Below are 56,509 nucleotides of genomic sequence, written 5' to 3'. Positions count from 1 at the left end.
GGTCGGCACCGGCGTCGCCGCGATGCTGCTGGGCGGCGAGTTCCTGCAGAGCGCGACGCTCGACTTCCACCTGCCGCTGCTGGGCCACGTCCACTTCGTCACCTCCGTCTTCTTCGACGTGGGCGTCTACCTCATCGTGGTCGGCCTGGTGCTGGACATCCTGCGCAGCCTGGGCGCCGAGATGGACCGCCAGGAGGAGGACGACGAGCAGGAGACCGAGCCGGCCGGCGTACGGGAAGAGGAGCTGGTATGAGCCCGAACATTCCCAACCTGGTCTACATCCTGGTGATCGGCGTCCTGTTCGCCACCGGGGTCACACTGCTGCTGGAACGCAGCCTCACCCGCGTCCTGATGGGGGTCATCCTGCTCGGCAACGGCGCGAACCTGCTGCTGCTCACCGGCGGCCGGGCCGGCGGCCCGCCGATCGTCGGCACCTCCGCCCAGGAGGACATGGCCGACCCGCTGCCGCAGGCCATGGTGCTGACCGCGATCGTGATCACGCTCGGCATGACCGCGTTCCTGCTCGCCCTGGCCTACCGCAGCTGGCACCTCAACGGCCACGACGAGGTGCAGGACGACGTCGAGGACCGCCGCATCATGGAACTGGCCGACCGGGACGAGGGCCCCGGCACCGCCGACGCCGACACCGCGGACGGCGGCCCCGCGGACGGCAGCCCCGAGGCTCGGGTCCTGGCCGAGGCGGAGGGCGGCCGATGACCTGGCTCGTCCCGCTGCCGGTGGTGATGCCGCTGCTCGGCGCGGCCCTCACGCTGCTGCTCGCCCGGCGGGCCCGCGCCCAGCGCTGGGTCAGCATCGTCGTGCTCGCCGCCACCGTCGCCGTGGCGGCACTGCTCCTGGTCCAGTCGTCGCTGGACGGCCCGCTCGTGGTCGAGGTGGGCGGCTGGGTCGCGCCGATGGGCATCGTGCTCGTCGCCGACCAGCTCGCCGCGTTGATGCTCGTGGTGTCCGCCTCGGTCACCCTGTGCGTGCTCGTCTACTCCATCGGGCAGGGCATGGCCGACGGCAACGAGGAGACGCCGCTGTCGGTCTACCACCCGACCTATCTCGTGCTGACCGCCGGCGTGTGCAACGCCTTCCTCTCCGGCGACCTGTTCAACCTCTACGTCGGCTTCGAGATCCTGCTGGTCGCCAGCTACGTGCTGCTGACGCTCGGCAGCACCGAGACGCGGATCCGGGCCGGCACCACGTACGTCGTGGTCAGCCTGCTCTCGTCGCTGATCTTCCTGGTGGCGATCGGCCTGGTCTACTCCGCCACCGGCACGCTGAACCTGGCCCAGCTCGCCGACCGCCTGGACGCGCTGCCCGACGACATGCGCCTGGTCCTGCAGGGCATGCTGCTGCTCGCGTTCGGGATCAAGGCGGCGGTGTTCCCGCTGTCGGCGTGGTTGCCGGACAGCTACCCGACCGCGCCCGCGCCGGTGACTGCGGTCTTCGCCGGCCTGCTCACCAAGGTCGGCGTGTACGCGATCATCCGGACCGAGACGCTGCTGTTCCCCGGCGGCCGCACCGCCGACCTGCTCATGGTGATAGCGGCACTGACCATGGTGGTCGGCATCCTCGGCGCGGTGGCGCAGTCGGACATCAAACGACTGCTGTCGTTCACGCTGGTCAGCCACATCGGCTACATGCTGTTCGGGGTCGGCCTGACCACCCCGCTCGGCCTGTCCGCGGCGATCTTCTACGTGGTGCACCACATCACCATCCAGACCACGCTGTTCCTCGCCGCCGGCCTGGTCGAACGACGCGGCGGCAGCACCGCGCTGGACCGGCTCGGCGGGCTGGCCCGGTTGTCACCGCTGCTGGCGTTGCTGTTCTTCGTACCGGCGCTCAACCTGGCCGGCATCCCACCGTTCTCCGGGTTCCTCGGCAAGCTCGGCCTCGTGCAGGCCGGGGTGGACGACGGCGGGTTCCTGGCCTGGGCGCTCGTCGCGGGCGGGCTGCTGACCAGCCTGCTCACCCTCTACGCCATCGCCCGGGTGTGGAACCTGGCGTTCTGGCGGGCGCCGCACCCGGACATGCCGGAGGCCGGCGACGCCGACCGGGCGGCCCGCACCGGCGGCGCCGAGCAGCCGCACGAGGGCGCCTCGCCGGCCGGGGCCGTGCTGCCCCGGCTGATGACGGTGCCGACCGCCGCCCTGGTGGTGCTCGGTCTGGCGCTGACAGTGGTGGCCGGGCCGCTGTTCGAGATCAGCACCGACGCCGCAGACGACCTGCTGCGCCGTGCCCCGTACGTGGAGGCCGTGTTCCCGGAGGGACCGCCGTGACCAGTCAGCCGAAAGCGCCGCTGACCCCCCGCGACCGCTGGCGCAACCGCGCGATCGCCGTGACCGGCCTGGTCACCGTCTGGGTGCTGCTGTGGGGCACCTTCAGCTGGGCGAACGTGATAAGCGGACTGGTGGTCGCCGCCGTGTTGCTCGTGGTCTTCCCGCTGCCCCCGGTGACCTTCGCCGGCCGGATCCGGCCGGTGCCGCTGCTGAGATTCCTGGCCCGCTTCCTGCGCGACCTGGTGGTCGCGTCGGTCCAGATCGCCTGGCTGGCCGTCCGGTCCAGACACCCGCACTCGGCGATCATCGCGGTGCCGCTGCGGGTGAACACCGACCTCAACCTCACCCTCAACGCCGAAGCCCTGTCGCTGGTGCCGGGCAGCCTGATCCTGGAGGCCGACCGGCGTACCGGCACCCTCTACGTGCACGTCATCGGCATCCGCAGCCTCGACGAGGTGGAGCGCTTCCGGCAGAGCGTGCTGGAACTGGAGGGGCGCATCGTCGCCGCCGTCGGCTCGGCCGAGGAACTGGACCTGATCCGTCGATCCGCACCCACCGGCCCGTCCGGGTCGGTCGAGCTGGAAGGAGCACCGACGTGACCGTCGTCGCCGTGATCGTCACCGCGCTGCTCGTCGCGGCCGGTGGGCTCACCCTCGTCCGCATCATCCGTGGGCCGTCGATCCTCGACCGGGCCGTCGCCACCGACGTGCTGCTCGCCGTCGCGGTCGCGGCCATCGCCACCGAGGCCGCGTACAGCCGGGACGCCACCGCGCTGCCGGTGCTCGTGGTCCTCGCCCTGGTCGGGTTCGTCGGCTCGGTGAGCGTCGCCCGCTTCGCGGCTCGGAGAAACCCGAAATGACGCTCGACACGATCCTGGACACCGTCGCCGGCATCTGCCTGATCGCGGGCGCCCTGCTCTGCCTGGCCGCCGGCATCGCGCTGATCCGCTTCCCGGACGTGCTGTCGCGGATGCACGCGGCGGCCAAGCCGCAGGTGCTCGGGCTGCTGCTGGTGCTGCTCGGCTGCGCGTTGCGGCTGCGTACCGGGGTGGACATCACCACGCTGGTCCTGGTGGGCCTGTTCCAGCTCGCCACCGCCCCGGTCGCCGCGCACATGGTGGGGCGGACCGCGTACCCGCACGACGACATCCGGCGGGACCTGCTGATCACCGACGAGTTGGCCGGCGACATCGACCGGATCCGGGCGGACCGGGCCGGCGAGCCGCAGGACACGTCGCCGGCCCGCACGTCCTGAGACTCCGCCCCAGCGTCGAGGCAGGGAGCCCATGAGCGGCACGGTCTACGAGAACGCCCGCATCCACACGCTCGACCCGGCCCGCCCGCGCGCCGAGGCGATGCTGGTCCGCGGCGAGCGGATCGTCGCCGTCGGCGACCTCGCCGAGTGCCGGGACCGGGCCGGCGGCGGCGCGCGCCGGATCGACCTCGGCGGGATGGCCGTGCTGCCCGGGCTGATCGACAGTCACATCCACGCCGCGTCCTACGTACGCGGGCTGGACCAGGTGGACCTGCGCGGCACGTCGAGCCTCGACGAGGCGCTGGCCCGGATCGCGCGGCACGCCGCCACGCTGCCGCCGTACGCCTGGCTGTTCGGTGGCGGGTGGGACAGCAACAGGTGGACCCGGCCGGTGCAGCCGACCCGTACCGACCTGGACCGGGTCTGCCCGGACCGCCCGGCCGCGCTGCCCAGCGTCGACGGCCACACCATCTGGGTGAACAGCGCCGCGCTGGCCCGCCTCGGCATCGACGCCGCCACCCCCGACCCGCCCGGCGGGCAGATCGCACGCGACGAGCACGGTGAGCCGACCGGCATCCTGCGCGAGGCGGCGGCCGACGCGGCGTACGCGGTGGTGCGCTCCCCGCACGCCGGTGACCTGGTCGCGCAGTTGCGCGCCCACCTGCCCCGGCTGCTCGCCGCCGGCCTGACCGGCATCCACGACCTGGACGGGCAGGACGCCCGCGCCGCCTACGAGACGCTGTACGCCCGGGGCGAGCTGCCGCTGCGGGTGCACAAGACGATCCCGGCCACGGCGCTGGACGAGGCGATCGACAGCGGCTGTGCCACCGGCGACGGGGACCGGTGGCTGAGCACCGGCCCGGTGAAGATCTTCACCGACGGCGCGCTCGGCTCGCACACCTGCCTGATGAGCGAGCCGTACGACGGCGAGCCCGGCAACCACGGCATCGCCGTCACCCCGGCCGAGGAGTTCGAGCGGCTGCTGGCCACCGCCGCCGGGGCCGGCATCGCGGTTGCGGCGCACGCCATCGGCGACGCGGCGAACCGGATGGTGCTGCGGGCGTACGCGCGCTGGCGCGATTCGGCCGGGCCCGGCCCGGCGGCGCGGCTGCGGCACCGGATCGAGCACACGCAGCACCTGCTGCCCGAGGACGTGCCGTTGCTCGCCCGCTCCGGGGTGATCGCCTCGATGCAGCCCACCCACTGCACCAGCGACATTCCGCTGACCAGCCGGATGCTCGCCGGCCGGGACCTCGCCTCGTACGCCTGGCGCAGCCTGCTCGACGCCGGGGCCGTCGTGGCGTTCGGGTCGGACGCCCCGGTGGAGGACCCCGACCCGTTCTTCGGCGTGCACGCCGCGGTGACCCGGCAGCAGCCCGACGGGACCCCGCCCGGCGGCGTCGACCCGCACGAGCGGCTCGACCTGGACACGGCGCTGCGCTGCTTCACCGGGGCCGGCGCGTACGCCTCCTACGAGGAGCACCTGAAGGGGCGGCTGCGCCCCGGCATGCTCGCCGACTTCATCGCGCTGCCCACCGACCCGTACCGGGTGGAGCCGGCGCGACTGCGGGACCTGACAGTGGCGCTGACCGCGGTCGGCGGCGTGGTGCGCTGGCAGCGCTGACCGTGTCCCGCCCGGACGCCGCTGTCCGGGCGGGACACGGCTCTCAGGCGCCCTTCACCCAGCCGAGGCTGAACCGGGCGAAGTAGATGCCGCCGGTGTCGCCCACCTCGTACAGGTTGCCGACCGTGCCGTCGGCCAGCACCGCCATCGTCGAGTAGCCGGCGCCGCCGGGCTTGACCAGTGCCCGCGCCGGCCAGCTCGCGCCGTCGTCGGTGGACAGCCGTACGGTGAGGTCGTTGCGCGCGCTCGGGTGCGCGTTGTTGCTGAACAAGGCCGTGCGGGTCCGCACCGGCGCCCGGTTCGCGCCGACCTCGGACGGCCGCAGGTAGGACATCTCGTCGGCGTTGCACAGCGGGTCGGTCAGCAGCGTGCTGGCCGTGGCCGCGCCGAACGTCGCGGCGCCGTCGGTGGAGGTGGCGTAGAAGCGGCTGCGGGTCGAGTTGTGCCGCATGTTCTGCACGATCGCGCCGGTGCCGCGCTCGATCGCCTTGCTCTCGTTGATGTTCCCGCCGGCGGATCCGCCACGGCGCCAGGTCGCGCCGTTGTCGTCGCTGTAGATGTTCGCGGCGTGGCTGGTGCCGGCCGAGTCCCGGTAGGCGATCGGCTGGATCAGACGGCCGGTGCTGGTCTGGATGCCGTGACCGGAGGAGAAGAACACCTGCCGCCAGGTGGGGTCCTTGACGGCCGGGTTCAGCTCGACGGGCGCGCTCCAGGTGGCGCCGTTGTCCCGGCTGGTGATGTAGCGCAGGTGCATGCTGTTCGGGTCGTCGGCGGTGTTCAGGCCGGAGCCGCCGGACCAGAAGCTGATGCCGGGCCTGGGGGAGTAGGTGAAGAAGCAGTAGACGACGCCGGTGGCGCGGTCCACGAGCAGGCTGGGGTCGCCGACGCCCTCGCTGGTGGTGGGCGGGGCGTGGATGACCCGGGGCTGCTCGAAGGTACGGCCGCCGTCGGTGCTGCGGATCATCACGATCTGGATGTTGTTGGTGCCGCCGCCGAGGTCGTACGAGCCGTTCACGCGGGCGTCGGCGACGGCGATGACGGTGCCGTTGTTGGTGACCGCCAGGCCGGGGATGCGGACCGAGGCGACGGTGCCGTCGTACCGGCCGCCCGGGCCGTTGAGGTCGCGGATCACGGTCTGCGTGGTGAGCAGCGTGGTGCTGGTCATCTGCGGGTTGCCGGTGGCCAGGTCGCAGGAGGTGGTGCCGCGCAGCGTGGTGTCGAAGCCGGGGGCGGTGACCCGCAGCGTGTACGGGGCGCCGGCGCCGACGGTCCAGTAGTGCAGGTAGTTGCCGCCGGCGGCGATGGTGCGGGTCCACGGCGAGCCGGTGCGTCCGGGCCAGGTGACGGTGAAGTCCCGGGCGGTCGTGGTGCGGTTCTCCAGCGCGAGCTGGAGGCGGCCGTTGGTGCAGTCGAAGCTGGTGAGCGCGGACATGCCGGTGCCGCAGTGGAAGAGGCCGGAGGTGGTCTCGTCCAGGCCGGTCGGGGTCGTCGTGCGCAGCGTGTACGGCGTGCCGGGGGCCAGCGTCCAGTACAGCTCGGCGGTGCCACCGGCGGCGACCGTGCGGGTCCACGGCGAGCCGGAGCGACCCGGCCAGGTGACTGTGTAGGTCTGGGTCGTGGTGCTGCGGTTGTCGAGGTCGAGCAGGAGCCGGCCGGCGGTGCAGTCGGCGCCGACGGTGGCGGTCACGCCGGCGGGGGCGGCGTGGGCCGGGGTGGCGGGGAGCACCGTGAGCAGGCCGAGGAGGACGGCCAGGACGGCGGTCACCCGGCGTGGTATCGCACGGACAGGGGGCACGGGGGATTCCTTCCGGACGGGTGGGGGATCGGAAGCGATGGCATCTGACGTCGGACGTCCGATGTTGGGTACGTACGCTAAGCCGATCGATGGGACCCGTCAAGGAATCGGACGATGTGGACCGTGCACAAAGGGCGCGCGCAGGCCGGCCGGTCCGCGGCCGGCCTGCCGGTGTCCGGTCGCCGGGTCAGGCCTGGGCGGCGCGGGCGATGCTCGCCCGGATGGGCGCGTAGTGCTCGGCGATGGCCGAGCGCAGCGCCGCCGCGTCCCCGGCGGTGAGGGCGGCCACGATGGCCTGGTGCCGCTGGGCGGTGATGACCCGGTCCTCCGGCTCGGTGCGCAGGGTCGGCGCGACGATGGCCTGCACCTGCCAGAACGCCTCGGTCAGCTGGACCAGCAGGTCGTTGCCGAGCGGCTCCATCAGCTTCAGGTGGAAGGCCCGGTCGACGTCGAGGAAGTCCTCGCCCTGTGCCGCCCGGCTGCGCATCTCGTCGGCGAGCGCGGACAGCTCCGACCGGTGCTCCTCGTCCAGGGCGTCGATGACGGTGGCCGCCAGCCCCTGCTCCAGCGTCTGCCGGATGTCGACGACCTGGGCCAGTACGTGGTGGTCGTCCTCGCCGCTGAGCAGCCCTCGGAACGTCAGGCTCTCCACCAGGGCGTTGAGGGACATCCGGCCGACGAACGTGCCGTGGCCGTGGCGCACCTCGACGATGTCGAGCGCGGAGAGGATCTTGACGGCCTCGCGGACGCTGGAGCGGCTGGCGCCGACCGCCTCGCACAGCTCCGTCTCGGTGGGCAGGAGATTGCCCGGCTTGAGGCGGTTGCGCAGGATGTACTCCTTAATCCTGGTGGCGACCTCCTGCCGGCGAGGGCTCGGCCGCTCGGCGCCGCGTAGCGGACTGGCGTCAATGGTCGTCATCTGCCCCTTGCCCTTCGTTCCCGAATCTGACACCCTCACCCTACCGGCATCAGACGTCAGACGTCATACACCTTACACCTCACATCCCCGGCGCGAGCGGCGACGCGAGCGCATGAAGAGCCTATGGAGGCATCTACGTGAGCACCACCGGTAAGTCGCGGAGCTGGCGCGTGCCGCGCCGCCGCGTCCGCCCCCTGGCCGTCGCCTCCCTCGGAGCGACCCTCGCCCTCGGGCTGGTGGCCTGCAGCGGCGGTCCCGCCTCGACCAACGCGGTCAGCGGCGGGAAGGCGGGCACGTCGATCGAGGCCACCCTGGCGTTCACGCTCTCCAGCGGTTTCGACCCGGGCAACGCCTCCTCCGCCGTGGCGACCGCCGTCAACCAGCACGTCTTCGAGGGTCTCGTGGACCTCGACCCGATCACGCGGGAACCCTACAACGCGCTGGCCAAGAGCGACCCGACGCCCGGCGCCGACGGCCTCACGTACACCGTGACGCTGCGCGACGGCGCGAAGTTCTCCGACGGCACCCCCGTCACCGCCGAGGACGTCGCCTGGTCGTTCACCCGCGTGCTGAAGCCGGCGGACCCGAAGGCGCCGCCGCTGATGCAGGGCTTCGTCTCGTTCCTCGACAGCGTCACCGCCAAGGACGCGGCCACCGTCGAGTTCAAGCTGAAGTACCCGTTCGCCCTGTTCAGCGAGCGGATCTCGGTCATCAAGGTCGTGCCCAAGGCCAAGACCGGTGACGCGGCAGCGGCCAAGGCGTTCGACACCGCGCCGATCGGGTCCGGCCCGTTCAAGGTGGACAGCGCGTCCAAGGAATCCGGCATCAAGCTGAGCAAGAACGAGACCTACAACGGCCCGCGCCCGGCCAAGGTCGAGACGATGACGTGGAACACCACCACCGAGGCGTCGGCCCGGGTGTCGGACCTGCAGGGCGGCCGCGTGCAGGCCATCGAGGCCGTGCCGTACCTGAACGTCGACTCGCTCAAGGACAAGTACACGATCGACGTGAAGCAGGCCTTCAACCAGGTCTTCCTCATGTTCAACAACGCCGCCGCGCCGTTCAGCGACAAGCGCGTCCGCCAGGCCCTGCACTACGCCATCGACAAGGACGCGGTCATCAAGACCGCGCTCAACGGCTACGGCAGCCCGGCGACCAGCTACCTCGACGAGGGCAACAAGGCGTACCAGAAGGCCGCCACCGTCTACGACTACAACCCGGACAAGGCCAAGGCCCTGCTCCAGGAGGCCGGCGTCACCAACCTGTCGTTCCGGCTCGACACCACCGACAACTCGGTGGTCAAGGACGTCGCCCCCCTGGTCATCGAGCAGTGGAAGAAGATCGGCGTCAACGCCACGCTCAACACCGTGCCGTCCTCGGCCATCTACGGCGACATCGTCCCCAAGGACACATTCCGGGTGCTCATGGCCACCGGTGACCCGAGCGTCTTCGGCGTCGACACCGACCTGCTGATGCGCTGGTACTACTTCGGCGAGACCTGGCCGGGCCAGCGTTACCGCTGGAGCGACGCCAACCGCAAGGCCATGGGCGACCTGCTGGACAAGGCCGCGCAGACCTCCGACGAGGCGGCCCGCAAGGCGCTGTGGAAGCAGGCCCTGGACATGGTGGCGGACGACGCCCCGCTCTACCCGATCCTGCACACCAAGGTCGTCACCGCGTACGACCCGGCCAAGCTCGACGGCTTCTCGGGCGCCTCGACCACCGGCCTGTACTTCCTGGGCACCGGCCGGACCGGCTGAGCCCACTCGGGGCTCCGCCCCCGCCTCCGTCCCGTCCGGCCGCACGTGACCCGTGCGGCCGGACGGGACGCCCCGGCGCCCCGCCACGAGAAAGAGAATCCATGCTGACCGTCCTGAACCTGGTCGCACGACGATTCCTGACGCTGATCCCCCTGGTGCTGGGCATCACGCTCTTCGTCTTCGTGATCATGCAGTTCTCCCCGATCGACCCGGCGCTGTCCGTCCTCGGCGACCAGGCCACGCCGGCGCAGGTCGAGGCGTTCCGCGCCGCGAACGGGCTGAACGACCCGCTGCCGCTGCGCTACCTGCACTTCCTCGGCGACCTCGTCCGCGGCGACCTCGGCATGACGTTCCCGCCGTCGGTCCCGGTCGCCGAGAAGATCGCCATGGCGTTGCCGCTGACCATCCAGCTCACCGCGCTCGGCGTCGTCGGCGCGCTGGTCATCGCGCTGGCCCTCGGCATCCCGGCCGCCCTGTACCGGGACCGCTGGCCCGACCAGGTCATCCGGATCGTCTCCATGGCCGGCATCGCCACGCCTTCGTTCTGGCTGGCCCTGCTGTTCATCCAGGAGTTCTCGGTCCGCCGCCCGATCTTCCCGACCGGTGGATACGTCAACCCCGCCGACTCGGTCGGCCTCTGGCTGCAGTCCCTCGCGCTGCCCGCGCTGGCGCTGGCCGTACCGGTCGGCTGCTCGCTGGCCCGCATCGTCCGCACGTCGATGGTCGAGGAACTCGACAAGGACTACGTCCGCACCGCCGTCGGCGCCGGACTGCCACCGCGCGTGGTGATCGGCCGCAACGTGCTGCGCAACGCGCTGGTCAACCCGCTCACCGCGCTCGGCCTGCGGATCGGCTACCTCATCGGCGGCACCGTCGTCATCGAGGCCATCTTCTCGCTGCCCGGCATGGGCACCCAGATCATGAGCGCCGTCCAGCAGAACGACACCGCGCTCGCCCAGGGCACCGTGCTCACCATCGCGCTGTGCTTCGTCCTGGTGAACCTGGTCGTCGACATCCTCTACCTCTTCGCCAACCCCCGACTGCGCGGAGGCCACTGATGCGCCGGTCCCTCACCACGCGGCTGTCCCGCCCCGGCATGGCCTTCGCCCGGCTCGGTCTCGCGGCCCGGTTCGCGCTCGGCTTCGTCGCGCTCATCGTCGTGGTCGGCGTGCTCGCCCCGCTGCTGCTGCGCCACGACCCCACCCAGACCGGCCTCGGACCGGCGCTGACCGGCCCGAACGGCGACTTCTGGTTCGGCCTGGACAAACTCGGCCGCGACGTCTTCTCCCGGCTGGTCGCCGGCACCCGGCGCTCCCTGATCGTCGGTTTCGGCGCGGCCGGCATCGCGCTGGTGCTCGGCGCGATCCTCGGCGCGCTCGCCGGCAGCAGCCGCACCGTCGTCGACGAGATCATCATGCGCTGCCTCGACGTGGTCATGGCCTTCCCCACGATCGTGCTCTCCGCGCTGCTGATCATCTCGTTCGGCAAGAACAGCCTGCTGGTCCTCGTCATCGCGATCGGGTTCGTGTTCACCCCGTCGGTCGCGCGCATCGTCCGCGCCAACGTGCTGTCCCAGTACGGCGAGGACTACGTGGCCGCCGAGCGCATCATCGGCGCCCGCCGCCCGCACATCCTCTGGCGGCACGTCCTGCGCAACTGCGCCGCCCCGATCCTCGTCTTCGTCACCGTCATGGTGGCCGACGCGATCGTCTTCGAGGCGTCCCTGTCCTTCATCGGCGGCGGCCTCGCCCCGCAGGAGGCGGCCTCCTCGTGGGGCTCGGTCATCGCCTTCGGCAAGGAGATGGTGCAGATCGGCGGCTGGTGGGCCACGTTCTTCCCCGGCCTGCTGATCCTGCTCACCGTGCTGGCGCTCAACGTGCTCTCCGAGGGCATGTCCGACGCCTGGGCCGCCCCGGCCGCGCGCCGCGCCACGTCCACCACCAGCGGTGACGCGCTGGAGCAGGCGCAGCCCGGCACCGGCGAGGTGGTCGAGCTGCCCGGCCTGGCCGAGGCGGCGCAGCGGCTGCGTGAGCGCGCCCGCCCGCTGCCGCAGGGCAAGCCGGTCCTTCAGGTCAGCGACCTGTCCATCGGCTTCGAGGGCCGCCACCGCGGCGTCGACATCGTCGACGGGCTCACCTTCGACGTACGCCCCGGCGAGGTCGTCGGCCTGGTGGGGGAGTCCGGCTCCGGCAAGTCGCTGAGCGTCCTCGCCGTCATGGGTCTGCTGCCGCAGGGCGCCCGGGTACGCGGCGAGATCCGCTTCCAGGACACGGACCTGCTGAAACTCAACGCCAAGGGCCGCCGCGCCCTGATGGGCCGCGAGATCGCCATGGTCTACCAGGACGCGCTGTCGGCGCTGAACCCGGCGCTGCGCGTCGGCGCCCAACTCGCCCAGATGATCCGCCGCGGCGGCACCCGCTCGGCCGAGGAACTGATGCGGCTGGTCGGGCTGGACCCGCGGCGCACGCTCGCCGCGTACCCGCACGAGCTGTCCGGCGGGCAGCGGCAGCGCGTGGTGATCGCCATGGCGCTGTCCCGCGACCCGAAGCTGATCATCGCGGACGAGCCGACCACAGCGCTCGACGTCACCGTGCAGGCCCAGGTGATGGCGCTGCTGCTGGAGCTGCGCGAGCGGCTCGGCTTCGCCCTCATCCTGGTCAGCCACGACCTCGCCCTGGTCAGCGACGTCTGCGACCGGGTCGTGGTGATGTACGGCGGGCAGATCGTGGAGACCGGCGTGACCGCCGACGTGATGGAGGCGCCCGCCCACCACTACGCCCGCGGGCTGCTCGGTTCCGTCCTGTCCCTGGAGACCGGCGCGGAACGGCTCACCCAGATCCGCGGCGTGGTGCCCTCACCGGCCGACTTCCCGAAGGGTTGCCGGTTCTCCGACCGCTGCCCGATGGCGACCGAGATCTGCCGGGACACCGCGCCCACCATGGCGGGCACGGACGGCCACGGGTACGCCTGCCACCACCCCGCCGTCACCGTCAGCGAGAAGGAGCCGGCCCGATGAGCGCCACCGCCGAGCACCGGCCGATCGCCGAGCTGAGCGACGTGCACGTGGTGCACGCCGCGCGCGGCGGCGGCATGTTCAGCCGGGAGAAGGTCTACGCGCTCACCGGCGCCGACCTGGTCATCCGGGCCGGCGAGACGGTCGGCATCGTCGGCGAGTCCGGCTGCGGCAAGTCCACCCTCGCCAAGGTGCTCGTCGGCCTGCAACGGCCGACCGCCGGCACGGTGTCCTTCGCCGGCAAGGACGTGTGGTCGATGACCGCCACCGAGCGGCGCGAGCACATCGGCGCCGGCGTCGGCATGATCTTCCAGGACCCGGCCACCTCACTGAACCGCCGGATGCCGGTACGCGACATCCTGCGCGACCCGCTCGACGTGCACCGCCGGGGCACCCGGCAGCAGCGCGAGCAGCGGGTGACCGAGCTGATGGCCCTGGTCGGCCTGCCCCGCTCGGTCGCCGACGTGCTGCCCAGCCAGCTCTCCGGCGGCCAGCGCCAGCGGGTGTCCATCGCCCGCGCGCTGGCCCTGGAACCGGGGCTGGTCATCGCCGACGAGCCGACCAGCGCGCTCGACGTGTCGGTCCGCGCGCAGATCCTCAACCTGCTGCTGGACCTCAAGGACCGGCTCGGCCTGGCCATGGTGCTGGTGTCGCACGACATCCAGACCGTCAAGCGGGTCAGCGACCGGGTCGTCACCATGTACCTGGGCCGCATCGTCGAGCAGACCCCCGCCGACCTGCTGCCCGAGGGCGGCCGGCACCCGTACACCCGGGCGTTGTTCTCGGCCACGCCGGGCCTGCTCTCACCGATCGAGCCCATTCCGCTGGTCGGCCCGGTCCCGTCGGCGACCCGGCCGCCGAGCGGCTGCCCGTTCCGGACCCGCTGCTGGGCCGCCACCGACGGCTGCGCCGTGGACATGCCCGCGCCGCGCCCCGCCGAGGGCGCGGGCCACGAGTTCCGCTGCCACCACCCGGTGCCCGCCGGCACCGCCAACACCGAACTGGTCGCGCTCGCCACCTCGGCGACCGGCCGCACCACAACTGAGTCTGTCGAGGAGAACCTGTGACCACCCCAGCCCCGCGGTTCGCCGGAGTCGTGCCGCCGGCCGTCACCCCCCTGACCGAAGAGGGCGAGGTCGACGTCCACTCCCTGGAACGGCTGGTCGAATGGCTGCTCGACGCCGGCGTCGACGGCATCTTCGCCCTCGGCAGCTCCGGCGAGACGGTCTTCCTCACCGACCGGCAGCGGGACCTCGCGCTGGAGACCATCGTCAAGACCGCCGGCGGCGCCGTGCCGGTCCTCGCCGGCTGCATCGAACCCACCACCCGCCGGGTCGTGGAGCGGGCCGAGGCGTCCACCCGGCTGGGCGCGGACGGCCTCGTCGTGACCGCCCCGTTCTACGCCATCGTCGGCCCGCACGAGATCGAGCGGCACTTCCGCGCCGTCGCCGCGGCGGTCGAGCTTCCGCTGCTGGCGTACGACATCCCGGTCTGCGTGCACAGCAAGCTCTCCGTCGACCTGCTGACCCGCCTCGCCGCCGAGGGCGTGCTGGCCGGCGTCAAGGACTCCAGCGGCGACGACGTCGCGTTCCGCCAGCTGGCGCTCGCCATCGCCGAGCACGCGCCGGAGCGCGACTTCAGCCTGCTCACCGGCCACGAGGTCGTGGTCGACGCGATGATGCTCGCCGGTGGCTCCGGCTCGGTGCCCGGACTGGGCAACGTGGACCCGGCTGGATACGTGCGACTGCACCGCGCCTGCGTGGCCGGCGACTGGGCCGCGGCCCGCCGGGAACAGGACCGCCTGACCCGGCTGTTCCGCATCGTCGACGCGGCCGACCCGGCCACCTCGGCGGGCGCCACCCGGGGCGTCGGCGCGTTCAAGACCGCGCTGTCCCTGCTCGGCGTCATCGCCGGCAACGCGGTGTCGCTGCCGCTGCGGCCGCTGGACGACGCCGAGACGGGCCGCGTGCGTACCCAGTTGGAACTGGCCGGGCTGCTCTGACCATGCCCGAGGTGAGCACGACCGGTCTGGTCGCCGCGCTCGACATCGGCGGCACCAAGACCACAGCCGCGCTGGTCACCGCCTCCGGCGAGGTCGTCGGCCGGCACACCGCGCCGACGCCTGGCCGCTCCGGCGCCGCCGCGGTGCTCGACACCGCCGCCGGCCTGGTCGAGAAGCTGCGGGCGGACGCGCCGGGCGTCGTACGGGCGCTCGGCGTCGGCAGCGCCGGCGTCATCGACAGCGGCTCCGGCCTGGTGCTGTCCGCCACCGACGTGCTGACCGGATGGGCCGGCACGGACCTGCGCGGCGACCTGGCTCGGCGTCTCGGTGTGCCGGTCACCGTGGTCAACGACGTGCACGCCCACGCGCTGGGCGAGGCGCGTCACGGCGTCGCGGCCGGGTACGACACGGTGCTCTACGTCGCCGTGGGCACCGGCGTCGGGGCGTCGTTCGTCCTCGGCGACACAGTGCTCGCCGGTGCGCACAGCGCGGCCGGGCACGCCGGGCACCAGCCGTCGGCGTACGCCGGAACGCTGCCCTGCACCTGCGGCGGGCGCGGGCACCTGGAGGCGATCGCCGCCGGGCCCGCGCTCACCGCCGAGTACGTCCGGCGTACCGGCCGTCCGGTGGCCGACCTGCGGGCCGTCGCCGCGCTCGCGGCGGACGGCGACGAGACGGCCCGCGACGTCGTCCGGCTCGGCGGCACGGCCGTCGGGTCCGCCGTCGGCGGCCTGGTCAATGTGCTCGACCCCGCCGCCGTGGTGATCGGCGGCGGCGTCACCGGCCTCGGCGAGCCGTGGTGGCGGGCGCTGCGTGACGCGGTGCCCGCCGAGACGCTGCCCGCCCTGGCCGGTGTGCCGGTCCTCGCCTCCACTCTCGGCCCCGACGCGCCGCTGCTCGGCGCCGCCTCGCTCGCCTGGAAGGTCTCATGAACTCCCTCGTCGACCAGCTCCGCCACCGCCTGGTGGTCTCCTGCCAGGCGTACCCGGGTGAGCCCATGCGCGACCCGGACACCATGCGCCGGGTCGCGCTCGCCACCGCCCGCGGCGGCGCCGCCGGCATCCGCGCGCAGGGACTGGCGGACATCGCGGCCATCCGCGCGGCGGTGGACCTGCCGCTGATCGGGCTCTGGAAGGACGGCGACGACGACGTCTTCATCACCCCGACGCTCGAACACGCGCTCGCCGTCGCCGACGCCGGGGCGCACGTCGTCGCGCTCGACGGCACGTCCCGGCCCCGCCCCGACGGCCGTACGCTCGCCGAGACGATCGCCGCCGTGCACGAGCGCACCGGCGCGCTGGTGATGGCCGACTGCTCCACGTTCGACGAGGGCATCGCCGCCGCCGCTGCCGGCGCCGACCTGGTCGGCACCACGCTCTCCGGGTACACCGCGTACACCACAAAGGGCGACGGGCCGGACCTGGACCTGGTCGCCCGGCTCGCCGCCGCGGTCGACGTCCCGGTGGTCGCCGAGGGACGCATCCACACCCCGGAGCAGGCCGCGCAGGCGCTGCGAGCGGGCGCATGGACGGTGGTGGTCGGCACCGCCATCACCCACCCGAGCACCATCACCGGCTGGTTCGCGTCCGCCGTACGGGAGGCCGCGTCGTGCCGCTGACCGACCTCGACCTGGCCGGCTGCCTCGCGTACCGGCCGGAGCTGGACGTGCCGGCGGACCTGGACGGATTCTGGGCGCGCACGCTCGACGGCGGCGGCGACCCGGCGGCGGCGGTCTACGAGCCGGTCGACACCGGGCTGACCCAGATCCGGACGTACGCGGTCACGATCCCCGGTTTCGCCGGTGAGCCGGTACGCGGATGGCTGCACCTGCCCGCCGGTGCCGACGGGCCGCTGCCCTGCGTGGTCGAGTACCTCGGCTACGGCCGGGGCCGCGGCCTGCCGCACGAGAAGCTGTTCTGGGCGGCGGCCGGTTTCGCGCACCTGATCATGGACAGCCGGGGCCAGGGCTGGAGCGCCGCCACCGGCGGCACGCCCGACCCGCACCCCTACCCGGCCGGCACCGTGCCCGGCTTCCTCACCCGGGGCGTCGCCGACCCGGCCGAGCACTACTACCGGCGGCTCATCACTGACGCGGTCCGTTTCGCCGAGGCCGCCCGGCGGCACCCGGCCGTCGACCCGCGTCGGGTGGCGGTGACCGGCTTCAGCCAGGGCGGCGGCCTCGCCCTGGCCGTCGGCGCGTTGTGCCCGGACGTCGCCGCCGTCATGCCGGACGTGCCGTTCCTGTGCGACATCCGCCGGAGCGTGCGCGTCGCCGGCCCGGACAGCCCGTACGCCGAGGTCGTCGAGTACCTCGCGCTGCACCGCGACCGCGCCGACCAGGTATTCCGCACGCTGTCCTACCTGGACGCCGCAGTGCTCGCGCCGCGCGCCACCGCGCCGGCGCTGTTCTCCATCGCCCTGCGTGATCAGGTCTGTCCGCCGTCGACCTGCTTCGCCGCCTACCACCGCTACGGCGGCGACAAGGACGTGCGGGTGTACGAGTTCAACGACCACGAGGGCGGCGAGGCGGCACACCAGCGCGAACAGCTCACCTGGCTGCGCGGGATCCTGGGCGGCTAACGGGCCCGTTCCACCACGTAGTCGGTCAGCTCCAGCAGGAAACGGCCGTCCTCGGTGTCGGCGGCGGCGCCCAGCGCCCGCTCACCCTCACGCCGGGCCGCGAGCGCGAGATCCCGGGCGCTGCGCCGCGCCGACTCCACACAGTCGTACGCGAGTAGCCGCCCGTGCAGCCAGCGCACCTCGGCGTCGGTGCGCTGCGCGCGGGTACGGCTCAGCAACCGCACGAGCCGTTCACGTTCCTCCGGTGTGCACCGCCGCATGAAGTCGATCAGGATCAGCGTGCGCTTGCCCTCCCACAGGTCACCGGCGATCTCCTTGCCGTACCGGGCGTAGTCGCCGGTCAGGTTCAGCGCGTCGTCCTGGATCTGGAACGCCGCGCCCAGATACCAGCCGTACCGATCCAGCACGTCGACCGCGTTCTCCCGGCCGGTCGCCACGAGGACGCCGGCGCGGCACGGGTAGATGCACGTGTACCAGGACGTCTTCTTCAGGCACATCCGGTAGTAGTCGTCCGCGTCCAGGTCGCACACGTTGTCGCGGATCCAGCCGATCTCGATCGCCTGCCCCTCCAGCGAGTGGCGCATCATCAGCTCGGTCTCGGTGAACAGCCGCCACGCGATCCCGGAGCCGAGCGCCGCCCGGTTCGCGGCCAGCCGCCGCAACGCCAGCAGGTTCGTCATGTTGCCGACGTTCAGCGCCACGCCCACGCCGTACTCGGCGTGCAGCGTCCGCCCGCCGCGCCGCTGCTCGCTTTCGTCCTGGATGTCGTCGTGGATGAGGAAGGCGTTGTGGAACAGCTCCACTGTCACCGCGGCGTTGAGGCCCACCGCGTCGCCGCCGCCGAACGCCCGGCACGTGGCCAGGCACAGCGCGGCGCGCAGCCCCTTGCCCCACCGGCGCGGATACTCCGCGACCAGGTCGTAGAGGTAGCGTGGGCCGCCGTCGGGCACGTCGTCGAGCAGTGCGCCGAGGGCCAGCCCGCGATAGCGCTCCAGCATCCGTTCCACGTGCCCGCCGGCCACCCCGGCGGTCGGCGCCATCGCGCGGCTACCGGTCCGTCGGCCGCTTCGGGGCCGGCGACGCCAGCCGGTCCGCGAGCCCGTTTGCGACCTCGGGGGCCAGCCGCGCCAGATTGAGTACGGTGTCCAGCGCGTCGTGCGCGTCCGACGTGTACCGCCGGATCACCTCACCGCGCTGGTCGTCGGCCATCTTCAGCTGCCCGACCACGGTGTCGATCAGGGCGTGCCCGTCGGTGCGGACCCGCGCGACGAGTTCGTCGAACGCCTCCGGGTCGACCCGGCGGCTCTCGGTCAGCTTCTCCTCGAGTCGCCGGGCGCCGGCCAGCCCCGCCGCGAGTTCCTCCTCCAGGACCGTGGCCGCGTGGGTCACGGTCTCCGAGGTCTCCTCGGCCACCTTCTCGAAGCGCTCGTTCGTGCGCTCACGCTTGCCGTGTGTCATGGGCGAAGTGTCACCGGACCAGGCACGACGCACCAGGCGAGTGTCGCCATGGTGACTGAGCGTGGCCGACCCGGGCAGCTTTCGCGACTGGGTACGGGTACTCAGCGCAGTACCGTCCCGTCGCTCATGTGCGGGCGCGGCGGCGTCGACAGGATCCTTGTCATGGCCGAGACGCTGCACCGACACGCCGCCTTGCGTACCGTCGACACGCCGCTGCCCGCCGAGGCCGCGCTGGCCCCCGCCGGCCGCGCGGTCGCCGCGCTGGCCCGGCTCATCGCCCACCACCCCGCCGGCTGGAGGTGGCTGGCCCGGCGCCACCACCCGGTCCTCGACCGGCTCGCCGCCGCGAACGCGCGGTCCACCTGCGTCCGCGCCGCCCGGCGGGTGCCCGCGTACCAGGCGTTCCTGCGGGCCCGCCCGGGCGGGCTGCGCCGCCGGCTGCGGGACTTCCCGGAGACCGACAAACGTGGGTACGTGATGGCGTACGACGCCTCGGCCCGGTGCCGGGACGGGCGGATGCCGGAGCGGGGCGTGGTGGTCGACGAGTCGGCCGGCTCGTCCGGGCGGCCGTTCAACTGGCCGCGCGGCGAGCGGGAGCTGCGGGCGGTGCACCGCGACATCGCCGGGTACACCGGGCTGGCGTTCCCGATGCGTCGACCGTTCGTCATCAACGCGTACTCGATGGGCGCCTGGGCGACCGGCACCACGACCGGCGCGGCGATGGCCCGGATCGCGACGGTGAAGAACACCGGCCCCGACCTGGGGAAGATCGTCGACACGCTGCGCGAGTTCGGCCCCGGCCACGACTACCTGGTGACCGCGTACCCGCCGTTCCTCAAGCACCTGCGGGACCGGCTCGACGCCGAGGACTTTCCGTGGTCGCGGTACCGGATCTTCGCCAGTTGCGGCGGCGAGGGGATGACCGAGGCGTTGCGCGACTACCTGGAGCAGCGGTTCGTGCGGGTGCGGTCGGCGTACGGGGCGTCGGACCTGACCATCGGCATCGGCGCGGAGACCCGGTTCACGGTCTGGTTGCGGCGGCGGCTGCGCACTGACGCGGGACTGCGCGCGGAACTGCTGGGCCGCGGCGAGCAGCGGCTGCCGATGGTGTTCCAGTACAACCCGTTCGCCACCTACCTGGAGACCAACGACCGGCGGGAGCTGCTCTGCACTGTCACCGGCCCGCACGTGCTCCAGCCCCGGCTGCGCTACAACGTCGGCGACGAGGCGCTGCTGGTGCCGTACCGGCGGATCGTCGAACTGGCCAACGCCGACCCGGTGCGTCGCGCCGAGTTCCGTACCGCGGTGGCCGAGGAGCGGATGACGCTGCCGTTGCTGCTGTTGTTCGGCCGCAGCGACTCCACCGTGTCCTACCTGGGCGCGAACCTCTACCCGCAGGACGTCGAGTACGGCCTCTACACCGGCAACCCGTACGCCGCCGAGATCAACAGGTTCTGCCTGACGCTGCACGAGGACGCGGCGCTGGAGACCCGGCCGGTGATCCACGTGGAGCTGCGCCGCCCGCTGGACGCCGCGGCCCGCGCGGCGCTCACCGACGCCTGCCGCGACGGGGTACGCGCGCACCTGACCTCGGTGTCGCGGGACTTCGCGCAGTCCCTGGTGGAGGACCCGACCGCCGGTGACCTGCGGGTGGAGCTGCACGAGCCGGGCGGCGGCCCGTTCGCCGCCATGCAGAAGATCAAGAACGTCTACCTGGTGAGGTGAGCGATGCGTACCCGTGACTTCTCCCGCGCCCCGGCCCAGGCCCGCGCCGGCGCCATGTTCATCGGCGGCACCCGGTACGCGAACCCGCTGGTGCTGCTGCGCCTGGCCCCCGACTGGATCCGGATGGTGCGCGACATGCGCCGGATGTCCGGCTACTGCTGGCACACCGTCTACTGGCAGTTCCCGCTGACGCTCGGCACCATCGCGTTCTTCACCGACCGCGACGCGCTGCTGCGCTTCGCCCGGACCCGGCACCACCGCAAGCTGATGATGTGGCTGACCGACGGCAACCGCAACGCCACGGCCGGGTTCATCCGCCTCTACACCGCCTCCCCGGACGGCTACTCAAACGGCGCGTGGCGGGCCGAGGACGGCGCGATGGGCCACATCGAGCGGTTCACGCCGCTGGGCGCGGAGACCACCGGACCGGCGGTGCGCCGGTGACCGGCCACCGGTTCGAGCGCGTGACCGGCCGGCGCGGCCTGCGCGACTTCCTCGCGCTCACCGACCGGCTGTACGCGGACGAGTCCCGCTACGTGCCGACGCCCCGGCAGCAGATCCGCCGCTGGTGGCGCGACGGCGTGCCGATGTACGTGCTGCGCGACGCCACCGGCGCGGTGGTCGGGCGGACCACGCTGCACACCGACGCCGACCTCGACGCCAAGCTCGGCCGCCGGTGCCAGTTGTTCGGGCTCACCGAGTTCACGCCGCACGCCGCCCGGCCGCTGTTCGACGCGATCGCCACGTACGCCACACCCGGCCGGGACCTGCTGTTCGGGCCGGTGGCGCTGCTGCCCAACCAGGCCGGCGGCGTGATCACCTCCGGGTACGCCGACCGGGGTTTCGTGGACAGCGCGTGGAACCCGCCGCACTACCCGGACGCGTACGAGGAGAACGGGTTCACCGGGCGGTTCGTCTCCGACACCTGGATCTGCCCGGTGCCGCCGCCGACCGGACCGCCGCCCGCGCTGGGCGTCCAGCCCGACGGCTCCCGGCTGGACCTGCACCGGGGGAACAGCCGGCGGCTCGACGAACAGCTCGACCTGCTGCGCGGGATGCTGAACGACTCCTTCGCCCAGCTCGGCTACTACACGCCGATCTCGGCGGCGCAGTTGCGGCGGCAGACCGACGGGCTGGCGTACCTGCTGGATGACTCGCTGCTGCTCTACCTGACCCGCGACGGGCAGCCGGTGGCGTTCGTGCTCTGCGTGCCCGACATCAGCGACTTCCTGGTAGCGATGCGCGGCGACCTGAACCCGGTCAACCAGCTGCGGCTGCTGGCCACCCGCCGCCGGTACCGGCGGGAGGCGGTGCTGATCGTCAAGGGTGTGGTGCCGCGGTTCCAGGGGCGCGGCTACCAGCGGCTGCTGTCGGAGCACCTGCACCGCAACCTGCACGTCGGCGGATACACGGCGCTGCGCAGCACGTACGTCGGGCGGGACAACCCGGCGTCGGCCGCCCAGTACCGGCGCCTCGGCGGACGCCCGCTGCACGGCTACACGTTCTACGCCAGGGAGCGGTGAGCATGGACCTCGCCGCGTTCCGCGCGCTGGAGCCGCTGTGCTGGCGGGCGCCGAGCGCGCACAACACCCAGCCGTGGCGGCTGCGCTACGAGCGCTGGGCGATCACCGTCGGCTGGGACCCGGCCGACACGCTGCCCGCCGGCGATCCGACCGGGCGGGACCTGCGGCTGTCGCTCGGCGCGTTCGTGGAGACCTGCCTGATCGTCGCCGCCGACGCGGGGTTGCGGCTGGACTGGGCCGCCGACCACGACGAGTCGGACCGGCGGGTGGGGCGGCTGCGTCCGGCCCGGCAGCCGTACCGGACGCCGTTTTGCGCCGCCGACGTGTGGGATCGGCGTACCCACCGGGGCCGGTTCACCGGCGGCCCGGACGCCGACGTGGTCGCGGCCGTGGACGCGGTCGCCCGCCGGGCCGGTGGCGCGGCCCGCGTGGTGCCGGCGGCCGGGCGGCTGCGCGCGCTGCTGCGCACGGCCGACCGGCACGTGTACGCCGACCCGTCGGTGGTCGCCGAGCTGCGCCGCTGGCTGCGCCTGGACCGGGCGTGCCCGCGCTACCGGAGCGACGGGCTCAGTGACAGCTGCCTCGGGCTGGGCCGGGCGGCGGCCACCGGACTGCGGGCGGCGCTCGCGGCGTACCCGGCGTTGCGCCCGCTGGGGCTGCCCCGGCTGCTCGCCGCCGCGGGCGGTGATCCGCTGGCGCAGGGCGGCGGGGTGCTGGCGCTGATCGCGCCGCCCGGTCTGGACGCGGCCGGGCAGGTCGAGTTCGGACGCGTGCTGATGCGGATGTGGCTGACGCTGCACACGGCCGGGCTGGCCGCGCACCCGCTCAGTCAGCTCGTCGACGTCGCAGCCACCCGTGGCGCGCTCGGCACGCTGCTGGACGTGGCGCCGGAGCGGATCGTGCACGTGGCCCGGGTGGGGCGGCCGGCCGCGCCCGCGCCCCGCTCGGCCCGGCGAGTGCGCCACGGATCGCGTCTGTTAGCGGTAACACCCCTTGACGCGATGTCACTTCATCCATGAGAGTCCATGTTGGCCGACGTGTCGCCCGGTCGGGAGCCCTGGGCGCGGAGTGGCAGGAACGCGGCGTCCGGGTGTGCGAGGCGCAATCTGTTAGCGATAACAGAGCAGCCGCGCACCCGGACCCGCCTCTGATCCGCGCGGTTGGGAGAAAAGCATGTCTGAAGTGACACGACGCAACGTCATCAAGGCCGCAGCGGCCGGCACCGGCGCCGCGCTGGTGCCGGCCGCCTGGAGCGCCGCCGCCCGCGCCGGCTCGGCGGCGCCGGCGCAGGTGCTCGCCGCGAACGACCTGGCGCTCTGGTACGACGAACCGGCCGGCACCGACTGGCTGCGCGCCCTGCCGATCGGCAACGGGCGGCTCGGCGCGATGGTGTTCGGCAACGTGGACACCGAACGGCTCCAGCTCAACGAGGACACCGTCTGGGCCGGCGGCCCGTACGACTCGGCGAACACCCGGGGCGCGGCCAACCTGGCCGAGATCCGGCGTCGCGTCTTCGCCGACCAGTGGACCTCGGCCCAGGATTTGATCAACCAGACCATGATGGGCAGCCCCGGCGGTCAGCTCGCCTACCAGACCGTCGGCGACCTGCGGCTCTCCTTCGGGTCGGCGAGCGGGGCGACGCAGTACAACCGGACGCTGGACCTCACCACCGCCACCGTCACCACCACATACGTGCTGAACGGTGTCCGGTACCAGCGGGAGGTGTTCGCCAGCGCGCCCGACCAGGTGATAGTGCTCCGGCTGACCGCCGACCGGGCGAACGCGATCACGTTCTCCGCCGCGTTCGACAGCCCGCAGCGGACCACCGTGTCCAGCCCGGACGGCGCGACAGTCGCGCTGGACGGCATCTCCGGCTCGATGGAGGGGGTCAACGGCTCGGTGCGGTTCCTCGCGCTGGCCAACGCCGCCGTCACCGGCGGCACGGTGAGCAGCTCCGGCGGCACGCTGCGGGTGTCCGGCGCGACCAGCGTGACGGTCCTGATCTCGATCGGCACCAGCTACGTCAACTACCGCACCGTCAACGGCGACTACCAGGGCATCGCCCGCAACCGGCTGAACGCCGCCAAGAGCGTCGACGTCGACCAGCTCCGCACCCGCCACCGCGCCGACTACCAGGCGCTGTTCGACCGGGTCACGATCGACCTGGGCCGCACCGCCGCCGCCGACCAGCCCACCGACGTACGGATCGCGCAGCACGCGAGCACGAACGACCCGCAGTTCGCCGCGCTGCTGTTCCAGTTCGGGCGGTACCTGCTGATCTCCTCGTCGCGGCCGGGCACCCAGCCGGCGAACCTGCAGGGCATCTGGAACGACTCGCTCACGCCGTCCTGGGACTCGAAGTACACGGTCAACGCCAACCTGCCGATGAACTACTGGCCGGCCGACACCACGAACCTGTCCGAGTGCTTCCTGCCGGTCTTCGAGCTGGTCAAGGACCTCACCGTCACCGGCGCGCGGGTCGCCCAGGCGCAGTACGGCGCCGGTGGCTGGGTCACCCACCACAACACCGACGCCTGGCGGGGCGCGTCGGTGGTGGACGGCGCGTTCTGGGGCATGTGGCAGACCGGCGGGGCCTGGCTGAGCACGCTCATCTGGGACCACTACCTGTTCACCGGCGACCTCGGCTTCCTCCAGGCCAACTACCCGGCGCTCAAGGGCGCCGCCCAGTTCTTCCTCGACAGCCTGGTCGCCCACCCGACGCTCGGCTACCTGGTGACGAACCCGTCGAACTCGCCGGAGCTGGCCCACCACGCCAACGCCAGCGTCTGCGCCGGACCCACGATGGACAACCAGATCCTGCGTGACCTGTTCGACGCCGCGGCCCGGGCGAGCGAGGTGCTCGGCGTCGACACCACGTTCCGGTCCCAGGCGCGTACGGCCAAGGATCGGCTGCCACCGAGCCGCGTCGGTTCGCGGGGCAACGTGCAGGAGTGGCTCGCCGACTGGGTCGAGACCGAGCGCACCCACCGGCACGTCTCCCACCTGTACGGGCTGCATCCCGGCAACCAGATCACCAGGCGGGGCACCCCGGCGCTGTACGAGGCCGCCCGCAGGACGCTGGAGCTGCGGGGCGACGACGGGACCGGCTGGTCCCTCGCCTGGAAGATCAATTTTTGGGCCCGGCTGGAGGACGGCGCCCGCGCCCACAAGCTCCTGCGCGACCTGGTCCGCACCGACCGGCTCGCGCCGAACATGTTCGACCTGCACCCGCCGTTCCAGATCGACGGCAACTTCGGCGCCACCTCGGGCATCGCCGAGATGCTGCTGCACAGCCACACCGGGGAGCTGCACCTGCTGCCCGCGCTCCCCAGCGCCTGGCCCGCCGGGCAGGTCGCGGGCCTGCGCGGCCGGGGCGGCTACACGGTGGCGCTGGCCTGGAGCAACAGCCAGGCCGACGAGATCAGCGTCCGCGCCGACCGCGACGGCACGCTGCGACTGCGGTCCCGGCTGTTCACCGGCGCCTTCACCCTCACCGACGTCACCGACGGCAGCACACCGGCCACCACCCGGCCGGAGTCCGACGTCGTGGCGCTCACCGTCCGCGCCGGCCACACCTACCGCGCGGTCCGGCCGGGCGTGACCCCCTCGCCGACCGTGACAACGACGCCGACGTCCACGCCGTCACCGACCCCGACCCCGACCACCAGTTCCCCGGCGCCGTCCGGCGCGCGTGCCACGTACGCGATCACCGGCTCCTGGTCCGGCGGCTTCCAGGCCGAGGTCACGGTGACCGCCGGCGCCACCGCGATCCGCGGCTGGACGGTCTCCTGGACGTTCCCGAACGGTCAGGTGGTCAACCAGATCTGGAGTGGCACGCACACCCAGAGCGGCGCGAACGTCACGGTGCGCAACGTCGACTACAACGGCTCGGTGCCGGCCGGCGGCTCCACCACGTTCGGCTTCATCGGCACGGCCGGCGGCACCAACAACCCGCCGACGAACCTCACCTGCACCACCACCTGACCGCTGACGCGCCCCGCCGCGGCAACCCGGCCGGGGCGGGGCGTGCCGACGGTCAGGCCAGCAGCGTCTCGCGCAGCCGCGCGCCCAGGTTGAACTCGCCGACCACCCGGGGACCGGCCGGGTCGTACACGGCGATGCGGTGGTTGCGGCGCATCATCTCCCGCACCGCCGGCGGCAGCCGGGGCGGGTCGTCCATCGTCGCGAGCACCCGCGCGCCGGTGCCCATCAGCCGCTCCACCAGCGACGCGCTGTCGGTGTCCACACGCACCCGGCCGAACTCCCAGCCGGCCGTGGTCAGGTCGAGCACCTCGAACAGGCGCGTCACGAACGGCTGCGGATCGGTCACCTTGTCCAGCCGGTCGGCCCGCCCGCCGACCGCCGCCACGGCGCCGGCCACCTGCGCGTACGGGTGCAGCCCGCTGGGCAGCGCGCCGAGCGGCCAGCGCAGCGCGGGCCCGGCCTCCTTCCACAGGGGCCGGTAGTTGCGGCGGTGCACCAGCAGCCGCCGGCCGGTACGCCGGAACACCTCGTGCGCCTGGCCCAGCAGGTCGGCGTGCGCCTGGTCGGCGGCCTCGCAGACGATCCCGGCGGCCACCACGAGACCGTCGTCATCGGACAGCAGCCGGGTGATCGCGTCGGCCTGCTCCGGGAACCGGAGGCGGGCGTGCGCCCCGTAGGACTGCCGCACGTCCCGCAGCAGCTCCTGCTGACGTGTCGGGTCCAGTTCGACCCGTCCGCCACCGAGCAACCGCTGGAGCCAACCCATCGCGCCTCGCTTCCGTCGCCGTCTGCGGACCGGGCAATGCTAGTTCGTCGGCCGATGCTCGTATGGTGACGGGGTGACCGATCGATCCCTGACCCTGATGGCGGTGCACGCGCACCCCGACGACGAGGCGACGAGCACCGGCGGAATCCTGGCGCGCTACGCGGCCGAGGGCGTGACCACTGTGCTCGTGACCTGCACCGACGGGGGGTGCGGCGACGGCCCCGGCGGAATCAAGCCGGGCGACCCCGGGCACGACCCGAAGGCCGTGGTCGAGATGCGCCGCGCCGAGCTGGCCGCGAGCTGCGAGGCGCTCAAGGTGACCCACCTGGAGACGCTCGACTACGGCGACTCCGGGATGATGGGCTGGGCCACGAACGACGCGCCCGGCGCGTTCTGGAACACGCCGGTGGCCGAGGCGGCCGGCCGGCTGGCCGAGCTGATCCGGCGCTACCGTCCCGACGTCGTCGTCACCTACGACGAGAACGGCTTCTACGGCCACCCGGACCACATCCAGGCCCACCGCATCACCATGGCCGCCGTCGAACAGACCGGCATCCCGGCCAAGGTCTACTGGACCACCGTGCCGCGCAGCGCGTTCCAGCAGTTCGGCACCGTCATGCGCGAGATCGGGGTGGAGTTCCCCGAGCCGGAGGCGACCGACGAGATGCCGGCGCTGGGCCTGCCGGACGACGAGATCACCACCTGGGTCGACACCAGCGGCTACGGCGGGCAGAAGTTCGCGTCGCTCGCCGCGCACGCCAGCCAGGCGGAGAACATCTTCTTCCTGCGCCTCGGGCAGGAGCGGTTCACCGAGCTGATGGGCATGGAGACGTTCGTGCGGGTGCGGGACACCACCGGCGCGCCGACGCCGGAGGACGACCTGTTCGCCGGGCTGCGCTGACCGGCCGCCGGCCCGGTCCGGCGGGCCGTCGGCCGGGCCGCTCATCTCAGGCCGCGACGGTCTGCGCGGCCAGGTGCGCGAGCACGACACGGACGTCACCGCCGGTGTCGGCCATGACCTGACGTTGCCGGGTGGCGCCGGTGCCCTCGCGGCGCACCCGGTCGATCTCGCGCCGGACCAGGTCCAGATCGCCGTGGCGGGTCAGCGCGGGCGTGACGATGCCGAGCATGTCGTCGACGAGGTCCCAGGCGGGCCGGGGCCGCCCGGTGCGCAGGTCGACCAGGTCACCGTCCACGCCGTCGTGCGCGGCCCGCCAGTGCGCGGCGGCGACGAGGCAGTCGCGGATGCGCTGGGCCGGCACACCGTCGCGGATGTCGTCGATCGCGGTGGCGACCAGCGCCCGGACCAGCCCGGCGATCAGGACGGTGTCGTCGACTGTGGGGCAGACGTCGCCGACGCGGATCTCCACTGTGGGGTACGCCGCCGACGGCCGGGCGTACCAGTAGACCATCGCGGCGTCGAGCATGATGCCGGCGGTGATCAGGTCCCGGACCGTGGCGTCGTAGTCGGCGGCCGAGTGGAAGTGCGGCGTCGGCCCGATGCTCGGCCACCGTTCCAACTGCATCGAGCGCCAGCTGGCGTGCCCGGTGTCCCGCCCGTCGTGCAGCGGCGAGTTGGTGGTGAGCGCCTGCACCACCGGCAGCCACGGGCGCAGGTGGTTGCACACCTGCACGGCCAGCTCCCGGTCGGGTACGCCGACGTGCACGTGGCAGCCGCAGACCGCGGGGTCGTGCGCCACCGGGCCGAACCGGCGGGACATGTCGTGGTAGCGCTGCTCGTCGGGCACCGTGCGGTGGACCTCGCAGACCGGCGTGGCGCCGACCGCCACCAGTCGCGCCTCGGCCGCCTCGGCCGCCTCGGCGGCCGCTCGCCGCAGCGTGACCAGGTGCTCGCGGAGCCGGCCGAGGTCGGGGCTGACCGGGGTCACCATCTCCACCATGCTGTGCCGGAACTCCTGCCGGCTCTGCTCGCGTGCGGTCCCGGAGAGCGCCTCGCGGACCCGGTCGGCGACCGGCATGCTCTCGCCGGTGACCGGGTCCAGCAGCAGGAACTCCTCTTCCACCCCGAGGGTCAGGACGGTGGGGATCTCCGGTGTCGGGGTGGTGGCGGTGGTGGTGGGCCGCGGCCTCACCGACGGCTCCACCGGCACGGAACGGTCGGCAGCTCGTCGTGAGGCGGGATCATGTCTCGACGGTACGAGGGCGGAGGCCGGCCCGAGGCCGTTTTCCGCCGACCACCGCCCCCACGGGTGGCGGCACGCAGAGCGGCAGAATGACGAGGTGACCTCACCTGGTGTCTCATACGGCGACCTCGACCTGCTTGCCGACGCCGGACGCTGGCACGACCTGCTGAGGTTCGCTGCCACAGTCGAGGCGGGGCCGGTCGACCAGCGGCGGGAGACGGCCCACGTCGTGGCATTGGAAGCGCCGGCCGGGATCGCCGCCGCCGCAGCCGAACTGTTTCCCGACGACGACAAGGGCGTCCCGGGGCCCCTGTGGGAGGTGGTAGCCCAAAACCACACGTGGCGAGAACTGACCCCACATCTGGCCGACCCACGCACGCGGCATCTGACAGCCCACACTCGCGTGCTGCACGGCGAGGATCTCCGGGCGGCCGCCGACCTCGATCCACAGCTGCTCGATGCCCCGCTGTGCCTTCAGCCGTGGGAAGCCGCCAACTGGTACAGCACCTTGGACATCCCCGAGTACGACCGGTCCGGCAGCTCGGGATGCACCATCTGGGCCTGTCCAAGCCAGTTGGCCGACCCGAAGCCGCTACCTGTGACCACTGTACGGCCGGCACCGCACACCGCGGTGGCACTCCTCGACGGCCTGTCACCGGCCACGCAGGCGTACGCGTTCCACGGCACCGCATGGGAAGCGGCCTCGATGGTGGCCACCGACCGTGCCAGGATGCCCAGGGGTCAACGGTGGCAGGGCCTGCGGGGCCGCGAGGGATCACAGGTTCGCTTCGCCGATGTCTACCCCAGCTTGGTGCACCTGGCCACCGGCGAAGGGCCTTACGCGCGTCGGACCGGACAGGCGCTGGGACGGACAGCTCTCTGGAAGGCACTCGCCGCCATGGCTGACGTGACCCCTGCCGCAGGTCCGGGCAGCGTCAGCGCGCTTGTCAAACGTCTGCACTGCGTCGTCTGGCAGGAGCCCGACGACGAGATCTGGTACCTGCACCTGGCGATGGAAGACCCTGCGCAGGGCATCGCCTGGGTCATCACCGGCAACGCCTTCGACTGACCGGACAACGCGGTCAGCGCCTCGAAGCAGCGGCCATGTCGGCTATGAGCCGAGCATGACCGCCGTCCGTGAGGTCTACCAGCCTGTACCCGAGATCAGCAGTGATTCTGTTGATCCAGGTCAGCGCCGTGTTCGGTCTCAGCAGTCGTAGTACATCGCGAACTCGTGCGGCGTGGGCCGCAGGCGTACCGGGTCCACCTCGTTCGTGGTCTTCCAGTCGACCCAGGTCGAGATCAGGTCGTCGGTGAAGACCCCGCCGTCGAGCAGGTAGTCGTGGTCGGCCTCCAGCGCCGCCAGGGCCTCGGTCAGGGAGCCCGGGACCTGCTTGACGTCGCCCCACTCCTCCGGCGGGAGGTCGTAGAGGTCCTTGTCGATCGGCGCCGGCGGCTCGATCTTGCTCTTGATGCCGTCGAGGCCGGCCATGAGCATCGCGGAGAAGGCGAGGTAGACGTTCGCCGACGGGTCGGGGACCCGGAACTCGACGCGCTTGGCCTTGGGGTTGCTGCCGGTGACCGGGATGCGGGTGCAGGCGGAGCGGTTGCGCTGGGAGTAGACCAGGTTGACCGGGGCCTCGAAGCCGGGGACGAGGCGGCGGTAGGAGTTGATGGTGGGGTTGGTGAAGGCGAGCAGCGAGGGGGCGTGGTGCAGGAGGCCGCCGATGTACCAGCGGGCGGTGTCGGACAGGCCGGCGTAGCCGGTCTCGTCGTAGAAGAGGGGTTCGCCGCCGCGCCAGAGGCTCTGGTGGGTGTGCATGCCGGAGCCGTTGTCGCCGAACAGCGGCTTGGGCATGAACGTGGCGGTCTTGCCGTGCGCCCACGCCTCGTTCTTGATCAGGTACTTGAAGAGCTGGAGCTGGTCGGCCGAGTGCAGCAGCGTCGAGAACCTGTAATTGATCTCGGACTGGCCACCCGTGCCGACCTCGTGGTGCGACCGTTCCACAGTGAACCCGGCATCGACCATCCGGCGGACCATGCTGTCGCGCAGGTCGGCGTAGTGGTCGACCGGGGGCACCGGGAAGTAGCCGCCCTTGTAGGCGGTCTTGTAGCCGCGGTTGCCGCCCTCCTCGATCCGGCCGGTGTTCCAGGCGCCCTCGATCGAGTCGATGTAGTAGAACGACTGGTGGGCGGAGGTCTCGTGGCGGATGGAGTCGAAGATGTAGAACTCCGCCTCCGCGCCGAAGTACGCGGTGTCGGCGATGCCGCTCGCCGCCAGATACGCCTCGGCCTTCTTCGCCACGTTGCGCGGATCCCGGGAGTACGCCTCCCTGGTGAACGGGTCGTGGACGAAGAAGTTCAACGCGACGGTCTTCTGCGCGCGGAACGGGTCCACGAACGCGGTCGCCACGTCCGGCAGCAGCAGCATGTCCGATTCGTGGATCGACTGGAAGCCGCGGATCGACGAGCCGTCGAAGGCGAGCCCGTCGCTGAACACGCTGTCGTCGAACGACTCGACCGGCAGGTTGAAGTGCTGCATCACGCCGGGCAGGTCACAGAAACGTACGTCGACGAACTTCACGTCCTCGTCGGTGAGGTATCGCAGGAGTTCCTCGGAATTGGCGAACACACGTCCTCCTGGCAGGCGTCGTTGATCCTGGCCACGTCCCGTGGCCGGACCGCCCGGGGACATGGCCCGTACCGCCACCGTACGACGGCGCGCCGTGCCCGGCTCGCCAACCGCCCATCCGGGTTTCCTACGCCACAGGCCGGGTAGTCGCGGTACCCGGCGGACCGCCCGGGGGAGACGACGCGGCGGGAGGTTGGCATGGTGGGTGCTCCGCGACTGACCGGTGGGCGCTGAGATGTGCGGGATCAGCGGTGAGGCCAGGTTCGACGGGGTCACCCCCGACACCGACGCGGTGAACCGGATGACAGCGGCGATGCGCTCACGCGGCCCGGACGGTGAGGGCGCGTGGGACGACGGCTGGATCGCGCTGGGGCACCGCCGGCTGACAGTCATCGACCTGTCCGAGGCCGGCGCGCAGCCGATGGTCCGCGACGACCTCGGCCTGGCGCTCGTGTTCAACGGCTGCGTCTACAACTACCCGCAGCTGCGCGACGAACTGCGCGCCGCCGGGCACACGTTCCACAGCACCAGCGACACCGAGGTGATCCTGGTGGCGTACGCGCAGTGGGGGGAGCGGTTCGTCGACCACCTGGTCGGCATGTTCGCCGTGGCGCTGGTGGACCGGCGTCGCCGTCGCCTCGTGCTGGCCCGCGACCGGCTCGGCATCAAACCGCTGTACCTCGCCGAGTCCCCGGGCCGGCTCCGGTTCGCCTCCACGCTGCCGGCGCTGCTGGCCGGAGGCGACGTCGACACCGGCATCGACCGGGTCGCGCTGCACCACTACCTGTCCTGGCACTCGATCGTGCCGGCCCCCCGCACCATCCTGCGCGGGATCCGCAAGCTGCCCCCGGCCACCGTGCGGGTGATCGACGCCGACGGGCACAGCCGCGAGCGCGTCTACTGGCGGCCCGAGTACCGGCGCGACCGGGCCCACGACGGCATGGACGCCGCCGACTGGCGGGCCGCCGTCGGGGACGCGCTGCGCACGGCCGTACGCCGCCGGCTGGTCGCCGACGTGCCGGTCGGGGTGCTGCTCTCCGGCGGCCTCGACTCCAGCATGATCGTCGCGCTGCTCGACGGTGCCGGGCAGCACCACCTCCAGACGTTCAGCATCGGGTTCGACAGCCGCGGCGACGAGGCCGGCGACGAGTTCCACTACTCCGACCTGGTCGCCCGCGCGTTCGGCACCGACCACCACCGCATCCAGCTCTCCGACGGCGATCTCGGCCCGGCCGTACGCGCCACCGTGGCGGCCATGACCGAACCGATGGGCAGCCACGACGTGGTGGCGTTCCACCTGCTCTCCGAGCAGGTCGCCCGGCACGTGAAGGTGGCGCAGTCGGGCCAGGGCGCCGACGAGGTGTTCGCCGGCTACGGCTACCACCACCGGCTCGCCGACGCGGCGCGGGAGAACGCCGCGGCCGAGTTCACCGCCGCGTTCTTCGACCGCGATCACGCCGAGCTGAACCGGGTGGTCGACCCCGCGTACACCTGTGAGCGCGACGCCAGCGGCGAGCTGGTCGCCGCGGACCTGGCCGCGCCCGGCGCGCAGACCGCCGTGGACGCGGTGCTGCGCCTGGACACGCACCTGATGCTGCCCGACGACCCGGTCAAACGCGTCGACAGCATGAGCATGGCCTGGGGACTGGAGGTGCGCACGCCCTTCCTCGACCAGGACCTGGTGGCGCTCGCCGCGGCCTGCCCGCCCGAGCACAAGCTGGCCCAGGGCGGCAAGGGCGTGCTCAAGGAGGTGGCCCGGGAAGTGCTGCCGGCCGAGGTCATCGACCGGCCCAAGGGCTACTTCCCGGTGCCGGCGCTGCGCAACGTCGACGGGCCCGTGCGAGAGTTGGTGGTCGAGGCGCTCAGCGCGCCCGAGGCACGCCGGCGCGGGTTGTTCCGCCGGGAGTACGTCGACGAGCTGCTGGCCGAGCCGGACCGGGCGCAGGCCGCCGCCGGCAGCAACAAGCTGTGGCAACTGGGCCTGCTGGAGTTGTGGCTGCAGTCGCACGGCGTGAGCTGAAGGGCCGCCCGGCCCGGGGCGGCGAGAGGAGCATGGTGAAGTTCGTCATCGAGAGCGAAGCCGACGGCACCGTGGGGTTCACCGTGGTCGGCGGCGACGGGCGGGTGCTCGCCACCGGGCAGCCCTGCCCGGACAAGGGCGCGGCGCTGGCCGCGGTGGGTGAGCTGATGCACGGGCTGGGTGAAGCCTGCATCGAGGACCGGACGGGGGCGACCGCCGGGCCGGTGGCCGGCACCCGGACCGAGATCGGCGACGACCTGTCCGACATCGGCCGCTCCGGCATCCCGCCGGTCTGAGGCTGCTTCCGTGGCCGCCCTCCGGGGCGGCTGGAACCCGCCCGGTCGGCCGGGCGGGTTCGTGCGCTCACTGCTCGTCGTCGAGCACGTCCGTGTGGCCGTCGCGGGTGACGGTGGGCGGGAGGTGCTCGTCCGGCTGGGGCGCCTCGGCCAGCGTGTGGTGCGGGTCGCCGTCGGGCGAGAACAGCACCCGATCGGTCTTGCGGGTCTTCTCCTGCTCCTCCTCCGGCTCAGTCACCGCGTTCTCCCTCCGCTCACCGGCGCCCCGGGCAGGCCACCTCGCCCCACGCTATGCGCCGGACGGGCCCCGGGAGCGGGTTTCCGCCCGACGGCCGCCCTGCGGTCATAGGTCCGGCCGGTGGCGGTCCGAACCGTGCGGTCGACTGAGGCTCGCGCACGCCGTCGTGGCCGGCGTGCCGATGTCCGACGCCAACCCCTGATCGTCCCGCCGCGTCGGCCCTTGGTCGTCCCGCCGCGCTAGCCGTCGCCGTCACGGAGAGTAGCGCCGAAGCTGCGCCCGCATGGTTCACCTCGGGCCACTTTGCTCTGCAGTCATCGACGCGGCGGTGACTCACGGCTACCGCTGCGTATGAGGCTGCAGAGCAAAGTCGCCGAAGAGGCAACAGCCTCGCCGACGACTGGTCGAATATTTTTCCTGCTCAGGTGTGGTGCGCCCGGAAGGGTGGTGCATTCGCCGAGGAAACCGCCTCTCACTCACTGTGACGAGGTGCTGGATGGGGTCGAGGTGACGGAAAGTCACGCCCTCGGTCCGGGCGCGGGGCGCTGAAGGCGGTGAAGCGGCAGCCGGATAAGGGTCAGGCAGCCCGCCAGTCGCGCACCAGGGCGGCCACGGTGGCGTGCCGCGCGTCCGGGTCGGCGCGCGTGGCCCGGTCGACGACCGCGCGTTCCGCGGTGGTGCCGCGCCAGCCGGACGGGCCGTCGAGCAGGTGGTGCAGCGTACGGCCGAGCGCGTGCACGGTGGTGCGCTCGTCGATGGTCGCGCCCCGGGTCAGCTCCTCCGGCGACAGGTAGCGGCGGGACCCGGGCAGCCGGTCGGAGTCGAGCACGAACGCCCCCGGCCGGTACTCGTCCAGGTCGATCAGCCACATCCGGCGGGCGTCGAAATCGTAGAGGAAGCAGCCGTCGTAAAGGTCGACAGCCACGTACCCGGCCGCGCTCACCGCCACGTGCGCGTCGAGGATCGCGTCCAGCGCCGCGCGTACCTCGGCGAGCGGGAGCCGCTGGAAGCGGGCCAGCCCGGCCCGGTCGCTGCCGTGGACGGTGGCGTGGTTGAGCACGACGCCGTTGCGCCACGGGTACACGACGGTCGGGCCGTCGGCGCCGTCGCGTACCAGCTCGGGCCGCACGAGCGCGGGGTGCCGGACCGCGGCGTGCAGGCCCAGGGCGCGGGTCAGCGACTCACGCGCCGCAGGCGTCGCGGCCCGCTTGACGAACCAGCGCCGGCCCGCCGCCTCCACGCCGTAGGAGACGCACCCGGAGTCCTGGTCGCCGAAGACCACGAACGCGGCGGCCGGGTCCAGATCCCACACACGTCGAGGCTACGACGAAGCAGGACCGCGCCGGCCGCCGGAGTCAGTCCACCACCTCGATGACGTCGGCCGGCGCGCGGCGGGGCGCCGGCGGCAGCTCGGCCTCCGGGCCCCAGCCGACGCGCACGATCAGGTACGGGCTGCCGATGCCGGCGAGCAGGTCACGCATCATCCGGCGCGGCCAGGCCAGCTCGACGGCGTCGCTGAGCGGCGCGCTGGCCAGCCCTTCGGCGGTGGCGGCGAGCAGCAGCGCCGACAGCGCCTCGCCGCCGCGCAGCCAGGCGGCGGGCTCGTCGCCCTCGCCGAACAGGATCAGGTACGCCGCGCCGCGGTCGAAGTCCGTGCCCGCGCTGAGGCCGGCCGCCCCGCCGGGCGCGTAGTCGCGCAGCGGCACCCGCCGTGGGGAGGGCCGCACGGCGGTGGCTGCGGGCACTCCGTCGCCGCTGCCCGCCGGCCGGTTGGTCCACCGGTTCAGCTCCTCCCGGTACGCGGGGTCGGCCAGCTCCGCCTCGGCGGCGCGGCCGGTGGACACGGCGAGCATCGGCATCTGGTCCGGCCGGACCACGTGCAGGTGGGCGCCCTCGGCTTCGACGGCGTCACCGAGCCGGGCCAGCACCGCCTCCGGCACCGGCCGGTCGCCGTACGCCCGCCGGTCGGTGCGGCGGCGCGGGATCGCGTCGACGAGCCGGCCCGCCGGCACGTCCAGGTCGATCGGGCCGGTCGTGCGGATCCGGGCCAGCAACGACGGGTCGGACGGGTCGGGCAGCCGCTCGACCACCGCCGCCCAGCCGAACGCCGCCAGCGACACGCGCGCGTGGTGCAGGGCGGCGCCGCAGCTCAGCATCAGCAACCGGCCGTCCGGGTCGGTGTGCGTGAGCTGCCGATCCGGGTCGCCGCGCAGCTCCAGCGCGTCCGCGGTGATCCGCCAGCGCCAGGGCTGGGTGTTGAACACCGACGGGGCGTGCAGGGACTGCCGGGCGGCCGCCTCCAGCACCCGTACCCTCGGGTCCTGGCCGGTGCGGGTCGGTGTGCTGTTCATGGCGGCCCTCCTGGTTGCTCGTCCCCTTCCGACCCTGCCCGCCGCCGTCGCGGCCGGACAGGGCCGGAGGTCCCGGCCGCACCGGGCCGTGCGCCCCGGCGCGACGTCAGACGGCGTCCGCCTCCGGGGGTACGGCCAGCGCGATCGTGAGGTCGAGGACGGCGGCGGGGTCGAGCAGCCGGTCGCCGAACAGCTCACGGAGCTTGCCCATCCGGTAGCGGACGGTCTGCGGATGCACGAACAGGTCGGCGGCCACGTCGTCGCGGCGTCCCTGGTGCAGCAGCCACGACCGCAGCGTCTCGGCCAGCCGGTGCGCGGTGGCCGGGGGCAGCGCGGCCAGCGGCGCGAGGGCCTGCGCGCGCAGGTCGGCCAGCGCCTCCGGGTCCACGCTGAGCAGCAGCGTGGCCAGGTGACGCTCAGTGTCGACCGGCCCGGCGTCCGGCTCGCCGAGGCCGAGCGCGAGCGCCCGCGTGGCCCGCTGGTACGACGCGGCGACCCGGTGCCAGGGGCGGGCCGGGCCGAGCACCGCCCGGTGCCCGTGCAGCAGCCGGGTGAGCTGGCGGCGCCGGCCGCCGTGCATGTCCGGCACCAGCAGTACGGCCAGCTCCTCGACCGGGTTCATGCCGGGCAGGTCCTCGCCGCTCTCCAGCGTGTGCGGGCTGAGCAGCGCCAGAACGGCGCGCAGGTGCCGGCGGGGCAGCAGCACCACCGTCAGCGTCTGCGGCGGCGGCCAGTCGGCGCGCTCCGCGCTGCGCCGCAGCGACTCCTCCGGCTCACCGGCCAGCAGCTGCTGGGTGAGCCGTTCCAGGCTGCGGCGGCGCATCCGGCCGGCGCTGGCCAGCTCGTCGGCGTGCCCGGCCACGCTCGCCGCGGACAGCTCGTCGATGTACGCGAACATCAGCTCGGCGAACTCGGCCACCGTCTCGGCGGCGAGCCCGCTGCGCACCGTCGTGGTGGACACCTCACGCCAGGCCACCCGGGCGCCCACCCGGTACGCGGCCAGCAGCGCGTCCATGCTGCGCCCCGAGCGGGCCTCACCGCTGCCCAGCGCGTACGCGGCCTCCAGCGCCGGGGCCAGGGGAGTGCTCGGGTCGAACGCCTGGGTACCCTCGATGAGCTGGAGGAACGTGCCGAGCGCGATGCGTACCGCGTTTTCGATCTTCGCCCGCATGGCGCCGGTGAGCGCGCCGGAGTAGTCCGGCACCTCGGCGGTGATCGCGGAGACGGTCCGTTCGGCGACCATCGGCAGCCGGCCGCGCAGCGTCGCGGCCATGCCGGCCTCGAGGTTGAGGTGCGCGGCGCGCTGCCCAGTGCCGGCCTCCAACGTCATGTTGTTCCCTCCGAACAAAAACCCGCGACCTTTTCACCTTTGCTGGTCAAGATGTTATGCGATCGGGCGGTCACGCTGGTCATATGACCACAACTGCCTCCCGCCGCCCTCAGAAGGTCACCTTCCGGGACAGGCTGCTGCGGCTGGCCGGAACGGTCACCACGCCGGTGCTGCCCGACGACTATCTCGACCTGATCGCGCCGCTGCGCGCCGGCGCCCCGCTGCGCGGCCGGATCGTCGCCGTCCGCCCGGAGACCCGGGACGCGGCCACGCTGGTGATCCAGCCCGGCCGCGCCTGGCAGGGCCACCTGCCCGGGCAGTACATCCGCCTCGGCGTCGACGTCGACGGCGTGCGCCAGTGGCGCGCGTACTCGGTAACCTCCGCGCCGGACGCCCCCGACGGCCGGATCAGCGTCACCGTGAAGGCCATCCCCGACGGCAAGGTCAGCAACCACCTCGTACGCCGGCTCCGGCCCGGCACGCTGATCCACCTCGACCAGGCCCAGGGCGACTTCGTGCTCCCGAGCGCGACGCCCGAGCGCGTCCTGTTCGTCACCGCCGGCAGCGGCATCACCCCGGTCATGGGGATGCTGCGCTCCGGGCTGGCCGACCGGGCCGACGTGGTGCTCGTGCACTCCGCGCCCACCCGCGACGACGTCATCTTCGGTACGGAACTGCGCGCGCTCGCCGACCGCGGCGCGCTGCGGCTGGTCGAGCGGCACACCGACACCGACGGCCTGCTCGACGTCGCCGAACTCGCCGCCCTGGTGCCCGACCACCTCGACCGCGAGGCGTGGGCCTGCGGCCCGATCGGCATGCTCGACGCGGTCGAGGGGTACTGGTCCTCGAACGGCCTCGTCGAACGGTTGCACACCGAGCGGTTCCGCCCGACGGTGATCACGCCGGGCGAGGGAGGCACGGTGACCTTCACCGGAGCAGGGGTGACAGTCGAGTCCGACGGCGCCACCACCCTGCTCGACGCGGGGGAGAACGCCGGAGTGCTGATGCCTTCCGGGTGCCGGATGGGCATCTGCTTCGGCTGCGTCGTACCGCTGCGCCAGGGCGCCGTCCGTGACCTGCGCAACGGCGACGTCACCACTGCCGTACCGGGGGACGGCGTGCTCGTCCAGACGTGCGTGTCGGCCGCCGCCGGTACCTGCGACATCGATCTCTGACAGGAGCCACCCACGTGACCGTCATCCAGAAGAAGGCCGTCAACCCGATCGCCCACCTGAGCGCCGAGGACATCGAGATCATCGGCAAGGAGTTGGACGCGATCCGGGACCGGGTCCTCGCCGACCGGGGGGAGCGGGACGCCCGCTACATCCGCAAGGTGGTCAAGACCCAGCGGACACTGGAGATGAGCAGTCGCGCGGTGCTGTTGTTCTCGCTGTTCCCGCCGGCCTGGATCGTCGGCACGGCCGGCCTCACGGTCGCCAAGATCCTGGAGAACATGGAGATCGGGCACAACGTCCTGCACGGCCAGTGGGACTGGATGCGCGACCCGAAGATCCACTCCACCACCTGGGAGTGGGACCACGTCTCCCCGGCCGACCAGTGGAAGCAGTCGCACAACGAGCTGCACCACCGCTACACCAACGTCGTCGGCAAGGACAACGACCTCGGGTACGGCATCATGCGCGTCGACGAGGACCAGCCGTGGCACCCGATGCACCTCGGCCAGCCGCTGTGGAACCTGATCAACGCCATGTTCTTCGAGTACGGCATCGCCGCGTACGACATGGAACTCGGCGACCACCTCAAGCAGCGCAAGCTCAAGGACCCGAAGTTCCGGGCCAAGGCCCGGGCGGTCGGCCGCAAGATCCGCCGCCAGGTGCTCAAGGACTACGTGGTGCACCCGCTGCTGTCCGGCCCCTCGTTCCTGACCACGCTCGCCGCCACGTTCACCGCGAACCTGCTGCGCAACGTGTGGAGCCACTCAGTGATCATGTGCGGGCACTTCCCGAACGGCGTGGAGACGTTCGAGAAGACCTCCATCGAGGGCGAGACGCGCGGCGAGTGGTACCTGCGCCAGATGCTCGGCTCGGCCAACATCAGCGGCAGCCGGCTGCTGCACATCATGACCGGCAACCTGTCGTACCAGATCGAGCACCACCTCTTCCCCGACCTGCCCAGCAACCGCTACCAGGAGATCGCGCCGCAGGTACGCGCGCTGTTCGACAGGTACGGCCTGCACTACACCACCGGCCCGCTGCCCAAGCAGGTCGCCTCCGCGTGGTGGAAGGTCATCCGCCTGTCGCTGCCCAACCGCAACGACAGCCGGCAGCCGGTCGCCCCGGCCCCGCTGGTCTCCTCCGGCACGGCCTGACCGGGGCCGTTCGGTGCACGGCCGGTGAACTTCCACCGGCCGGCGCCTGACCAGCCGCTGCACAGTCGGTATCCGCGCAGCTCAGAGCGGTCTTCGCGGCCGTCGTGACAGCCCCGCGTCCCCGTACACTCGCGCCCGTCCGGGCGTACGGGTGAAGGGGTGGAACGCCGATGCGGCGCGTGGTCATGCTCGTCGACAACGCGGTCGAGGGTGACTCGCGGGTGCAGAAGGCGGCCCGCTCGGCCGCCGACGCCGGCTGGCACGTCACGCTGATCGGCTGCGCCCACGTCGACGCCGAACGCCGCTGGCGGCTCGGCGACGCCGAGGTACGCGTCCTGCCGCTCGCCGCCGTTGCCGCCTCGGGCCGTGACGCTGGTTCGTGCGACGGCTCCGGGCTGCGTGGCGTGTCCGGTCTGCGCGGTGTGTCCGGGCTGCGGGCTCGGCTGGTGGCCCGGGGCGGACTGCCGTTGCGCGCGGCGCGGCTGGCCCGCCGGCCCGTCGAGCACGCCGAGGCCCGTTTCTGGCGGGCCCGGCTGCGCGACGGGGCCTGGCGGCGGCTGGAGCCGGGCCTCTGGGACTACGAACGGGCCGCCGGACCGGTCGTCGACGACCTGCGCCCCGACCTGATCCACGCGCACGACTTCCGGATGCTCGGCGTGGCCGCCCGCGCCGTGGACCGCGCCCGCGCCGCCGGACGTGACGTCAAGCTGGTCTGGGACGCGCACGAGTGGCTGCCCGGTGCGCGGCCGCGTCGGGACAACGCCCGCTGGCTGCCCGCCCACCTCGGTTACGTCCGCGAGTACGTCGGTCACGCCGACGCGGTCGTCACCGTCTCCGACACGCTCGCCGACCTGCTGGTACGCGACCACGCCCTGCCCGAACGCCCGACCGTGATCCTCAACGCCCCGATCGCCGCCACCACGGAGACATCCGCTCCCGATCTGCGGAAGCGCTGCGGTCTGCCACCGGACACGCCGCTGCTGGTCTACAGCGGGGCGATGGCCGTGCAGCGCGGCGTGGACACGGTGGTCGAGGCGTTGCCGCTGCTGCCCGGCGTACACCTGGCGCTTGTCGTCGCCGACCCGGCTGCCGCCTACGTCCGCCAGGTCGTCGCCCGCGCGGACCGGCACGGGGTGGGGGACCGGGTGCACGTGCTGCCGTACGTGCCGCACCGCCAGCTCGTCGCGTTCCTCGCCACCGCCGACATCGGGCTGATCCCGTTGCACCACTGGCCCAACCACGAGATCGCGCTGATCACCAAGTTCTTCGAGTACGCGCACGCGCGGCTGCCGATCGTGGTCAGCGACGTCCGCACCATGGCCGAGACGGTCCGGGCCACCGGCCAGGGCGAGGTGTTCCGTGCCCGCGACGCCGCCGACCTGGCCCGCGCGGTGCGGGCGGTGCTCGCGGACCCGGCCCGTTACCGCGCCGCGTACGAGGGCCCGGACTCGCCGCTGCCCGGGTGGACGTGGGAGGCGCAGGCCGAACGCCTCGACGCCCTCTACCGCCGCCTGCTCACCCCCATCCGCTGACGCCCACCGCCCACCGCCCACCTCCCGCTTCCCGCCTCGCTCGGGTGGAACACCACGGGTGTCTCCGGCCCGTTTTGACACCCATGGCGTTCCACCCGCACCCCGGGGGCGGCATGGTCAACTCCAGCTCGGCGAAGTGGCGGCATCCGAGGGGCGCCGACCCCGCCATTTCGGGGGAGTGGTGTTGATCATGCGAGGGCGGGCGGGCGGGCGCGAGGGCGGGGATGCCCCGGAAAAGGGGTGGGCGGGACAGGGGCGGCCGGGCTAGCGTCGATGTATGCAGAGCAGGCGCAGCCTTACCGCCGCGGCCGCGCGAGCTTCCCGCTCGCCGGTTGCCGCCGCCTGACCTGCCCCACACCCACGCCGGCGACCGGAAACGGTCCGCCGGCGTCGTCGTGTCGACGCCAACGCGCGCGGCGGGCCGTCCGGTCACCCGTACCCGGAAGGCACCCGCCATGACACCCGACGACATCACCCGGACGTTCCTGGACCACTACCACCGGCACGACCATCAGCGCGCGCCGGAGAGCTCACTCGTTCCGCCGCCCGGTGACCCGGTGCTGTTCACCACGTCCGGCATGCACCCGCTCACGCCGTACCTGCTGGGGCGCCCGCACCCGGGCGGGCGGCGACTGGCGAACGTGCAGCGGTGCCTGCGCACCACGGACCTGGACGAGGTGGGCGACGACACGCACCTGACCGTGTTCCAGATGCTCGGCTCGTGGTCGCTCGGCGACTACGACATCGTGACCAGCCTGCGCTGGGGCTTCGACCTGCTCACCGACGGGTTCGGCATCCCGGTGGAGAGGCTGCACGCCACGGTCTTCGGCGGCGGCAACGGTGAAGGGCCGGACGACACCGCGCGGGACACCTGGACCAGGCTCGGTGTGCCGGTGGAGGCGCTGGGCGAGGACAACTGGTGGTCCAACGGCCCGACCGGCCCCTGCGGACCGGACTCGGAGATCTTCGTGTGGACCGGCGACGGCCCGTCCACCGGCACGCCCAGCAGCGACGCGCGGTGGGTGGAGGTGTGGAACCACGTGCAGATGCGCTACCACAGGCACCCCGACGGGCGGCTCACGCCGCTGCCGCACTCGAGCATCGACACCGGCATGGGCCTGGAACGGCTGGAGATGGTGTTGCGCGGCGACCGGTCCGTGTTCACCGGCGACGGGCTGCGCCGGTGGGTGGACGCGGTAGGCAACTGGGGCCTGCGCGACGAGGACCTGCGCGTGGTCGCCGACCACCTGCGGTCCGCGGTGGTCGTGCTCGGTGACGGGGTACGCCCCGGCAACACCGGCCGCGGGTACGTGCTGCGGCGGCTGCTGCGCCGCGCGCTGACAGTGCTGTGGCGCGACGACCCGGCGCGCAGCCTCGACGGGCTGCCGCCCGAGCTGTACGCGGACACGCTGCGCCGCTTCCGTCAGCCGGTCGACGTCGGCTCGCTGCACGCGACGCTGGTGGACGAGGAGCGCCGCTTCCGCGGGCTGCTGCGACGCGGACGGCCGCTCGTGGACCGGGTACGGGAGCGCGGCCCGCTGACCGAGCGCGACTACCACTGGCTGCACGACACCCACGGGCTGCCCCGCGACCTGGTCGACGGCCTGCTCGCCGAGACGAGCTGAGCAGCGGCCGGGGGAGCGGGCCGGGCGGGCACCAGCCGGGGAGCAGCAGCCGGCTCAGCGGTGGCCGCCCGGCCGGGCCGGTGCCAGACTCGGAGGCGGACGCCACGCGAGGGAAGCGGACGCCGCCGTGAGGAGAGGGCAGCCGATGACCGAGGTACGGCCGGACGAGGAGACGGTGCCGCTGCTCGGCGCCGAGGTGCGCATCGCCGACGCGGCGGGGCTGCTCGCCGCCGCCGTCGACGGGCCGGTGGAGCTGATGGTCGACGGCGACTTCCCGGCCCCGGTGCGGGAGGCGCTCTGCACCGTGCGCGCCGACACCGCGGACGGGCAGCCGGCGCACCGCTTCGAGGCGTACCTGCGGGTGGAGAGCAGCCCGGCGGGCCTGCTCGCTCTCGGTCTGGCCGGGCCGGTCGGCGTGCTGCTCGCCGAGCGGCTGGCCGCCCGCGGCGGCGACGGCCCGGCCGCCGCCGTGGGCCGGATGGCCGCGGAGGCCGGACGGCGGATCTGGCCGCGACCGGTCGCCACGCTCGCCGCGCCGCCCGGCGACGAGGCCGGCCGGGAGGTGCTGCGCGTGGCCCGGGAAGCCGGGCTGCGGCCCCGCGTCGACCAGGACAACGGCACGGTACGCATCCACGCCGACGTGCCAAGCGCCGACGTGGGTCCGGCGCACCTGACGGCGATGCTCGGCCTGCTGCTCCAGGCCGTACGCGAGCTGTCCGGCGACAGCGACGAGCCGACCGTGCTGCGCGGACGGACGTACGTCGTGGGGCGGCGACCGGTGACGACGGCGGCCGGGCCGCGCAGCGCGACCGTGACCCTCGACCAGGTCGGCGGCCTGCCCGACGTGGTCGCGCAGTTCCGCGAGGTGGCGGTGTCGTTCCGGCACCCGGCAGCGATGGCCCGCTGGGGCGCGCGCCGGCCGCAGGGCATCCTGATGTACGGGCCGCCCGGCACCGGCAAGACCATGCTGGCCCGGGCCCTCGCGAACGAGATCGGCGCGGACTTCGTGGAGATCCGCACCCCGGAGATCCTGGACAAGTACCTCGGCGGCTCGGAACGCAACATCAAGCGCATCTTCCGGGAGGCGCGCCGCTACCGGCGGCCCACCGTGATGCTGTTCGACGAGTTCGACTCGATCATCAGCTACGCCGGGGCGGGCGGCGACGCGGCCAGCCAGGCCGTCAACGCGGTAGCGGGCATCTTCAAGCAGGAGATGAACACGCTGTTCGAGGAGAACCCCGACGTCATCGTGGTGGCGACCACCAACTTCCCGCACCGCGTCGACGCCTCGCTGATCCGCTCCGGCCGATTCGACCTGAAGATCGCCATTCCGGCGCCGGACGAGAACGGACGCGCGGAGATCCTCACCAAGATGATCCGCGAGCTGATCGACCGGCACGAACGGCCCGGCTTCACAATGTTCGCCGACGACCTCGACCCGGCCGCCCTCGCGGCCGACACGGCCGGGCTGACCGGCGCGGACCTTCGCGAGGCGCTGCGCCGGGTGCAACTCGCCAAGGCGCTCCGGGAGGCGGCGGAGGGTGCGCCGCCGGCTCCGATCGGTCAGGATGACGTGCGGGAGGCCGTCGCCGGGTTGCGCCGCGGCTGACCGGAAGGAGTCCACGTTGTCCTCGTCCGATCTGCTGCTGTCCCGCCGCGACCTCACGTTCCTGCTGCACGACTGGCTGGACGTGACCCGGCTGACCGAGCGCCCCCGCTACGCCGAGCACACCAGGGAGACCGTCGACGCGGTGCTGGACCTCGCCGCCCAGGTGGCCGCCGAGCGGTTCGCCCCGCACAACCGGGCCGCCGACACCGGCGAGCCCACGTTCGACGGGCAGCGGGTACGGACCATCCCGCAGGTCAAGGCCGCGCTGGAGGCGTTCGCCGAGACCGGGCTGCTCGCCGCCACCATGGACGAGTCGGTCGGCGGCCTGCAACTGCCGCACACGGTGGCCGCCGCCGCGTTCGCCTGGTTCCAGGCCGCCAACGTGGGCACGTCCGCGTACCCGATGCTCACCCTCGGCAACGCCAACCTGCTGCTCGCCCACGGCAGCGCCGAGCAGATCGACACCTGGGTACGCCCCATGGTCGAGGGACGCTTCTTCGGCACCATGTGCCTGTCCGAACCGCAGGCCGGCAGTTCCCTGACCGACCTCACCACGCGGGCCGAGCCGCAGGACGACGGCACCTACCGGATCGTCGGCACCAAGATGTGGATCTCCGGCGGCGACCACGAACTCGCCGAGAACATCGTCCACCTGGTCCTGGCCCGCATCCCCGGCGCGCCAGCCGGCGTGAAGGGCCTGTCGCTGTTCATCGTGCCGAAGGTGCTGCTCGACGACGACGGCAACCTCGGGCCGCGCAACGACGTGGTGCTGGTCGGCCTCAACCACAAGCTCGGCTACCGGGGCACCACCAACACGCTGCTCAACTTCGGCGAGGGCGTGCACCGGCCGTACGGGCGGGCCGGGGCGGTCGGGTACCTGGTGGGGCAGCCGCACCAGGGGCTCGCGGTGATGTTCCACATGATGAACGAGGCGCGCATCGGCATCGGCGCCGGCGCCACCGCGCTCGGCTACACCGCGTACCTGAAGTCCGTCGCGTACGCCCGGCAACGCCCGCAGGGCCGCCCGGTCGCCGACAAGGACCCCACCACGCCGCAGGTGCCGATCGTGGCCCACCCCGACGTACGCCGGATGCTGCTGGCCCAGAAGAGCTACGTCGAGGGCGCGCTCGCGCTGGTGCTCTACTGCGGACGGCTGCTCGACGAGCAGAAGACCGCGCCCGCCGAGGCCGACCGTGAAAGGGCGCAACTGCTGCTGGACCTGCTCACCCCGATCACCAAGAGCTGGCCGGCGCAGTGGTGCCTGGCCGCCAACGACCTGGCCATCCAGGTGCATGGCGGGTACGGCTACACCCGCGACTACGACGTCGAGCAGCACTGGCGCGACAACAGGCTCAACGCCATCCACGAGGGCACCCACGGCATCCAGGCCCTCGATCTGCTCGGCCGCAAGGTCACCATGCGCGACGGCGCCGCGCTGGAACTCCTGCTGGAGACGATCCGCGGCACGATCAGCCGGGCGTGGAAGGCCGACGGGTTCGCCTCCGAGCTGGCCGGGCAGCTCGCCGCCGCGGTCGACCGGATCGCCGTGGTGACGCGGCGGCTGTGGGCGCCGGGCGATCCGGAGCTGGCGCTGGCGAACGCCTCGGTCTACCTGGAGGCGGTCGGGCACGTGGTGATCGCGTGGATGTGGCTGGAGCAGGTGCTGGTGGTGGAGGCGCTGGGGTCGCCGGACGGGGCCGAGGGGGAGTTCCTGGCGGGGAAGAGGCAGGCGGCGCGGTACTTCTACCGGTGGGAGTTGCCGAAGGTGGGGGCGCAGTTCGACCTGCTGGAAGGGTTGGACCGGACGACGCTGGACATGCGCGAGAGCTGGTTCTGAGCCGTCTGTGGGTCGGGCAACGCCAGCCCTGCCGTCACCACCAGAGCCACTGAGCACCATGTCGGTGCCGCCTGGTCGTCGGGATGGTGTTGACCATCCCATCACCGCGATGTCCCTTCGCAGCGTTACGGCATGCGGCTCTCGTGGCCTGACGTTCCCTGCTGGTCCAGACCGCGTGGACGAACCAACGCGGGGGGCCTCCGCCCCCGGCCAGCAACCGCAGGCCGGTTCGCGGGGAGTGTGGACCGTCTTTGTCCGTACGAGACATGGTCGCCCCTTCGCAGTCGCGGGCGCGGCCATCCGGGGGTGAACGAGCCTAGGCTGTGCGCCGTGGAAGGAATGGCGTTGCTCCTGCTGTGCCCCTGCGTGTTCTTTGTGTTGCTGTTCTTCGCCGTGACCGTGATCCTCTGGTTTCAGACCAAGCCGGGCAGCCGGTAGCTGAATCGACCGTCGGAATGAGGGACGGCAGGGCCTCCGGCCCGAACCGGAGCCAGTTCTTCCGATGCCGCGTCGAGGCTCAGCGAACCGCATGACTTGTCGTATCCGATCGTTAGGATCATTCGCCATGACTCGCACCACGCCGCCGCGGCCGCTGGACATCACGGCACTCTTCCCCGAGGTGAGGGAGTACTCAGCGACGGCCACGCGGCTGCATCCCCGGCCCGGTACGCCGACGGCCGCCGACAGTTCGGTTGGTGGCCCGCTGCTCTGGCCGGCCGATGAGGCTTGGCCAGTGTGCACAGATGGCGATGCCCACTACATTTTCCGGCTCCGGACGCCGGCGACGGTCCGCCGCAGCCGGGAGATCTACGCGGCGGCGCAGGCCCGTGCCGACGCGACGGGCACTCGTTACGCCCTGACCGACGAGGAGCGAGCACAGTTGCCGGGTCTCGACTTCTCCGAGCCGCACAGCCTGGTGAACCAGCAGATCTCGCTGGTCCCGGTGGCGCAGCTGTACCGCCGGGACGTTCCCGACTTCGCCGGCCCCGACGGCGCCGATCTGTTACAGGTGCTGTGGTGCCCGCTGGACCACCCCGAGGAGGGCTACAACCCGCGGGTACGGCTGTACTGGCGGCGCAGCGCCGACGTCAGCCGGCCCTTGGCCGCGGCTCCCGAACCCCCCGTCGTCAACGACTCCTATCTGCCGACTCCCTGCATCGTGTACCCGGAACAGATTCGCGAGTACCAGTACGGCGGACTGCTGCCCGAGGAACTCGACGCCCGGATCACCGCCTGGGAGGAGACCGAGGAGGAATCCGACAACGAGGAGGGAATCAACTATCAGTCCGACCTGTCACTGGCGCCGGGCTGGAAAGTGGGCGGCTTCGCTAATTGGTCGCTGACCGACCCGCATCCGATGGAGTGCACGGAGTGCGGCATCGCCATGACGCTGCTGTTCACCGCCGATTCCGGCGAGTGGCACGGATCGGGCGACAGTTGGCGGCCGGTGGAAGATCCGGCGGAGGCTATGCCCAACCCCACCGATGTATCCATCGGCAGGGGTTATGCCCTGTACATCTTCCGCTGCCCGGTCTCGTTCGATCACCCACCAGCCACCGCCATGCAGTGATCTCTTCGAACGTCGGCATCCGAAACGGCGCACTACTTTCGGCAGATGTGGAAGCCGGAGGGAGCCGGGCGGCAGCCGACGTCTATGTCAGGCTGGGCGGACTCAGCCACGCCACCGGTGCGCCGTTGAGAGCGGCGTCAGCTAGGCGCTGGGCGGACGGTGTCTTGAGTGCCGCCTGCGAGCTGTCGATCCAGCGTTGAACGTCCGCGACTCCCTGATGCCGGTACTCGACCGCTTGGACGAGGCACTCCAACTTGTCAGCGTCCCGGGCCACGACCGCTTCCAGGGTTTCGCCGGCCTCGTACTCGGCGACGGCAGCTTTGATCAGATCGGCTACGGCGGGCGGGCAGTCGGCGACCTGGTCGGCGGTGACGGCGGTGTTGGGCGCAGCGGTGAGGTAGCGCTTGGCGATGTGGGGGATGTCGGTGATCCGGGTTTCCTGCGTGTCGTGCAGGATGCACAACATCGAGACGCGAGCCGGGTCGGCGCCCTCCATGGCTGCGAGCATCATGCCGATGAGCGCCGTGCGGAACGAGTGCTCGGCGATCGACTCGGGGTGCTTCACACCGGCGAACCACCAACCGGTCCGGGCGGCGCGCTTGAGCACGCCGGCCTCGAAGATGAAGCTCATGGCTCCTGCATGAGGATCGTTGTCCACTGGAAGTGCCCTCTCACCCGCTGAGCTCGTCGACACCGCATCCCCCTCGCCAGTCGTCAGTCGATGGGGAGACGGTAGACCAGGTCATACCGGCCGCCTGGTAGCACGATGTCGGCCGTCTCCACCGGCGTGCCGCTCGCGGTGTAGGTCCGCTCGATCGTGTGCACGAACGTGCGGGCCGGCAGGTTGAGCGCCTCGACCTCCTCCGCGGTCGCTGATCGAAGGCTGACGCGCTCCACGACCTCGTCGACCCGCACGCCGATGGTGTCCATGCGTGCAACGACGCCCTTGATCTCTCCGTCCTCGGCCCACTCGATCGGAGTGCCCTCGGTGACGGCAAGGGGCTCGTACGACACGGAGAGTTGTATCGGTTCGCCGTCGGCGAGGAAGCGGTATGACGTGCGCATCACCGGCGCTCCCGGCTCGATGCCGAGCCGGGCGGCAATCCGCTCATCGGCCTGCTCGTGTCGGCTGTCGTGCTCCCAGGTGCCCTGCTGTCCGGCGCCGGCTGCGTCGCGCGCGAACGGGGAAGTCGGGCCGTCACCGGAGCGGACGTCGCGGCTACGGGCGTGACGGACCAGTCGGGTGGTGTCTCGGACGTATACGCCGGATCCGGCGCGACCCTCCACGATGCCCTCGCCCTTCAGCACGGCGATGGCCCACTTGGCGACGGTCCGGCTCACGTCGTACTGGCGCATCAGGCCGGACTCGGACGGCAACTTGGCTCCAGCGGGAAGTTCTCCGGACAGGATCGCGGCACGTAGGTCGGCGGCGATAGCCAAGTAGGCAGGCGGCATTGGCATGTCGGCGGCACCTCCGGTCAGCTCAACCAGTCGACCACAGAGCGCGGGGGAGCAGCAGGTAGGAACCCCTCGACGTCAATGCGAGAGCACCGATCCACGTACACTGGCGCACGGTATGCCGGCGCACCGGCCGGTGCCGAAGTCCCAGCCCTCGTCCTGGGAGGCAGGCGAGACATGGCGAGCAAGGCCGACACGATCGGCGCCCGGGTCCGCTACTGGCGGATGCGTCGTGGCGGGATGAGCCAGGCCGTCCTCGCCGGGCTCGCCGGGGTCAGCCAGTCCTACATCTCCCAGGTCGAGTCCGGCCGTAAGACGATCGACAGAAGATCCACTTTGGTCGCCGTCGCCGCCGCGTTGCAGGTCACTGTTGCGGACCTGCTCGGTCAGGGCACCGAGACGGGTGACCCGGCACGCGAGCGCGCGGCGGAGTGCGTGCCGGCGATCTGGTCAGCGCTGATCGAGATCGAGGACGGTGAGCGGCGGCCGTCGACGCGTACCCGCGAGGAGTTGGTGGCGGGCATCGCGCGCAGTGAGCAGCTTCGCCACCGCTCGAACTTCCCGGCCATGGCCCAGATGTTGCCCGGCCTGCTGCTGGAGGCGGCTGCGGCGGGCGGTCCGGCGCTCGCGCAGGTGGCGTACCAGGCGTCGGCCTGCCTGCGGCACCTCGGGTACCGCCACCTGGCGTTGAACGCGGCGCGCGTGGCGGTGACGGCGGCCGAGGACGTGGAGGAGGCAGCGTGGCTGGGCGCGACCCGTTTCGCGTACGCGCAGAGCCTGCCGATCGAGTCGGCGCCGCTCGCCGCGCGGGCTGCTGACCGGTCGCTCGCGGAGCTTCAGTCCGCTGCGTCCGACGAACGGGTCCGGCAGATGCTCGGCCAGTTGCACCTGTCGGCGGCTCTGGCCTCGACAGTCAGCGGGCGTCTCGACGCCGCGCGCGACCATCTGACCGAGGCCGCCCGGGAAGCGGCGACCCTGGGTGACCCGGCTGACGGGATGGGGTTCAACGGCTGCGGGTTCGGGCCGACGAACGTGACGCTGTGGGAGATGTCCATCGCGGCCGAGTCCGGCGAGCCCGGCCGGGTCATCGAGCTGTCCCGCACGGTACGGCCGCAGGTGCTGGCGGCGTCGATCCGGCAGATGTCGTACTGGCTCGACCTCGGGCGGGCACTGGCCGATTCCGGTCGCCGGGACAACGAGGCGATCGCGGCGTTCGTGCGTGCGGAGCAGGCCGCGCCGGTGCCGTTCTCTCTCAACCCGCTCGCTCAGGACGCGGTCGTCGCGATGGCGCAGCGGGCCAAGCGGCGGGCCGTGCCGAACGAGCTGCGTCTGCTGGCCGGGCGTCTGGGCATCAGCCTGGCGGCATAACCAGCGGTAATTTCTCCATCACCATGCGGCCCTAGTGTCCGTTTTCGGGTGAGGAAACGCCTCATCCTGCCGGGCGCGACGCCGCACTCCCTTGTGAGGTGATCCGTCGCGCCGGAGCGGACGGAGGTGGTGATGGGCGGTCGGAACCGTTGGCGCCCCACGGGCCAGGAAGCGCAGAAGGCCGAATGGGAGGCGGCGAAGCGGAGAGCCCTCGGGCTGGCTGAATCGGATCACGCGCAGACAGCGCCCGGTGAGTCGGCAGCGGCGCAAGCGCCGCATCGGGATGCCGACGTCGCACCCGCCAAGCCGCGCCTGCCGTACGAGGGCTACCTCCTCGCGGTCGCGTCGACGCTCGTACGCCGGCATCGCCCGGCCTGGTCGTGGCGGAAGTGGCGGTGGGTGTGCCGCTGCGGTGCGGAGCTGCCGTGCCGGAACCGCCACCGCGTACCGATCAATCGCGGTCACTGGCCGCCGCAGGAGGACCAGTGAGGACTGCGGAACAGGCGATCCTGGCAGTGCATGTACGGGGTCTGGACGGGATGTGCGTGGGTTGCCGGCTGTGGTGGGCGCGGCTGACTCCGTACCCCTGCTGGCAGGTCGCGTGGGCGACCAGCCGGCAGGCGCGCGCGAGCGTCGCCCGCTTCCTGGGGGTGCGCGGGTGAGCACCCACGGGCCGGTGCTGCCGGTCTGGACGTGCGGCGGGTGCGGTGCGCCGTGGCCGTGCGCGACGCGGCGGCGGGAGCTGCTTGCGGAGTACGAGGGCGCGCCGGTGTCGCTGGCGGTGTACCTGGGGGCGCAGCTCGTGCGGGCGACGGCGGATCTGAGCTGGGCGCCGGCGGGGACGCTGCACCGGCGGTTCCTGGGGTGGCTGCGGTGAGCGTGCTGCGGGCCGGCGACGAGAAGTTCCACTACAGCGACGGGTCGCACCGGTGGACGGCGCCGGATCCGGAGTACGACCAGGAGGTGTGGGAGGAGCAGGTCCGCCAGCACAAGCTGGGGCACCTGCGCAACGAGCGTCCGAGGGTACGCATCCGCCGGATCGGGTGACGGGTGCGAGACTGGGCCGGTGACTCACCCGCTCGCGCGCCGCGTCTACGACACCTGCCACCTCACCGGCCGGTTTCATCTCCGATCCGGGCAGGTCAGCGACGAGTACTTCGACAAGTACCTGTTCGAGGGGAAGCCGGAGCTGCTGCGCGAGGTCGCCGAGGCGATGGTGGCTCTGCTGCCGGAGTGCGACGTGCTGGCCGGGATGGAGATGGGCGGCATTCCGCTCGCCACGGTGATGTCACAGCTGACCGGGCTGCCGACGGTCTTCGTGCGTAAGCAGGCCAAGGAGTACGGGACCGCGAAACTGGCCGAGGGCGGTCGCGTGAGCGGTCTGCGGGTCGTGGTGGTCGAGGACGTCGTGACCACCGGAGGCGCGCTCCTGACCTCGTGCGGACAACTACGGTCCGTCGGTGCCCAGGTCGAGACGGTGGTCTGCGCCATCGACCGCGAGCAGGGTGGCCGGGAGAACCTGGCGGCCGAGGGGCTGCACCTCCGCGCCGCCCTCACCCGTCGTGATCTTGAGGCATCGCTGACGGCGTGAAGCTAGGGCTGCTCCGGGCCGCTGCTGGCGTTGTACGAGTTCTTGGCGGCGACCACTGCGGCCTGGATGTGCTCGGGGTCGACGCCGTGGACGTTGAGCGGCGGGTGCAGACGCCGGACGAGTTCGGCCTCGATGACCGTTGGCTCGGCATCCTCCGCCCAGGTCAGGCGCAGGTGCTCGTGCATCCACGCGGTCAGCCGTTTCTCGTCCTCGGGGATGAGGACGACGCGGTCGGTCCAAGTGGTCCGGAAGCCCTCGGACACGAGAAGACCGGCCAACGTGCGGCGCAGCGTCGAGCTGCCCGACCGTCGTAGATGGTTGCGCAGGATCCGGCCCCGCAGGCTGGTGGCCCGGCCCAGATAGAGCATCCGCCATGACGGATCGGTGTCGTTCGGCGGTCCGGGGAGGTCGGGGAGGACCGAAGGAGCAGCCCACCAGGCGTAGACGCCGCCACCACGGGCGAGCCGCTTGACGGCGACGTCGAGCGCGACCGGCGGGCCGGTCAGCAACCGCAGGGCCTCGTCGACCCGCTCTTCGTCGGTCGGGACGTCGGCGGGTCGCCGTTCGGGGAAGGTCACCGGGACCATCCTAGGCGCTCGACCGGTCGAGATCGGGTGGGGATGCGCTCCGCACCTGGACACCGGCAGGGTGATCAGCAGGCGACTTTCATGACCTGCTCAGCCGGCGGTGCCGAGGGACCGAGCGCCCGCCCGATCTGCGGCACAGGAGTGCGCTGCCGGCCTGTGCGTGCGAGCGCGACGGTGCGCTGCGTCACGCAGCCGATGCTAGGTTCGCCCGCATGACGGTGCAGATCACGGCCGGGGAGTTCCACGCGGCCGACGGTGTCGAGGACTGGCGCTGCCTCTACCACGTGGTCTCGGCGTATTTCCGCACCGGCTCGCTAACCAAGGGCATAGCGTTCGTCGATGAGATCGGCCGGCTCGCCGGTGGCGCGGAGCAGCAGTACGTCAACGTCGATCTGCGTCATGTCGGCGTCACGGTGTCCCTGTTGTCGCGCGACGTCGCGCTGGCCCGGCGGATCTCGGCTGCCGCCAGGGATCTGGACATCCCCGCCGACCCGACCGCCGTGCAGCTCGTCAACGTCACTCTCGACGCGCTGGTCGGCGCGGACGTGCTGCCGTTCTGGCGGGCGCTGCTGGGTTACCGCCAGATCGACGACGACTATCTGGCCGACCCGGCGCGTCGGGGTCCGGGCTTCGGGCTGCAGCCGATGGACGCCGGGCGCCCACAACGCAACCGCATGCACCTCGATGTCGCCGTCCCACATGATCAGGCCGAGGCCCGAATCGCCGCCGCGTTGGCTGCGGGTGGCCGGCTGGTCTCCGATGCGCACGCACCGAAGTGGTGGGTCTTGGCGGACATCGAGGGCAATGAAGCGTGCGTCGCCACCTGGGTCGGCCGATAGTGGTGGCCCTCTCGAAGGCTGGACCATTGGCCACACTGACGGCATGACGACGGTCGTGCCGATGAGCCCCGCCCATCCGGCGTTCGATCAGGTAGCTGCTCTGTTCGACGACTACCGGGTGCACTACGGCCAACCGTCGGCCACGGAGGTCACCCGCTCCTGGCTGCACGACCAGATCGCACAAGACCGGATCTCCGCCGCTGCCGCCATCCGAGCTGATCACGTCCGCGGCTTCATCACGGTCACGGTCACGCCGGCATCGCTCAGGCTGGGCACCTCGTGGTCGATCCGCGACCTCTACGTGGCCCCGCACCATCGCCGTAGCGGCATCGCGAAGGCCCTGCTCCAGCACGTCATCCGCAACGCCCGTGCCGCCGGCGCGCATCGCGTGTCGCTCCAAACCGAGACCGACAACATCCCCGCCCTGGTGCTCTACACCGAGATCGGCTTCAAGCCCGTCACCGGCCTGGAACTACTCAACCTCACCTTCGACCCCACCCTCCAAGATCCGGGAGACAGGGCCTAGACGTCGCGCCGTGGCCTTGCGCGACGCGGCGGCGGGAGCTGCTTGCGGAGTACGAGGGTGCGCCGGCCCTTTCCGCCTGGTAGAGGGTCGGTGGTGCGTGGGACGCTCCCGTCATGCGTATCGCCGAGCACATTGCCGCGCTGGATGAGGAAGGCGCCCGACTGGCAGAGGCGGCGGACCGGGCGGGCCTGGACGCACCCGTGCCCACCTGCCCTGGATGGCAGGTCCGTGATCTGCTGCGCCATGTCAGCGGCGTCCATCGCTGGGCCACGGGCCACGTCATCACGGGGCGCCATCAGCCTTACTCCAGTCGCGAGGAGGCGGAGTTCTTCGCCGCAGTCGAGGACGACGAGCTGCTGGACTGGTTTCGGGAGGGCCACCGCGCACTCGTGGACACGCTGGCAGCGGCTGACGAGAGCGTTGAATGCTGGACGTTTCTGCCCGCGCCCTCGCCGTTGGCGTTCTGGGCACGTCGCCAGGCTCACGAAACCGCGGTACACCGTGCCGATGCCGAGTCGGCTGTCTCAACGGTTCCCTCCTGGGCCCCCTCCTTCGCCGCTGACGGCATCGACGAACTGCTCAATGGCTTCTTCGGGCGGCCCGGTGGGCTTCTGGTGGCCGATCCACCCGTCAGCATGGCTCTTGTGCCGACTGATATCGACGCGGGATGGACGCTCTCCATCGAGCCGGCCGGGCGCCGCCTGGTAGCCGGTGAGATGCCGGCCCAGTTGACCGTCGTGGGACCTGCGTCCGAGCTCTACCTCCTGCTGTGGAACCGGAGTGGGACCGAGCGCCTCGAACTACGCGGGGACGCGGCCGTCTTGGATCTCTGGCGGGCAAAGGCCACGATCACCTGGAAGTGACGCCGTCATCCCGGCGAGGTCAGCCCGGTGCCGCCCACCGTGGTCCCATCCGCTCGTCGACAGACCCGGACGGGTGAGACAGGCGGGGAAGCGGCAGGCGGCGCGGTACAGCCCCCACATCACCGGCTCACGTCATTCCGCAGGCACGATACGGAGGTTCAGCAGCATGTCCTCGAAGGCCTCGGGTCCGAATCGCGCCGCCACGATGTGCACCGGTGAACACGCCATGTCCAGCGTCACGTCGCCCACGGGACGCCTCTCGACGCCGGTCACCACCAGAGTCGTCTCTCGCACTGTCACGTCCTCGATCGTGACGTCATAGCCGAGCACAGGACGGTCCCCGACCGAGAGAATGACGACCGTCTCCTTCGCGAGGTCTACCGGCGGCGGTGGCGGGACAGGCTGCCGTCCGGCATTGATCGATGCCCAGTGCTGCGCCCACGATCCCGATCGACGAATCAGGAACAGGCCGTAACCTCGTGCGGTGTCGGCCTTGGCCTGCCCGTGGTACAGCGTGCGAAAGGTCCCGGCACGTCCGGACGATCTGCTCACCCGCTGACCCTACTGGCGCTGACCCTCGGAACAGCTTCCGTCTACGTCCGGCGGCTCGGGCGCGAAAGTGTTCGGACGGTTGGTGCGGCACGTCGGTGGCATGAGTACACCCTCGGTCTTGAGCCGGGCTCCCCGCCGTCAGGTAACTCTGTCGCCGTGTCGTGCCGGGCCTGGCGACAATGGTCACCGGACAGCGATACGACGAGGGTCGAAGGGTGTTGCTGGAGTGGGTCGACGGTTGGGCGGACACGAATGGCCGGTGATGGTCAGCACCGTTCACCTCGGGCGCCATCGGTACCGGGTCATGCGGCCGGCACGACCGCCGGGGTTCGCCGGTCTGTACGAGGGCCCTCTTGGAGCCCAGTTCTGCCTCGACAAGGAAACAGCGACGCTGTTCGCTCTGGCGTGGGGACTGGCTGCCCGGTCGCCGCACACGATGGTCTATCTTCCCCTTCGTCGCGCGACACGTCCCCACCATCACAGCTGGGGGCGCCCGCTCGACCTGGTGTTGCTGCATCACCGCC

Annotated in this window: 54 protein-coding genes and 1 pseudogene (1 of these 55 running past the window's edge); 39 read left to right on the top strand and 16 right to left on the bottom strand. The window is 72.2% G+C overall.

The genetic code is table 11. The features are described from left to right. The 7 genes in view from O7542_RS12830 to O7542_RS12800 are tightly spaced (at most 31 nt apart) and all read left to right on the top strand, a layout consistent with a single transcriptional unit that may run on beyond the window. Window positions 1–253, top strand: partial view of a Na+/H+ antiporter subunit A gene (locus tag O7542_RS12830; RefSeq protein WP_043324759.1) — the end only. Its footprint begins 2,582 nt before the window's first position; only the last 253 of its 2,835 coding nucleotides appear in the window; its start codon lies off the left edge, out of view; its stop codon occupies window positions 251–253. Then, window positions 250–717, top strand: coding sequence for a Na(+)/H(+) antiporter subunit C (locus tag O7542_RS12825; protein ID WP_043324758.1), 468 nt, complete (start codon window positions 250–252; stop codon window positions 715–717). The genes O7542_RS12830 and O7542_RS12825 overlap by 4 nt, the downstream gene beginning before the upstream one ends. Further along, window positions 714–2,285 (top strand): Na+/H+ antiporter subunit D, encoded by a 1,572-nt coding sequence (locus O7542_RS12820; RefSeq protein ID WP_113974305.1) that lies wholly within the window; start codon window positions 714–716, stop codon window positions 2,283–2,285. The genes O7542_RS12825 and O7542_RS12820 overlap by 4 nt, the downstream gene beginning before the upstream one ends. Continuing rightward, entirely contained in the window at window positions 2,282–2,884 is a 603-nt protein-coding gene (locus O7542_RS12815) for a Na+/H+ antiporter subunit E (protein WP_064446268.1), read from the top strand. The genes O7542_RS12820 and O7542_RS12815 overlap by 4 nt, the downstream gene beginning before the upstream one ends. Next, window positions 2,881–3,144, top strand: a complete 264-nt coding sequence (locus O7542_RS12810) for a monovalent cation/H+ antiporter complex subunit F (protein WP_043324755.1) — start codon at window positions 2,881–2,883, stop codon at window positions 3,142–3,144. The genes O7542_RS12815 and O7542_RS12810 overlap by 4 nt, the downstream gene beginning before the upstream one ends. Next, window positions 3,141–3,539, top strand: a complete 399-nt coding sequence (gene mnhG, locus O7542_RS12805) for a monovalent cation/H(+) antiporter subunit G (RefSeq protein WP_281606286.1) — start codon at window positions 3,141–3,143, stop codon at window positions 3,537–3,539. The genes O7542_RS12810 and mnhG overlap by 4 nt, the downstream gene beginning before the upstream one ends. Before the next feature lie 31 nt (window positions 3,540–3,570). Next, window positions 3,571–5,163: an amidohydrolase gene (locus tag O7542_RS12800; protein WP_281606285.1), complete on the top strand. Its 1,593-nt coding sequence runs from the start codon at window positions 3,571–3,573 to the stop codon at window positions 5,161–5,163. A 43-nt stretch (window positions 5,164–5,206) separates the two neighbouring features. On the opposite strand, the gene O7542_RS12795 is transcribed toward O7542_RS12800, so the two are convergent. Beyond that, window positions 5,207–6,928, bottom strand: coding sequence for an exo-alpha-sialidase (locus O7542_RS12795; RefSeq protein ID WP_281606284.1), 1,722 nt, complete (start codon window positions 6,926–6,928; stop codon window positions 5,207–5,209). Between the two features lie 217 nt (window positions 6,929–7,145). After that, window positions 7,146–7,877 (bottom strand): FCD domain-containing protein, encoded by a 732-nt coding sequence (locus O7542_RS12790; protein WP_104114786.1) that lies wholly within the window; start codon window positions 7,875–7,877, stop codon window positions 7,146–7,148. A gap of 137 nt (window positions 7,878–8,014) precedes the next feature. Here O7542_RS12790 and O7542_RS12785 point away from each other — a divergent pair, with 137 nt between their 5' ends. The 8 genes from O7542_RS12785 to O7542_RS12750 all read left to right on the top strand — a co-directional run bounded on the left by O7542_RS12785 (window position 8,015) and on the right by O7542_RS12750 (window position 17,232). Further along, a complete protein-coding gene (locus O7542_RS12785) occupies window positions 8,015–9,637 on the top strand; it encodes an ABC transporter substrate-binding protein (protein ID WP_043324748.1) in 1,623 nt (540 codons plus the stop codon). 101 nt (window positions 9,638–9,738) lie between these two features. Further along, window positions 9,739–10,695 carry an ABC transporter permease gene (locus tag O7542_RS12780; protein WP_064446265.1) on the top strand — a complete coding sequence of 319 codons (957 nt, stop codon included), beginning with the start codon at window positions 9,739–9,741 and terminating at the stop codon, window positions 10,693–10,695. Then, a complete protein-coding gene (locus O7542_RS12775; protein ID WP_043324746.1) occupies window positions 10,695–12,653 on the top strand; it encodes a dipeptide/oligopeptide/nickel ABC transporter permease/ATP-binding protein in 1,959 nt (652 codons plus the stop codon). The genes O7542_RS12780 and O7542_RS12775 overlap by 1 nt, the downstream gene beginning before the upstream one ends. Then, the gene (locus O7542_RS12770) at window positions 12,650–13,717 is read left to right on the top strand and encodes an ABC transporter ATP-binding protein (RefSeq protein WP_043324745.1); all 1,068 of its coding nucleotides are present in this window, start codon (window positions 12,650–12,652) and stop codon (window positions 13,715–13,717) included. The genes O7542_RS12775 and O7542_RS12770 overlap by 4 nt, the downstream gene beginning before the upstream one ends. Next, window positions 13,714–14,652, top strand: a complete 939-nt coding sequence (locus O7542_RS12765) for a dihydrodipicolinate synthase family protein (RefSeq protein WP_069090135.1) — start codon at window positions 13,714–13,716, stop codon at window positions 14,650–14,652. The genes O7542_RS12770 and O7542_RS12765 overlap by 4 nt, the downstream gene beginning before the upstream one ends. Window positions 14,653–14,654: 2 nt before the next feature. Next, window positions 14,655–15,584 (top strand): ROK family protein, encoded by a 930-nt coding sequence (locus tag O7542_RS12760; protein ID WP_166456510.1) that lies wholly within the window; start codon window positions 14,655–14,657, stop codon window positions 15,582–15,584. Next, a complete protein-coding gene (locus tag O7542_RS12755; protein WP_064446261.1) occupies window positions 15,581–16,270 on the top strand; it encodes an N-acetylmannosamine-6-phosphate 2-epimerase in 690 nt (229 codons plus the stop codon). The genes O7542_RS12760 and O7542_RS12755 overlap by 4 nt, the downstream gene beginning before the upstream one ends. After that, window positions 16,261–17,232 carry an acetylxylan esterase gene (locus tag O7542_RS12750; RefSeq protein ID WP_166456509.1) on the top strand — a complete coding sequence of 324 codons (972 nt, stop codon included), beginning with the start codon at window positions 16,261–16,263 and terminating at the stop codon, window positions 17,230–17,232. The genes O7542_RS12755 and O7542_RS12750 overlap by 10 nt, the downstream gene beginning before the upstream one ends. Here O7542_RS12750 and O7542_RS12745 read toward each other — a convergent pair. Beyond that, entirely contained in the window at window positions 17,229–18,272 is a 1,044-nt protein-coding gene (locus O7542_RS12745) for a polyprenyl synthetase family protein (RefSeq protein ID WP_166456508.1), read from the bottom strand. The two genes, O7542_RS12750 and O7542_RS12745, sit on opposite strands and share 4 nt — an antisense overlap. A gap of 7 nt (window positions 18,273–18,279) precedes the next feature. Next, window positions 18,280–18,690, bottom strand: coding sequence for a hypothetical protein (locus O7542_RS12740; protein WP_166456507.1), 411 nt, complete (start codon window positions 18,688–18,690; stop codon window positions 18,280–18,282). Window positions 18,691–18,852: 162 nt separating this feature from the next. Between O7542_RS12740 and O7542_RS12735 the strand changes: the two genes are divergently transcribed. The 5 genes from O7542_RS12735 (at window position 18,853) to O7542_RS12715 (ending at window position 25,922) form a co-directional block, all read left to right on the top strand. Beyond that, a complete protein-coding gene (locus tag O7542_RS12735) occupies window positions 18,853–20,415 on the top strand; it encodes a phenylacetate--CoA ligase family protein (RefSeq protein WP_281606283.1) in 1,563 nt (520 codons plus the stop codon). Between the two features lie 3 nt (window positions 20,416–20,418). Further along, window positions 20,419–20,859, top strand: coding sequence for a hypothetical protein (locus O7542_RS12730; RefSeq protein ID WP_064446256.1), 441 nt, complete (start codon window positions 20,419–20,421; stop codon window positions 20,857–20,859). After that, window positions 20,856–21,938 (top strand): hypothetical protein, encoded by a 1,083-nt coding sequence (locus tag O7542_RS12725; RefSeq protein WP_281606282.1) that lies wholly within the window; start codon window positions 20,856–20,858, stop codon window positions 21,936–21,938. Before O7542_RS12730 ends, O7542_RS12725 begins: the two co-directional genes overlap by 4 nt. A 2-nt stretch (window positions 21,939–21,940) precedes the next feature. Next, entirely contained in the window at window positions 21,941–22,957 is a 1,017-nt protein-coding gene (locus O7542_RS12720; RefSeq protein ID WP_113974271.1) for a nitroreductase, read from the top strand. A gap of 154 nt (window positions 22,958–23,111) precedes the next feature. After that, window positions 23,112–25,922: a glycoside hydrolase N-terminal domain-containing protein gene (locus O7542_RS12715; RefSeq protein ID WP_281606281.1), complete on the top strand. Its 2,811-nt coding sequence runs from the start codon at window positions 23,112–23,114 to the stop codon at window positions 25,920–25,922. 52 nt (window positions 25,923–25,974) lie between these two features. On the opposite strand, the gene O7542_RS12710 is transcribed toward O7542_RS12715, so the two are convergent. Continuing rightward, window positions 25,975–26,688, bottom strand: coding sequence for a hypothetical protein (locus O7542_RS12710; protein ID WP_043324727.1), 714 nt, complete (start codon window positions 26,686–26,688; stop codon window positions 25,975–25,977). A 73-nt stretch (window positions 26,689–26,761) separates the two neighbouring features. Between O7542_RS12710 and O7542_RS12705 the strand changes: the two genes are divergently transcribed. Beyond that, entirely contained in the window at window positions 26,762–27,589 is an 828-nt protein-coding gene (locus O7542_RS12705) for a PIG-L family deacetylase (RefSeq protein WP_043324725.1), read from the top strand. 46 nt (window positions 27,590–27,635) lie between these two features. On the opposite strand, the gene O7542_RS12700 is transcribed toward O7542_RS12705, so the two are convergent. Further along, window positions 27,636–28,781 (bottom strand): glutamate--cysteine ligase, encoded by a 1,146-nt coding sequence (locus O7542_RS12700; protein WP_281606280.1) that lies wholly within the window; start codon window positions 28,779–28,781, stop codon window positions 27,636–27,638. A gap of 148 nt (window positions 28,782–28,929) precedes the next feature. Here O7542_RS12700 and O7542_RS12695 point away from each other — a divergent pair, with 148 nt between their 5' ends. Next, window positions 28,930–29,901, top strand: coding sequence for a hypothetical protein (locus O7542_RS12695; protein ID WP_113974266.1), 972 nt, complete (start codon window positions 28,930–28,932; stop codon window positions 29,899–29,901). Window positions 29,902–30,039: 138 nt separating this feature from the next. On the opposite strand, the gene glnA is transcribed toward O7542_RS12695, so the two are convergent. Further along, window positions 30,040–31,464, bottom strand: a complete 1,425-nt coding sequence (glnA, locus tag O7542_RS12690; protein WP_166456503.1) for a type I glutamate--ammonia ligase — start codon at window positions 31,462–31,464, stop codon at window positions 30,040–30,042. 235 nt (window positions 31,465–31,699) lie between these two features. On the opposite strand from glnA, the gene O7542_RS12685 reads away from it, so the two are divergent. Beyond that, window positions 31,700–33,484, top strand: a complete 1,785-nt coding sequence (locus O7542_RS12685) for an N-acetylglutaminylglutamine amidotransferase (protein WP_166456502.1) — start codon at window positions 31,700–31,702, stop codon at window positions 33,482–33,484. Window positions 33,485–33,516: 32 nt separating this feature from the next. Then, window positions 33,517–33,780 carry a hypothetical protein gene (locus O7542_RS12680; protein ID WP_205797169.1) on the top strand — a complete coding sequence of 88 codons (264 nt, stop codon included), beginning with the start codon at window positions 33,517–33,519 and terminating at the stop codon, window positions 33,778–33,780. Window positions 33,781–33,847: 67 nt separating this feature from the next. Here O7542_RS12680 and O7542_RS12675 read toward each other — a convergent pair whose 3' ends face one another. The 4 genes from O7542_RS12675 to O7542_RS12660 all read right to left on the bottom strand — a co-directional run bounded on the left by O7542_RS12675 (window position 33,848) and on the right by O7542_RS12660 (window position 37,699). Continuing rightward, window positions 33,848–34,018: a hypothetical protein gene (locus tag O7542_RS12675; protein ID WP_013285860.1), complete on the bottom strand. Its 171-nt coding sequence runs from the start codon at window positions 34,016–34,018 to the stop codon at window positions 33,848–33,850. Between the two features lie 577 nt (window positions 34,019–34,595). Continuing rightward, window positions 34,596–35,330, bottom strand: coding sequence for a serine/threonine protein kinase (locus tag O7542_RS12670; protein WP_166456501.1), 735 nt, complete (start codon window positions 35,328–35,330; stop codon window positions 34,596–34,598). A gap of 43 nt (window positions 35,331–35,373) precedes the next feature. Beyond that, window positions 35,374–36,369 carry a nitroreductase gene (locus tag O7542_RS12665; protein ID WP_281606279.1) on the bottom strand — a complete coding sequence of 332 codons (996 nt, stop codon included), beginning with the start codon at window positions 36,367–36,369 and terminating at the stop codon, window positions 35,374–35,376. A 106-nt stretch (window positions 36,370–36,475) separates the two neighbouring features. Then, window positions 36,476–37,699, bottom strand: coding sequence for a helix-turn-helix domain-containing protein (locus O7542_RS12660; protein ID WP_281606278.1), 1,224 nt, complete (start codon window positions 37,697–37,699; stop codon window positions 36,476–36,478). 83 nt (window positions 37,700–37,782) lie between these two features. Between O7542_RS12660 and O7542_RS12655 the strand changes: the two genes are divergently transcribed. The 7 genes from O7542_RS12655 to O7542_RS12625 all read left to right on the top strand — a co-directional run bounded on the left by O7542_RS12655 (window position 37,783) and on the right by O7542_RS12625 (window position 48,201). Further along, a complete protein-coding gene (locus tag O7542_RS12655; protein WP_281606277.1) occupies window positions 37,783–38,874 on the top strand; it encodes a ferredoxin reductase in 1,092 nt (363 codons plus the stop codon). A 14-nt stretch (window positions 38,875–38,888) separates the two neighbouring features. Beyond that, window positions 38,889–40,028, top strand: coding sequence for an acyl-CoA desaturase (locus O7542_RS12650; RefSeq protein WP_043324718.1), 1,140 nt, complete (start codon window positions 38,889–38,891; stop codon window positions 40,026–40,028). A gap of 185 nt (window positions 40,029–40,213) precedes the next feature. Beyond that, complete coding sequence (locus O7542_RS12645) at window positions 40,214–41,560, top strand: glycosyltransferase family 4 protein (RefSeq protein ID WP_281606465.1); 1,347 nt, start codon at window positions 40,214–40,216, stop codon at window positions 41,558–41,560. Between the two features lie 455 nt (window positions 41,561–42,015). Further along, on the top strand, window positions 42,016–43,185 hold the full coding sequence (locus O7542_RS12640) for an alanine--tRNA ligase-related protein (protein WP_281606276.1): 1,170 nt from the start codon (window positions 42,016–42,018) through the stop codon (window positions 43,183–43,185). A gap of 145 nt (window positions 43,186–43,330) precedes the next feature. Next, window positions 43,331–44,794: an ATP-binding protein gene (locus O7542_RS12635; RefSeq protein ID WP_281606275.1), complete on the top strand. Its 1,464-nt coding sequence runs from the start codon at window positions 43,331–43,333 to the stop codon at window positions 44,792–44,794. A gap of 16 nt (window positions 44,795–44,810) precedes the next feature. Next, window positions 44,811–46,631, top strand: a complete 1,821-nt coding sequence (locus O7542_RS12630; protein ID WP_281606274.1) for an acyl-CoA dehydrogenase — start codon at window positions 44,811–44,813, stop codon at window positions 46,629–46,631. A gap of 565 nt (window positions 46,632–47,196) precedes the next feature. After that, on the top strand, window positions 47,197–48,201 hold the full coding sequence (locus O7542_RS12625) for a hypothetical protein (protein WP_281606273.1): 1,005 nt from the start codon (window positions 47,197–47,199) through the stop codon (window positions 48,199–48,201). A gap of 82 nt (window positions 48,202–48,283) precedes the next feature. Here the strand turns inward: O7542_RS12625 and O7542_RS12620 are convergent, their stop codons facing one another. Further along, window positions 48,284–48,832 carry an HD domain-containing protein gene (locus tag O7542_RS12620; protein ID WP_281606272.1) on the bottom strand — a complete coding sequence of 183 codons (549 nt, stop codon included), beginning with the start codon at window positions 48,830–48,832 and terminating at the stop codon, window positions 48,284–48,286. A gap of 83 nt (window positions 48,833–48,915) precedes the next feature. Continuing rightward, complete coding sequence (locus O7542_RS12615; RefSeq protein WP_281606271.1) at window positions 48,916–49,662, bottom strand: GntR family transcriptional regulator; 747 nt, start codon at window positions 49,660–49,662, stop codon at window positions 48,916–48,918. Between the two features lie 174 nt (window positions 49,663–49,836). Between O7542_RS12615 and O7542_RS12610 the strand changes: the two genes are divergently transcribed. From O7542_RS12610 to pyrE, 5 genes and pseudogenes are all read left to right on the top strand, one after another. Next, a complete protein-coding gene (locus tag O7542_RS12610) occupies window positions 49,837–51,027 on the top strand; it encodes a helix-turn-helix transcriptional regulator (RefSeq protein WP_069090158.1) in 1,191 nt (396 codons plus the stop codon). Between the two features lie 302 nt (window positions 51,028–51,329). Continuing rightward, window positions 51,330–51,689: pseudogene (locus tag O7542_RS30525) on the top strand (hypothetical protein); the annotation flags it as partial. Further along, a complete protein-coding gene (locus tag O7542_RS12605) occupies window positions 51,686–51,904 on the top strand; it encodes a hypothetical protein (protein WP_013477111.1) in 219 nt (72 codons plus the stop codon). The pseudogene O7542_RS30525 and the gene O7542_RS12605, both read left to right, overlap by 4 nt. Next, window positions 51,901–52,074, top strand: a complete 174-nt coding sequence (locus tag O7542_RS12600; RefSeq protein ID WP_166456489.1) for a hypothetical protein — start codon at window positions 51,901–51,903, stop codon at window positions 52,072–52,074. The genes O7542_RS12605 and O7542_RS12600 overlap by 4 nt, the downstream gene beginning before the upstream one ends. Before the next feature lie 19 nt (window positions 52,075–52,093). Further along, the gene (pyrE, locus tag O7542_RS12595) at window positions 52,094–52,618 is read left to right on the top strand and encodes an orotate phosphoribosyltransferase (RefSeq protein ID WP_104114181.1); all 525 of its coding nucleotides are present in this window, start codon (window positions 52,094–52,096) and stop codon (window positions 52,616–52,618) included. Between the two features lie 2 nt (window positions 52,619–52,620). Here the strand turns inward: pyrE and O7542_RS12590 are convergent, their stop codons facing one another. Both O7542_RS12590 and O7542_RS12585 read right to left on the bottom strand, forming a co-directional pair. Continuing rightward, window positions 52,621–53,205, bottom strand: a complete 585-nt coding sequence (locus O7542_RS12590) for a GIY-YIG nuclease family protein (protein ID WP_064446237.1) — start codon at window positions 53,203–53,205, stop codon at window positions 52,621–52,623. A 65-nt stretch (window positions 53,206–53,270) separates the two neighbouring features. Next, entirely contained in the window at window positions 53,271–53,393 is a 123-nt protein-coding gene (locus tag O7542_RS12585) for a hypothetical protein (protein WP_255361251.1), read from the bottom strand. A 24-nt stretch (window positions 53,394–53,417) separates the two neighbouring features. Between O7542_RS12585 and O7542_RS12580 the strand changes: the two genes are divergently transcribed. The 3 genes from O7542_RS12580 to O7542_RS12570 all read left to right on the top strand — a co-directional run bounded on the left by O7542_RS12580 (window position 53,418) and on the right by O7542_RS12570 (window position 55,433). After that, window positions 53,418–54,044, top strand: coding sequence for a VOC family protein (locus O7542_RS12580; RefSeq protein ID WP_166456488.1), 627 nt, complete (start codon window positions 53,418–53,420; stop codon window positions 54,042–54,044). Between the two features lie 43 nt (window positions 54,045–54,087). Continuing rightward, complete coding sequence (locus O7542_RS12575; RefSeq protein WP_281606270.1) at window positions 54,088–54,570, top strand: GNAT family N-acetyltransferase; 483 nt, start codon at window positions 54,088–54,090, stop codon at window positions 54,568–54,570. Window positions 54,571–54,683: 113 nt separating this feature from the next. Next, a complete protein-coding gene (locus O7542_RS12570) occupies window positions 54,684–55,433 on the top strand; it encodes a maleylpyruvate isomerase family mycothiol-dependent enzyme (protein ID WP_064446234.1) in 750 nt (249 codons plus the stop codon). Window positions 55,434–55,565: 132 nt separating this feature from the next. Here O7542_RS12570 and O7542_RS12565 read toward each other — a convergent pair whose 3' ends face one another. Continuing rightward, window positions 55,566–55,985, bottom strand: coding sequence for a hypothetical protein (locus O7542_RS12565; RefSeq protein ID WP_281606269.1), 420 nt, complete (start codon window positions 55,983–55,985; stop codon window positions 55,566–55,568). Window positions 55,986–56,509 lie beyond the last annotated feature (524 nt).

The organism is Micromonospora sp. WMMC264, from assembly GCF_027497275.1.
In the GTDB taxonomy this organism is placed as follows: Bacteria; Actinomycetota; Actinomycetes; order Mycobacteriales; family Micromonosporaceae; genus Micromonospora; species Micromonospora chalcea.
The sequence above is the reverse complement of the archived record's forward strand: the minus strand, read 5'-3'. Positions and strand labels throughout refer to the sequence as shown.

Excerpts from the sequence above, each read along its gene's own strand:
- O7542_RS12635 (WP_281606275.1), top strand. The coding sequence starts at position 43,331 with ATGACCGAGGTACGGCCGGACGAGGAGACGGTGCCGCTGCTCGGCGCC.
- O7542_RS12735 (WP_281606283.1), top strand. The coding sequence starts at position 18,853 with ATGGCCGAGACGCTGCACCGACACGCCGCCTTGCGTACCGTCGACACG.
- O7542_RS12755 (WP_064446261.1), top strand. The coding sequence starts at position 15,581 with ATGAACTCCCTCGTCGACCAGCTCCGCCACCGCCTGGTGGTCTCCTGC.
- O7542_RS12760 (WP_166456510.1), top strand. The coding sequence starts at position 14,655 with ATGCCCGAGGTGAGCACGACCGGTCTGGTCGCCGCGCTCGACATCGGC.
- O7542_RS12655 (WP_281606277.1), top strand. The coding sequence starts at position 37,783 with ATGACCACAACTGCCTCCCGCCGCCCTCAGAAGGTCACCTTCCGGGAC.
- O7542_RS12790 (WP_104114786.1), bottom strand. The coding sequence starts at position 7,877 with ATGACGACCATTGACGCCAGTCCGCTACGCGGCGCCGAGCGGCCGAGC.
- O7542_RS12770 (WP_043324745.1), top strand. The coding sequence starts at position 12,650 with ATGAGCGCCACCGCCGAGCACCGGCCGATCGCCGAGCTGAGCGACGTG.
- O7542_RS12730 (WP_064446256.1), top strand. The coding sequence starts at position 20,419 with ATGCGTACCCGTGACTTCTCCCGCGCCCCGGCCCAGGCCCGCGCCGGC.
- O7542_RS12825 (WP_043324758.1), top strand. The coding sequence starts at position 250 with ATGAGCCCGAACATTCCCAACCTGGTCTACATCCTGGTGATCGGCGTC.
- O7542_RS12620 (WP_281606272.1), bottom strand. The coding sequence starts at position 48,832 with ATGAGCTTCATCTTCGAGGCCGGCGTGCTCAAGCGCGCCGCCCGGACC.
- O7542_RS12820 (WP_113974305.1), top strand. The coding sequence starts at position 714 with ATGACCTGGCTCGTCCCGCTGCCGGTGGTGATGCCGCTGCTCGGCGCG.
- O7542_RS12645 (WP_281606465.1), top strand. The coding sequence starts at position 40,214 with ATGCTCGTCGACAACGCGGTCGAGGGTGACTCGCGGGTGCAGAAGGCG.
- O7542_RS12625 (WP_281606273.1), top strand. The coding sequence starts at position 47,197 with ATGACTCGCACCACGCCGCCGCGGCCGCTGGACATCACGGCACTCTTC.
- O7542_RS12780 (WP_064446265.1), top strand. The coding sequence starts at position 9,739 with ATGCTGACCGTCCTGAACCTGGTCGCACGACGATTCCTGACGCTGATC.
- O7542_RS12570 (WP_064446234.1), top strand. The coding sequence starts at position 54,684 with ATGCGTATCGCCGAGCACATTGCCGCGCTGGATGAGGAAGGCGCCCGA.
- O7542_RS12615 (WP_281606271.1), bottom strand. The coding sequence starts at position 49,662 with ATGCCAATGCCGCCTGCCTACTTGGCTATCGCCGCCGACCTACGTGCC.
- O7542_RS12715 (WP_281606281.1), top strand. The coding sequence starts at position 23,112 with ATGTCTGAAGTGACACGACGCAACGTCATCAAGGCCGCAGCGGCCGGC.
- O7542_RS12610 (WP_069090158.1), top strand. The coding sequence starts at position 49,837 with ATGGCGAGCAAGGCCGACACGATCGGCGCCCGGGTCCGCTACTGGCGG.
- O7542_RS12775 (WP_043324746.1), top strand. The coding sequence starts at position 10,695 with ATGCGCCGGTCCCTCACCACGCGGCTGTCCCGCCCCGGCATGGCCTTC.
- O7542_RS12640 (WP_281606276.1), top strand. The coding sequence starts at position 42,016 with ATGACACCCGACGACATCACCCGGACGTTCCTGGACCACTACCACCGG.
- O7542_RS12685 (WP_166456502.1), top strand. The coding sequence starts at position 31,700 with ATGTGCGGGATCAGCGGTGAGGCCAGGTTCGACGGGGTCACCCCCGAC.
- O7542_RS12720 (WP_113974271.1), top strand. The coding sequence starts at position 21,941 with ATGGACCTCGCCGCGTTCCGCGCGCTGGAGCCGCTGTGCTGGCGGGCG.
- O7542_RS12680 (WP_205797169.1), top strand. The coding sequence starts at position 33,517 with ATGGTGAAGTTCGTCATCGAGAGCGAAGCCGACGGCACCGTGGGGTTC.
- O7542_RS12580 (WP_166456488.1), top strand. The coding sequence starts at position 53,418 with ATGACGGTGCAGATCACGGCCGGGGAGTTCCACGCGGCCGACGGTGTC.
- O7542_RS12745 (WP_166456508.1), bottom strand. The coding sequence starts at position 18,272 with ATGGCGCCGACCGCCGGGGTGGCCGGCGGGCACGTGGAACGGATGCTG.
- O7542_RS12660 (WP_281606278.1), bottom strand. The coding sequence starts at position 37,699 with ATGACGTTGGAGGCCGGCACTGGGCAGCGCGCCGCGCACCTCAACCTC.
- mnhG (WP_281606286.1), top strand. The coding sequence starts at position 3,141 with ATGACGCTCGACACGATCCTGGACACCGTCGCCGGCATCTGCCTGATC.
- O7542_RS12665 (WP_281606279.1), bottom strand. The coding sequence starts at position 36,369 with ATGAACAGCACACCGACCCGCACCGGCCAGGACCCGAGGGTACGGGTG.
- O7542_RS12740 (WP_166456507.1), bottom strand. The coding sequence starts at position 18,690 with ATGACACACGGCAAGCGTGAGCGCACGAACGAGCGCTTCGAGAAGGTG.
- O7542_RS12575 (WP_281606270.1), top strand. The coding sequence starts at position 54,088 with ATGACGACGGTCGTGCCGATGAGCCCCGCCCATCCGGCGTTCGATCAG.
- O7542_RS12800 (WP_281606285.1), top strand. The coding sequence starts at position 3,571 with ATGAGCGGCACGGTCTACGAGAACGCCCGCATCCACACGCTCGACCCG.
- O7542_RS12710 (WP_043324727.1), bottom strand. The coding sequence starts at position 26,688 with ATGGGTTGGCTCCAGCGGTTGCTCGGTGGCGGACGGGTCGAACTGGAC.
- O7542_RS12590 (WP_064446237.1), bottom strand. The coding sequence starts at position 53,205 with ATGGTCCCGGTGACCTTCCCCGAACGGCGACCCGCCGACGTCCCGACC.